Origin of the sequence: Rhodoferax sp. U11-2br (assembly GCF_018619435.1) — a bacterium.
Lineage (GTDB): Bacteria > Pseudomonadota > Gammaproteobacteria > Burkholderiales > Burkholderiaceae_C > Rhodoferax.
Window position 1 is genome coordinate 1 of the sequence record NZ_JAHFZF010000011.1, and the last position, 57,031, is coordinate 57,031.

51 protein-coding genes and 2 pseudogenes (1 of these 53 cut by a window edge) are annotated in these 57,031 nt (G+C 62.0%); 29 read left to right on the forward strand and 24 right to left on the reverse strand.

Translation table 11 applies throughout. From position 1 onward, the window contains the following. Positions 1-77 (forward strand): annotated as a pseudogene (locus tag KKO72_RS09000) (protease); the annotation flags it as partial. Positions 78-213: 136 nt separating this feature from the next. Beyond that, positions 214-609, forward strand: a complete 396-nt coding sequence (locus KKO72_RS09005; protein WP_214937498.1) for a ribbon-helix-helix domain-containing protein — start codon at positions 214-216, stop codon at positions 607-609. Positions 610-633: 24 nt separating this feature from the next. Here KKO72_RS09005 and KKO72_RS09010 read toward each other — a convergent pair whose 3' ends face one another. Together KKO72_RS09010 and trxA are read right to left on the reverse strand one after the other, a co-directional pair. Then, the gene (locus KKO72_RS09010) at positions 634-1,089 is read right to left on the reverse strand and encodes a PAS domain-containing protein (RefSeq protein WP_214937500.1); all 456 of its coding nucleotides are present in this window, start codon (positions 1,087-1,089) and stop codon (positions 634-636) included. 131 nt (positions 1,090-1,220) lie between these two features. Then, a complete protein-coding gene (gene trxA / locus KKO72_RS09015; protein WP_214937502.1) occupies positions 1,221-2,177 on the reverse strand; it encodes a thioredoxin in 957 nt (318 codons plus the stop codon). Positions 2,178-2,226: 49 nt separating this feature from the next. Between trxA and purE the strand changes: the two genes are divergently transcribed. Genes purE through KKO72_RS09030 form a run of 3 tightly spaced genes read left to right on the forward strand, consistent with a single transcriptional unit; the run spans position 2,227 to position 4,962 of the window. After that, positions 2,227-2,721: a 5-(carboxyamino)imidazole ribonucleotide mutase gene (gene purE, locus KKO72_RS09020; protein WP_214937504.1), complete on the forward strand. Its 495-nt coding sequence runs from the start codon at positions 2,227-2,229 to the stop codon at positions 2,719-2,721. Further along, positions 2,718-3,923, forward strand: a complete 1,206-nt coding sequence (locus KKO72_RS09025) for a 5-(carboxyamino)imidazole ribonucleotide synthase (RefSeq protein ID WP_214937506.1) — start codon at positions 2,718-2,720, stop codon at positions 3,921-3,923. The genes purE and KKO72_RS09025 overlap by 4 nt, the downstream gene beginning before the upstream one ends. A gap of 28 nt (positions 3,924-3,951) precedes the next feature. Beyond that, the gene (locus KKO72_RS09030) at positions 3,952-4,962 is read left to right on the forward strand and encodes an L-threonylcarbamoyladenylate synthase (protein WP_371736861.1); all 1,011 of its coding nucleotides are present in this window, start codon (positions 3,952-3,954) and stop codon (positions 4,960-4,962) included. A gap of 13 nt (positions 4,963-4,975) precedes the next feature. On the opposite strand, the gene KKO72_RS09035 is transcribed toward KKO72_RS09030, so the two are convergent. Together KKO72_RS09035 and dacB are read right to left on the reverse strand one after the other, a co-directional pair. Beyond that, positions 4,976-5,230, reverse strand: a complete 255-nt coding sequence (locus KKO72_RS09035) for a SemiSWEET transporter (protein ID WP_214937510.1) — start codon at positions 5,228-5,230, stop codon at positions 4,976-4,978. A gap of 65 nt (positions 5,231-5,295) precedes the next feature. After that, positions 5,296-6,789, reverse strand: a complete 1,494-nt coding sequence (gene dacB / locus KKO72_RS09040) for a D-alanyl-D-alanine carboxypeptidase/D-alanyl-D-alanine-endopeptidase (RefSeq protein ID WP_214937511.1) — start codon at positions 6,787-6,789, stop codon at positions 5,296-5,298. Between the two features lie 34 nt (positions 6,790-6,823). Here dacB and KKO72_RS09045 point away from each other — a divergent pair, with 34 nt between their 5' ends. Further along, the gene (locus KKO72_RS09045; RefSeq protein ID WP_214937513.1) at positions 6,824-7,855 is read left to right on the forward strand and encodes a DMT family transporter; all 1,032 of its coding nucleotides are present in this window, start codon (positions 6,824-6,826) and stop codon (positions 7,853-7,855) included. Between the two features lie 4 nt (positions 7,856-7,859). Here KKO72_RS09045 and KKO72_RS09050 read toward each other — a convergent pair whose 3' ends face one another. After that, a complete protein-coding gene (locus KKO72_RS09050) occupies positions 7,860-11,492 on the reverse strand; it encodes a hypothetical protein (RefSeq protein WP_214937515.1) in 3,633 nt (1,210 codons plus the stop codon). A 467-nt stretch (positions 11,493-11,959) separates the two neighbouring features. Next, on the reverse strand, positions 11,960-13,222 hold the full coding sequence (locus KKO72_RS09055; protein WP_214937517.1) for an ATP-binding protein: 1,263 nt from the start codon (positions 13,220-13,222) through the stop codon (positions 11,960-11,962). 124 nt (positions 13,223-13,346) lie between these two features. Between KKO72_RS09055 and tsaB the strand changes: the two genes are divergently transcribed. From tsaB to KKO72_RS09070, 3 genes are read left to right on the forward strand one after another with little or no spacing between them, the layout of a single operon-like run. Further along, the gene (gene tsaB / locus KKO72_RS09060; RefSeq protein ID WP_214937518.1) at positions 13,347-14,045 is read left to right on the forward strand and encodes a tRNA (adenosine(37)-N6)-threonylcarbamoyltransferase complex dimerization subunit type 1 TsaB; all 699 of its coding nucleotides are present in this window, start codon (positions 13,347-13,349) and stop codon (positions 14,043-14,045) included. Between the two features lie 8 nt (positions 14,046-14,053). Then, positions 14,054-14,533 (forward strand): ribosomal protein S18-alanine N-acetyltransferase, encoded by a 480-nt coding sequence (rimI, locus tag KKO72_RS09065; RefSeq protein WP_214937520.1) that lies wholly within the window; start codon positions 14,054-14,056, stop codon positions 14,531-14,533. A 45-nt stretch (positions 14,534-14,578) separates the two neighbouring features. After that, the gene (locus KKO72_RS09070) at positions 14,579-15,574 is read left to right on the forward strand and encodes a uracil-DNA glycosylase (RefSeq protein ID WP_214937522.1); all 996 of its coding nucleotides are present in this window, start codon (positions 14,579-14,581) and stop codon (positions 15,572-15,574) included. A gap of 10 nt (positions 15,575-15,584) precedes the next feature. Here KKO72_RS09070 and KKO72_RS09075 read toward each other — a convergent pair whose 3' ends face one another. Then, complete coding sequence (locus KKO72_RS09075; RefSeq protein WP_214937524.1) at positions 15,585-16,535, reverse strand: cation diffusion facilitator family transporter; 951 nt, start codon at positions 16,533-16,535, stop codon at positions 15,585-15,587. Positions 16,536-16,605: 70 nt separating this feature from the next. Here KKO72_RS09075 and pyrF point away from each other — a divergent pair, with 70 nt between their 5' ends. Next, on the forward strand, positions 16,606-17,466 hold the full coding sequence (pyrF, locus tag KKO72_RS09080) for an orotidine-5'-phosphate decarboxylase (RefSeq protein ID WP_214937536.1): 861 nt from the start codon (positions 16,606-16,608) through the stop codon (positions 17,464-17,466). Between the two features lie 57 nt (positions 17,467-17,523). Here the strand turns inward: pyrF and KKO72_RS21260 are convergent, their stop codons facing one another. Then, a complete protein-coding gene (locus KKO72_RS21260; RefSeq protein WP_214937537.1) occupies positions 17,524-19,446 on the reverse strand; it encodes a methyl-accepting chemotaxis protein in 1,923 nt (640 codons plus the stop codon). 348 nt (positions 19,447-19,794) lie between these two features. Between KKO72_RS21260 and KKO72_RS09090 the strand changes: the two genes are divergently transcribed. Continuing rightward, the gene (locus tag KKO72_RS09090) at positions 19,795-20,547 is read left to right on the forward strand and encodes a substrate-binding domain-containing protein (protein ID WP_214937539.1); all 753 of its coding nucleotides are present in this window, start codon (positions 19,795-19,797) and stop codon (positions 20,545-20,547) included. Positions 20,548-20,554: 7 nt separating this feature from the next. Beyond that, positions 20,555-22,747: a GGDEF and EAL domain-containing protein gene (locus KKO72_RS09095; RefSeq protein WP_214937541.1), complete on the forward strand. Its 2,193-nt coding sequence runs from the start codon at positions 20,555-20,557 to the stop codon at positions 22,745-22,747. A gap of 13 nt (positions 22,748-22,760) precedes the next feature. On the opposite strand, the gene KKO72_RS09100 is transcribed toward KKO72_RS09095, so the two are convergent. Then, a complete protein-coding gene (locus KKO72_RS09100) occupies positions 22,761-23,834 on the reverse strand; it encodes a serine/threonine protein kinase (RefSeq protein ID WP_371736856.1) in 1,074 nt (357 codons plus the stop codon). 166 nt (positions 23,835-24,000) lie between these two features. Between KKO72_RS09100 and KKO72_RS09105 the strand changes: the two genes are divergently transcribed. From KKO72_RS09105 to KKO72_RS09125, 5 genes are all read left to right on the forward strand, one after another. Next, positions 24,001-25,596 carry a GMC family oxidoreductase gene (locus tag KKO72_RS09105; RefSeq protein WP_214937542.1) on the forward strand — a complete coding sequence of 532 codons (1,596 nt, stop codon included), beginning with the start codon at positions 24,001-24,003 and terminating at the stop codon, positions 25,594-25,596. A gap of 8 nt (positions 25,597-25,604) precedes the next feature. Continuing rightward, positions 25,605-26,867: a RimK family alpha-L-glutamate ligase gene (locus KKO72_RS09110; protein WP_214937544.1), complete on the forward strand. Its 1,263-nt coding sequence runs from the start codon at positions 25,605-25,607 to the stop codon at positions 26,865-26,867. After that, a complete protein-coding gene (locus KKO72_RS09115) occupies positions 26,864-27,964 on the forward strand; it encodes a phosphoserine transaminase (protein WP_214937546.1) in 1,101 nt (366 codons plus the stop codon). Before KKO72_RS09110 ends, KKO72_RS09115 begins: the two co-directional genes overlap by 4 nt. A 200-nt stretch (positions 27,965-28,164) precedes the next feature. Further along, the gene (locus KKO72_RS09120) at positions 28,165-28,575 is read left to right on the forward strand and encodes a flagellar protein FlaG (RefSeq protein WP_214937548.1); all 411 of its coding nucleotides are present in this window, start codon (positions 28,165-28,167) and stop codon (positions 28,573-28,575) included. Positions 28,576-28,679: 104 nt separating this feature from the next. After that, on the forward strand, positions 28,680-29,657 hold the full coding sequence (locus KKO72_RS09125) for a dipeptidase (protein WP_214937550.1): 978 nt from the start codon (positions 28,680-28,682) through the stop codon (positions 29,655-29,657). 81 nt (positions 29,658-29,738) lie between these two features. Here KKO72_RS09125 and KKO72_RS09130 read toward each other — a convergent pair whose 3' ends face one another. From KKO72_RS09130 to KKO72_RS09165, 8 genes are all read right to left on the reverse strand, one after another. After that, on the reverse strand, positions 29,739-30,560 hold the full coding sequence (locus KKO72_RS09130; protein WP_371736857.1) for an ABC transporter permease: 822 nt from the start codon (positions 30,558-30,560) through the stop codon (positions 29,739-29,741). Positions 30,561-30,589: 29 nt separating this feature from the next. Beyond that, on the reverse strand, positions 30,590-31,513 hold the full coding sequence (locus KKO72_RS09135; RefSeq protein ID WP_214937554.1) for an ATP-binding cassette domain-containing protein: 924 nt from the start codon (positions 31,511-31,513) through the stop codon (positions 30,590-30,592). 143 nt (positions 31,514-31,656) lie between these two features. Next, positions 31,657-33,789 (reverse strand): heavy metal translocating P-type ATPase, encoded by a 2,133-nt coding sequence (locus KKO72_RS09140; RefSeq protein ID WP_214937555.1) that lies wholly within the window; start codon positions 33,787-33,789, stop codon positions 31,657-31,659. After that, positions 33,786-34,193, reverse strand: coding sequence for a hypothetical protein (locus KKO72_RS09145; RefSeq protein WP_214937557.1), 408 nt, complete (start codon positions 34,191-34,193; stop codon positions 33,786-33,788). Before KKO72_RS09145 ends, KKO72_RS09140 begins: the two co-directional genes overlap by 4 nt. Further along, positions 34,174-34,485, reverse strand: coding sequence for a hypothetical protein (locus KKO72_RS09150; RefSeq protein WP_214937559.1), 312 nt, complete (start codon positions 34,483-34,485; stop codon positions 34,174-34,176). Before KKO72_RS09150 ends, KKO72_RS09145 begins: the two co-directional genes overlap by 20 nt. Further along, positions 34,482-34,730 (reverse strand): hypothetical protein, encoded by a 249-nt coding sequence (locus KKO72_RS09155; RefSeq protein ID WP_214937562.1) that lies wholly within the window; start codon positions 34,728-34,730, stop codon positions 34,482-34,484. The genes KKO72_RS09150 and KKO72_RS09155 overlap by 4 nt, the downstream gene beginning before the upstream one ends. 1 nt (position 34,731) lies before the next feature. Continuing rightward, positions 34,732-35,448, reverse strand: coding sequence for a ferritin (locus tag KKO72_RS09160; RefSeq protein ID WP_214937564.1), 717 nt, complete (start codon positions 35,446-35,448; stop codon positions 34,732-34,734). After that, a complete protein-coding gene (locus tag KKO72_RS09165; RefSeq protein ID WP_214937566.1) occupies positions 35,435-35,758 on the reverse strand; it encodes a hypothetical protein in 324 nt (107 codons plus the stop codon). The genes KKO72_RS09160 and KKO72_RS09165 overlap by 14 nt, the downstream gene beginning before the upstream one ends. Before the next feature lie 332 nt (positions 35,759-36,090). On the opposite strand from KKO72_RS09165, the gene purT reads away from it, so the two are divergent. After that, complete coding sequence (purT, locus tag KKO72_RS09170; protein WP_214937568.1) at positions 36,091-37,317, forward strand: formate-dependent phosphoribosylglycinamide formyltransferase; 1,227 nt, start codon at positions 36,091-36,093, stop codon at positions 37,315-37,317. Positions 37,318-37,405: 88 nt separating this feature from the next. Here the strand turns inward: purT and KKO72_RS09175 are convergent, their stop codons facing one another. The 4 genes from KKO72_RS09175 to KKO72_RS09190 form a co-directional block, all read right to left on the reverse strand. Then, complete coding sequence (locus KKO72_RS09175; RefSeq protein WP_371736858.1) at positions 37,406-38,071, reverse strand: DUF799 domain-containing protein; 666 nt, start codon at positions 38,069-38,071, stop codon at positions 37,406-37,408. 9 nt (positions 38,072-38,080) lie between these two features. After that, positions 38,081-38,437: a DUF4810 domain-containing protein gene (locus tag KKO72_RS09180; RefSeq protein WP_214937570.1), complete on the reverse strand. Its 357-nt coding sequence runs from the start codon at positions 38,435-38,437 to the stop codon at positions 38,081-38,083. A gap of 28 nt (positions 38,438-38,465) precedes the next feature. Next, complete coding sequence (locus KKO72_RS09185) at positions 38,466-39,110, reverse strand: CsgG/HfaB family protein (RefSeq protein ID WP_371736859.1); 645 nt, start codon at positions 39,108-39,110, stop codon at positions 38,466-38,468. A 390-nt stretch (positions 39,111-39,500) separates the two neighbouring features. Then, complete coding sequence (locus tag KKO72_RS09190) at positions 39,501-40,994, reverse strand: AMP nucleosidase (RefSeq protein WP_214937574.1); 1,494 nt, start codon at positions 40,992-40,994, stop codon at positions 39,501-39,503. Between the two features lie 162 nt (positions 40,995-41,156). Here KKO72_RS09190 and KKO72_RS09195 point away from each other — a divergent pair, with 162 nt between their 5' ends. The 7 genes and pseudogenes from KKO72_RS09195 to oppF all read left to right on the forward strand — a co-directional run bounded on the left by KKO72_RS09195 (position 41,157) and on the right by oppF (position 49,180). Next, positions 41,157-41,753 (forward strand): acetate uptake transporter, encoded by a 597-nt coding sequence (locus KKO72_RS09195; protein ID WP_214937576.1) that lies wholly within the window; start codon positions 41,157-41,159, stop codon positions 41,751-41,753. Positions 41,754-42,008: 255 nt separating this feature from the next. Beyond that, positions 42,009-43,583, forward strand: a complete 1,575-nt coding sequence (gene gshA, locus KKO72_RS09200) for a glutamate--cysteine ligase (protein WP_214937578.1) — start codon at positions 42,009-42,011, stop codon at positions 43,581-43,583. A 38-nt stretch (positions 43,584-43,621) separates the two neighbouring features. Continuing rightward, positions 43,622-45,235: a peptide ABC transporter substrate-binding protein gene (locus KKO72_RS09205; RefSeq protein ID WP_251140555.1), complete on the forward strand. Its 1,614-nt coding sequence runs from the start codon at positions 43,622-43,624 to the stop codon at positions 45,233-45,235. 111 nt (positions 45,236-45,346) lie between these two features. Beyond that, on the forward strand, positions 45,347-46,267 hold the full coding sequence (gene oppB / locus KKO72_RS09210) for an oligopeptide ABC transporter permease OppB (protein ID WP_214937580.1): 921 nt from the start codon (positions 45,347-45,349) through the stop codon (positions 46,265-46,267). 22 nt (positions 46,268-46,289) lie between these two features. Further along, positions 46,290-47,194: pseudogene (locus KKO72_RS09215) on the forward strand (ABC transporter permease subunit); the annotation flags it as partial. An 11-nt stretch (positions 47,195-47,205) separates the two neighbouring features. Then, on the forward strand, positions 47,206-48,198 hold the full coding sequence (locus KKO72_RS09220; RefSeq protein WP_078365165.1) for an oligopeptide/dipeptide ABC transporter ATP-binding protein: 993 nt from the start codon (positions 47,206-47,208) through the stop codon (positions 48,196-48,198). Next, the gene (gene oppF, locus KKO72_RS09225) at positions 48,191-49,180 is read left to right on the forward strand and encodes a murein tripeptide/oligopeptide ABC transporter ATP binding protein OppF (RefSeq protein ID WP_214937584.1); all 990 of its coding nucleotides are present in this window, start codon (positions 48,191-48,193) and stop codon (positions 49,178-49,180) included. Before KKO72_RS09220 ends, oppF begins: the two co-directional genes overlap by 8 nt. Before the next feature lie 78 nt (positions 49,181-49,258). Here the strand turns inward: oppF and KKO72_RS09230 are convergent, their stop codons facing one another. After that, positions 49,259-50,413: a M14-type cytosolic carboxypeptidase gene (locus KKO72_RS09230; RefSeq protein WP_214937586.1), complete on the reverse strand. Its 1,155-nt coding sequence runs from the start codon at positions 50,411-50,413 to the stop codon at positions 49,259-49,261. Between the two features lie 127 nt (positions 50,414-50,540). Between KKO72_RS09230 and KKO72_RS09235 the strand changes: the two genes are divergently transcribed. Next, entirely contained in the window at positions 50,541-50,747 is a 207-nt protein-coding gene (locus KKO72_RS09235; RefSeq protein ID WP_214937588.1) for a hypothetical protein, read from the forward strand. Between the two features lie 71 nt (positions 50,748-50,818). On the opposite strand, the gene KKO72_RS09240 is transcribed toward KKO72_RS09235, so the two are convergent. Next, entirely contained in the window at positions 50,819-52,300 is a 1,482-nt protein-coding gene (locus KKO72_RS09240) for a M48 family metalloprotease (protein WP_214937590.1), read from the reverse strand. A gap of 120 nt (positions 52,301-52,420) precedes the next feature. Between KKO72_RS09240 and dbpA the strand changes: the two genes are divergently transcribed. The 3 genes from dbpA to mgrA all read left to right on the forward strand — a co-directional run bounded on the left by dbpA (position 52,421) and on the right by mgrA (position 55,808). After that, on the forward strand, positions 52,421-53,812 hold the full coding sequence (dbpA, locus tag KKO72_RS09245; protein ID WP_214937592.1) for an ATP-dependent RNA helicase DbpA: 1,392 nt from the start codon (positions 52,421-52,423) through the stop codon (positions 53,810-53,812). Between the two features lie 540 nt (positions 53,813-54,352). After that, on the forward strand, positions 54,353-54,589 hold the full coding sequence (locus tag KKO72_RS09250; protein ID WP_078366914.1) for a hypothetical protein: 237 nt from the start codon (positions 54,353-54,355) through the stop codon (positions 54,587-54,589). Positions 54,590-54,773: 184 nt separating this feature from the next. Continuing rightward, the gene (mgrA, locus tag KKO72_RS09255) at positions 54,774-55,808 is read left to right on the forward strand and encodes an L-glyceraldehyde 3-phosphate reductase (protein ID WP_214937594.1); all 1,035 of its coding nucleotides are present in this window, start codon (positions 54,774-54,776) and stop codon (positions 55,806-55,808) included. Between the two features lie 117 nt (positions 55,809-55,925). Here the strand turns inward: mgrA and KKO72_RS09260 are convergent, their stop codons facing one another. Beyond that, a protein-coding gene (locus tag KKO72_RS09260; protein WP_214937596.1) for a PAS domain S-box protein crosses the window boundary here: on the reverse strand, positions 55,926-57,031 show its 3' portion. Its footprint extends 1,120 nt past the window's final position; the window shows 1,106 of its 2,226 coding nt (coding positions 1,121-2,226); its start codon lies beyond the right edge, outside the window — the gene reads right to left on this strand; it ends in the stop codon at positions 55,926-55,928.

The following is a 57,031-nucleotide window of genomic DNA, read 5'->3' on the forward strand; positions in this document are numbered from 1 at the left end:
GCGCCCCGGCCTGGCCCGCCCACCCGGCCTGGATGGCGCAGTTCCTGGCCCTGCTGGGCACCCGGATCACGCCCTAAAACACACCCAGGGGTTGCCGTCTGCCAGTGGCTGAAAACAGGCACCACCTGCCTGGGCTGCCCCTGGTTTGCCCGGATTGACGCCCACCCACACGGTCGGCATGCTGGCCCGTGCCACCACCTCTCGGAGTCGCCCATGTGCCAGGTCTTTGTCAGCGCTGATCCGCATCTGTACCAAAGTCGCGCACGCTCGGTGCGCCTGCACGGCGTGGCCACCAGCATCCGCCTCGAAAACCTGTTCTGGAATGTGCTTGAGACCATCGCCCGGCGTGATGGTTTGGGTGTGCCGCAGCTGTGTACCAAACTCTACGACGAGCTGATCGAGGCGCGCGGTGAGGTGGACAACTTTGCGTCGTTTCTGCGGGTGTGTTGCGGGCGCTACCTGGCGCTGCAACTCTCGGGCGGCATCCCGAGCGACGTGTCGATCCCGATTGCCTGCCTGAACCCGCAGCGGGTGTTGGCCACAGAACACTGGCCGATGGCCATGCTGGCCGCCGTGCCTGCCAGCGCTGCCCAGGTGCGGGCCGCCTAGACCCAACACGAGACCTACGCGCGCTCAGCGCGGCGCGAGCCGGTGGCGCGGCGTGGTGTCGGTGTGGGTGATCAGCACGCCGGTATCCCCCTCCCACAACACGGGTGTCACCGTCATGGTGAACCAGACTTGGGCGTCGGGAGTGTGGCAGGGGTAGGTCAGGCTAAAGGCCTCGATGTCGCCGGACAACACATCGCGAATGCCCTGCACCGCCCGGCTGGTGTGTTTGTGCGGGCTGTGGCCGCGTGAGGCCAGCTCCAGGTCACTGAAGGCCTGCGTCGGCGTTCCTGGGTCGGGCTGCGGGCCAAAAGTCAGGCTGTATTGCTGCCAGGCCAGGTTGGTCATCACGATCTTGCCTTGTGCATCCAGCACCACCGCTTCGTCGGACAAGCCGTCCAGCATGGCGCGCAAGATTGCCTTGGGGTCTTGGTGCTTGTCCGCAGCAGGCGGAACGTTGACGTCAGAAACCGGTATTTTCACGACAGATGCCCTTTACGGGTGACTCAACCCGAGTTCATTCTATCGACCGAATATGTACGCCAGCTGACGTGCGGGCGCGGCCTGCTTGAGCACACGGGGTGGCCCGGCAAGCCCCCCCTCCCCGCAGCGTATCAGTTGAGCATCATGCTCAGGCGTCGGCGGTAGGTCGAGACCAGGGCGGCCTGCGGGTCTTCGGGGGCGGCCACCTTGCCCAGCACCTCGATGCTGGGGGCGGTTTTCCCCGGCGCCGGTGCGGCGGTTTTGGGTTTGGGCGGGGTGAGCAATTCCAGGATCGCCACCATGGCCTTGCGCGGGGCCTCGTCAGCCCACTTCTTGTCACGCATGATGATTTCCAGCAGCTCATCCATGGCGGCGGTCCATTCACCCACCGCCATCAACAACCTGGCTTTGGCAAAACGGATGTCAAAGTCACGCTTGTTGGCAGCAATCCGTTCGTCAAACTGCGCCTCATCCCACATCGCATAAGGGCTGGTAGCTATGAATTTGATGGCATTGAGCCACTGAGACAGGGCTTCAAAACGCAGCTTGCGCGGGATCTCGGCCAGCTTGGGCGCCAGCGCGGCCTCGGCCTCCTCGTGGCCACCGAGCTGGATCAGCAAACGCACATAGTCGTAGCGGGTGTCGTCGTTGCCGGGGTCAGCGGCCAGTGCATCACCCAGTTTTTCGAGCGCGGCCTGGGCGTCGCCCGACTCCAGCAGCGCCATGGCTTCGTCGGCCTCGGCCTCGCCAATTTCTTCTGCTTCGCTGGGCAGGTGTTTGTCCAGAAAGGCCTTGATCTGGGCCGGCGTTTGTGCGCCGGTGAAACCGTCGACCGGTTTGCCTCCCGACATCAGGATGCAGGTCGGGATGCTGCGGATGCCAAAAGCCCCGGCCAGCTGCTGCTCGTCGTCGGCGTTGATCTTGGCCAGCGTGAAGCGGCCCTGGTAGTCCTCTTCAAGCTGCTCCAGCGCCGGCCCCATGGTCTTGCACGGGCCGCACCAGGGTGCCCAGAAGTCGATCAGGATCGGCTGGGTCATGGAGGCGGCAATCACCTCGGTTTCGAAGTTTTGCAGGGTAATTTCAATCATGGCGGTGGGGGGCTTGGGGGTTGAACGGGGTCAAACGTAAAATTCGGGGATGAAAAACATCCAAATCGGTGTGCTCATGGGTTCCAGCTCGGATTGGGACACCATGCAACACGCAGTCCATATTCTCCAACAGTTCGGCATCCCGCACGAGTATCAAGTGGTGTCAGCCCACAGGATGCCTGATGACATGTTTGCCTACGCGCAAAACGCTGTGGGCCGCGGTTTGAAAGCCATCATCGCCGGTGCCGGCGGTGCGGCGCACCTGCCGGGCATGCTGGCGGCAAAAACCACGGTGCCGGTGCTCGGTGTGCCGGTGGCCTCCAAACACCTCAGTGGGGTGGACTCCTTGCACAGCATCGTGCAGATGCCCAAGGGCATTCCGGTGGCCACCTTTGCCATCGGCGCTGCGGGGGCGGCCAACGCCGCGCTGTTTGCGGTGGCCATGCTGGCCAACAACGACATCGTGCTGCGCGCCCGGCTGGAGGATTTCCGCGCCGAACAAACCCAGACGGCGCGCGACATGACGCTGCCGCCCACACCATGAGCCAGCCCCATTGTTTGCCGGGCAGCACCGGCTGGAGTGACAGCGGACAACCCGCCACCCTGGGGGTAATGGGTGGCGGCCAGCTCGGGCGCATGTTTGTGCACGCGGCCCAGAGCATGGGGTATTTCACTGTGGTGCTCGACCCCGACACCAGCAGCCCGGCCGGGCTGGTGAGCCACCAGCACATCCAGCGGGATTACTTGGACACGCAGGGCCTGGCACAGCTGGTGCAACACTGTGCGGCCGTCACCACCGAGTTCGAGAACGTGCCCGCCGCCGCCCTGGCCACCCTGGCCGCGACCCGGCCCACCGCGCCAAACGCCGAGGCAGTGGCGATTGCGCAGGACCGCATCCAGGAAAAAACCCACTTGGCACGCAGCGGGGTGCCGGTGGCGCCTTATGCGGTGATCGAGAACGCGGCCGACCTGGCGACGGTGGCTGACACCCTGCTGCCCGGTATTTTGAAAACCGCACGCCTGGGTTACGACGGCAAGGGCCAGCTGCGTGTGAGCAGCCGGGCCGAGTTGGCCAGCGCCTGGGACGCCCTCAAACAAGTGCCCTGTGTGCTGGAGCAGATGCTGCCGCTGGCCGACGAGTGTTCGGTGATCGTGGCGCGTGGCTGGGATGGCACTTGTGTCCACTTTGCACCGCAGCGCAACCTGCACCGCCAGGGCATTCTGGCGGTGACCCAGGCTTATGAAGGCAATCTGCCTTCAACCCTTGTTGACAAAGCGGTAGAAGCTACCAAAAAAATAGCTGATGAGCTGAACTATGTGGGTGTGTTGTGTGTCGAGTTTTTTGTGCTGGCCGAGGGTTCGCCCGAATCTGCCGCGCTCGGTGGCCTGGTGGTCAACGAGATGGCACCGCGGCCGCACAACAGTGGCCACTACACGCTCGACGCTTGTGACCAGTCGCAGTTTGACCTGCAGGTGCGCACCCTGGCCGGTTTGCCGCTGGTGCAGCCACGCCACCACAGCGCTGCTGTGATGCTCAACCTCCTCGGGGACCTGTGGGTCAACGGAACCATCCCGCCCTGGGATGCGGTGCTGGCCTTGCCCGGGGTGCATTTGCACCTGTACGGCAAGCTGCAGGCCAAACCGGGCCGCAAGATGGGCCACCTGACAGTGACCGCTGCAACGGCGGCTGAGGCCAATGCGGTGGCCTTGGAGGCGGCCCGCCTGCTGGGGATCGATGCATTTTGAAGCGACTCCAGAGGACAAGGGGGCGCCTGTGATCCTGCCCGGCAACAACGCACCATCTATAGCAGAAGCAGCAGACAGCATCAGGTCTGGCAGGCTGTTGGGCTTGCCTACCGAGACGGTCTATGGGCTGGCGGCCGACGCCGACAGCGACGACGCCGTGGCGCAGATTTTTGTCGCCAAAGGCCGCCCGGCCGACCACCCGCTGATCGTGCATGTGGCCGATGCGCACGCCGTGGCCCATTACGCGTCGGACATCCCAGAGTTTGCTCACAAACTCATGGCGGCCTTCTGGCCCGGCCCGTTGACCCTGATCCTGCCGCGCCAACCCGGTGTGGCCCAGGCCGCCGCCGGTGGCAACCCCACGGTGGGCCTGCGTTGTCCGTCGCACCCGGTGGCGGTGGCGCTGTTGCAAGCCTGCGCGGCACAAGGGGTGTGGGGTGTGGCTGCACCCAGTGCCAACAAGTTTGGCCGCGTCAGCCCCACCACCGCAGCCCATGTGGCGGGTGAGTTTGGGGAGGATCTGCTGATTCTGGACGGTGGCGCCTGCAGCGTGGGCATCGAGTCCACCATCATTGACTGCAGCCGGGGCCAGCCGGTGCTGCTGCGCCCGGGCGCCATCACGCCGGAACAGGTACAAGCGGTTTGCGGCCTCAAAGTGCTCCAAAAAGAAGAGCTATCAACCCTTGATAAACAAGCGCCCAAGGCCTCTGGCACCTTGGAATCACACTATGCACCCCGCGCCCGTGTGCGCCTGATGGACGCGGCGGCGATGGACCAAGGCGCCCCCTTGATGCTGGCTGAGGCGAGTTCTGCGACTGGCCCGGTGCTGGGCATCTGGTCCCACAAACCGCTGGCCTTGTCTCATACCCGCTGCCTGTGGCAGGCTATGCCGACTGATGCGGCGCAGGCGGCCCAGCAGCTGTTTGCCACGCTGCGTGCGCTGGATGCCCAGGGGGTGTCTCAGATCTGGGTGCAGACCCCACCGGCCACGCCCGAGTGGGACGGTGTGCGCGACCGGCTGCAGCGCGCCGCGTATTGAGCGCCAGCGGCGCTCAGCGGTAGCGCAGCTTCATCCCCAGAATCGCCGCTGCCAGCGACACCGTGATGGCGTTGGAGATCACGATCGGCCAGGCGTCCATCAGCAGGCCATACACCAGCCAACACGCCACACCGGTGGTGAACACGGTGTACATGCCCAGCGAAATGCCGCTGACATCTTTGGTGCGGAAGGTGTGCCAGGCCTGGGGTAAAAAACTGATGGTGGTCAGCGTGGCGGCGACCGAGCCAATGATGTCAATCAAAGTCATGGGAATGGGGCTGAGGGGAAAACCCGATTGTCGGTCAAGCCAGCGCTCATTTGGGGCCGCTCCGGTCAGCGGCCCAGGGCATTTGTGCCCGAGGTATTGGCCTCAGCAGCCGCCCAGTCCACCACCGCCTCCAGCACCGACCGTGCGGCGGCCGCATTGGGGTGGTTGACGATGGCCACCAGCGTCAGGTGGCGGCCTTGGCTGCCATGCACATACCCGGCCACGGCCTGCACATCACGCAGGCTACCGGTTTTGAGGTGGGCACTGGCCAGGGCCGCACGGCTGCGTTTGAGGGTGCCATCCAAGCCCACCAGCGGCAACGAGGCCATCAGCTCAGGCATGTAGGGCGACAGGTACGCCACCTGCAGCATCCGGCCCAGAGCGGCGGCGCTGATGCGTGCCTGGCGCGACAGCCCGGCGCCGTTCTCGATTTGCGGCACCGGCAGCGCCTGGGTGGCCGTGCCAGCCAGCGCAATGCGGCGTTGCCACCAGCCCCGCAGCACCTCACGCGCGCTCTCAAAGCTGGCCGGGCTGCTTGCGTCGGTATTGCGCGCCAGTGTCAAAAACAGCTGCTGCGCCATCACGTTGTTGCTGAACTTGTTGATGTCGCGGATCACCTCGGCCAGGGTGGGTGAACTCACCCAAAAACTCGGGCTGGTGGCCGGGACGCGGCCATCCAACACACGGCCATCGAGCTTGCCACCCTGGTTGCGCCACAGGCCTTCGATCGCGCGGGCGGCGTAGCTGGGTGGGTCGATGTAGGCCACCGGCCAAAGTTTCTCACCACAGCCCATCGGGTAACCGCCCGCCAAACGGATGCGGGCCGGGTCAGAAAAATCCGCTAACAGACCACCACGGTAGTCCCCGCAGCCGTCTGCGCTGGCACTGCTGAGCAGCGGCACGCTGCTGGGCATCTGTACCCCGGCCAGCGGCGGGTCGATCTGCACCCGTGCCACCCGGTTGGCCGGGTCGGGGGTGAAGGTCATCAGGATCGACTTGAAGTTGACCAGCAGCGCCTCGGGGCTGGCGTTGTAGGGGCGCAGCGGCTCACCGTCAAAGTCGCCCGGCTGGCTGGTGGGTGGTGCAAAAGCGCTGCGGTCGAGCACGATGTCACCCGCAATCCGCTGCACCCCCAGGCCCTGCACCCGGCGCAGCAGCAGCCAGAGTTTTTCGAGCGTCAGCGCCGGGTCACCCTGGCCCGCGATCACCAGATTGCCCTTGAGCACACCGTTGACCACCGGGCCATCCAGCCAGACCGGGGTGCGCCAGGTGTAGGCCGGGCCGAGCAGGTCCAGCGCGGCCGTGGTGGTCACCAGTTTCATGACCGAGGCCGGGTTGACCAGCACCTCGGCCCGGTAACTCAGGCGCGGTGCGGAGAGGCCATTGGCGTCCACCACCAGCAAGCTGATGGCGTCCAACGGCAGCTGCGCACGTGCCAGGGCGCTGCTGATCGACTCGGGCAGCGCCTGGGCGCTGGCGGCCAGAGCGCTGAGGCAAAACCAGAGTGGCAACAGGCAGCGGGCCAGGTGGTGACGGTGGGGAAAGGGTGGTCGGGTCATGGCCAGATTATCCGAGCCACGGATAATGCCGCTCATGACCGATGCCCCCCACCCTCTTCTCGCCCGTTTTGCCCCCCGCACGGTGGGCATCGCTGCGGCCGTGATCACGGTGCTGATCTGGACCTCGTTCATTGTGATTGCACGGGCCTCCAACGACCCGGCGCGGGGTGGCCTGCTGACCCCGTTTGACATCGCCTACTGCCGCATTGTGGGCGCCAGCCTGATCCTGCTGCCCCTGGGGGCTTGGCTGGTGCACCAGGACCGCGCCCGTGGCATCCGGGGGGCGTCCTGGCTGCGGATCTCACCTTTGCCGGGTCACATCACCATCAAGACCGGTTTTTTTGGCGGCCTGCTCTACGCCTTGCTGGCCTACAGCGCCTTTGTGTATGCACCGGCGGTACATGCCTCTGTGCTGATGCCGGGCAGCCTGCCGCTGTGGACTGCCTTGCTGGCGATGTGGCTTCTGTCTGACCGGATCACGCCAGCGCGCGCTGCCGGTCTGGCGCTGATTGTGCTCGGCGACCTGCTGGTGGGTGGCCTGAGCCTGTTGCAGGTGTTTGAAGGCGGCTCGGTCTGGATCGGTGACCTGCTGTTCATGACAGCGGCCATGTGCTGGGCCTGTTACAGCGTGCTGGCGCGGCACTACCGACTGGACGCGGTGCGCGCCACCATCGCCATCACCACCTTTGCCTGTGTGGCCTATTTGCCGATGTACACCGCGATGGCCTTGACCGGTGTGGTCAAGTCGCAGCTGTTCCATGCACCCTGGCGCGACCTGCTGTTTCAGGCGGCGTTTCAGGGCTGGGGCTCGGTGGTGATCTCGGGCGTGACCTTCACCCAGATGATCCGCCACTTTGGCCCGGTGCGCTCCACCATGATCACCGCCCTGGTGCCGGGGCTGTCGGCCCTGAGCGCAGTGCTGCTGCTCGGTGAACCACTGCACTGGAACCTGGCGGCAGGCCTGCTGCTGGTGACCGGCGGCATTTTGTTCGGGGTGCGTGCGGCTGCGCCGAACCTTTCTAAAAACATAGCTATGAAGCCAGTATACAAAAGGGCTGGAGGCTGATTTCTTATATGGACTTGGTGGAGGACGGGTTGGAGCAGTCCACCACCAAAACAGCGATTTTGCGTTTCAGTGCCTCGGGCAGGGTGGCTATCAGGCGTTGCTGCAACTCCTGCGGTGTTTTGGGTTTGTTGCCACCGTCACCTGCCGCGGGCATCAGCTTTCCAGAGAACCAGAAAACCAGGTAGATGCCGTAGCCGTCGCTGGCGGATTCGCGGGCATACTTGGCAATCAGCTGGCTGCCAATCGCTTTCCACAAGTCAGGGTGTGTTTCCCGCTTGACTTCGATCGGGACGTGGTGGGGTGACGCAATCACCTTGATGTCGGCCCGTTTGTCGTCGGCGTAATTGCCTTCCCGTTCAGCCGCCACGCCCACGGTGGCAAGCCGCTGCTTCAGATCGGACAACAGCGCATCGCGGCAGTCGTTTTCAAGTTTGGGTTCGTCGTTGGCCCAATATTGCCGGTAGTCATTGGTGCTGCCGTTGCGGATTTCGCTGGCCAGCTGTGTCAGATGGTCCAGCGTCAGCGCCCACAGATCGGCCGCACTGGCGGGTTGCAAATTCGCCAGCGTGTTGCAGACCTGTTTCACCGTGGCAGGCTGGAACAGCGCCTTGCGCCGTGAAATGCGCTGGTCATAGAGGGCGCGCTTGAAGGTGTCGTGCCACTGCTTCAATTCTGGGCGTCGCTGAAAATCGATCAGCGCTTGCGTAGCGGCATCCTCTGGCGTGTTCGCTAGAGATTGAATGAGATGGCCAACGTAACTGCCGATTTCCGTCTCGGCTGTAAATTCGTATATGCCAGATCGGGGGACTTCAGGACTGCATTTTGGTCCTAGCAAACCAACCAAGAAAATTTGGGCAGAAGGGGGCAAATTAACGCCGAGGCTCCTCTCGCCACGCCGTTGATAGAAGAAGTTGAACACATGGTGGATACGTGTCTGGTTGTTACCGACATACCTGCGCATAGGTTCTAGGTAAGTGTCTGAATCCAATTGCAGACCTGTCGCCAACCAATAAACATGTTGCCCGACATCCAGCGTTTTGTTGGCCAGTTTGGTGGCAGTCAGAAGTCGCATGACGTCCTGTGTGAGATCACGCATGGCAGCCAGAATCAACGTCTGCAATGTCGGCAGCAGCGCCTTGTAGGCTTTTGTAGGAAAGTCCATCAACAGTGGCAAGGTGATTTGTTGTGCCACTGCGGCATAGTCTGCGCTGTGAGCCAAGGCGCTGGGACCGTTGACATGTTCGTTCTTGGCTGCAATTTGAGCCTGGATGTACTTCAACATCACCTTGGCCACCACACTGACCTGCTCGGTCAATAAACGCTTGAACCAACTTGGTGTTTCACCAGACAGGTTTGTCAACTGAAAAGCCACCACGGTTTCGAGAGTCTTGGCAGACAAGTCCAAGGTGGTTGCCGGGTCTTCTGCCTCACGCAAGACCATGGCCGCCACACAAGGGGTGGCGAGGTGGTAGCGCCGACTCTCACCTGCAAGAGCAATGATGTCATCGGCTGAAGGCAGGTCTTCTCTGAAAAGGCATTGGCGCAAACCATGCAGAGCCAGTCGCACCCATTCGGGGTCTTGGTTGAGCAGCTTCAGCAGACGATCTTCTGGCGTAGCTTGGTTGTTTGATCGGAAGTTGTTGAGATAGGCATTTGCCACCTCTACCAACGCGCCAAGATGTGCCGGGCCAGTTTCAAACTCAGGCAGGTGTTTTTGGAAAAAAGTTGTTTTTTCGCGTTGTCTCTGTGCCAGCTTTTCTTTGACTTCATTTTGCTGAGTCTGATAACCGGGGTAAGGTTCTGGCGGCGCACGGCGGTGTTCCAAAACAACTTCCACCCATTGGGCATCAGCAGGATACAAAGTTTTCCAGTTGCGGAGCAACGCAGTTCCCGCGTCTTTGTCGCCAGCCTGTTCTACCAAACGAATGGCGTTAAAAATCAGCTGATGACGCCAATCATCATTTGTGGTTTTTTCAGCCAACGATAGATACCAGTTCTGGCCATCTGCAGATGTGGCAGCACCATGAAACATCGCGTTGATGCGCCACCAGCCGAGTCCTGTGTCCAGGTTCTCTTGGGTCTGTCTGCCCAAGCCATACTCGAAAAGAGCTTTGTAAACGGCTGGACGTGCCTCCAGCCACTGTTTAACAAAGGCTGCGTGTTCGGGTTGTAAACGGTTATCGAAGTGCTCACCCAAACTCAGTCCGAGCCAGCGATACAGGCGTGCTACATCAATGTTCTCTCCGTGCTGGGAAATCCCCTGAACCAGCAGATCACCTATTAGTTCGGTGACATCGAATGGGTCATATTCATCTTTAAGCTGGTAGTTGGTTAACACTAGGGCATCTAATGATGTTGCTACTTCACTTTTTGCAGTCAGTCGTTTTGGCAGATCATGCCAAAACATCCGATAGACCCCTAAAAAATTCTCGGTTTTGGGATGCTGGAAATAGCGCCAAATCTCTGAGGGTGAAATATGGCTTGGATAGAGGGCATCCAGCAGTGTGCCCAGAAGTTCATCCTGCAGGTCTTCAACCTCATTGTTGTGAATGTCTGCCAAAAGCAGAGCTAGCTTGGAATAGTTTTTGTCGTGACGTGTACCAGCCACAAGAGCGTCAAGGGCGGTTGTCCGCAAGCCGGATTGGTAGCTCTTGTCACGGACCACCTGTTCCAACAGGGGGGCCAATGCTGGTATGGGCTGACCATGCTTTATGGCATCCAAAACACAATCCAGCAAAGCCTGATGTGCCTGACTGCGCTCCGGGGATTGCAGCAGCGCCCTGAAGTCGCCCTCCATGTCCGGCGTGGCCAAGGCGCCAAAAGGGTGGCTGGCCCAGTTCTGGCGGCGAAAGGATGAATCCTGCGTGGCTTCGTGTTGCAGGGCCGCCAGCACGGCCAGTTTCTCGATGTGGCTGAAGGCACGAACATCGCCATTGAGCACCACACCCAGCGGGTCGTGGCTGATCAGCACGCGGCGCAGGCTGGGTGGTGCCACAGCCGCCAGCCAGGCATGCAGGCCACGCAGTTCCGGCACCAGACCACCATCTTGGCCCAACATCAGCGCCAGCACGCGGTTGACAGGCAAGCCAGCTTGGATGCGGGAGGCCAGGTAGTGCGCCCCCAGGTACTCGGCCACAGTGCGGTGAACGGGCCGGAAGTCGCCAGTCCCGTCACCCCGAAACAATCGCGTATGCAAGACAAAGCGGCATGTGGGCAGATCGGGGGCAGAGTCAGTGTTTTTCAGATCGGGCAAGGCCACCACGCCTGAACGTGGTTCACTTTGCCGCTGCAAGGCGATGCTGCCACTGGCCGACAACAACATGACCGCGCACAAATACCCTGCAGCCAACAGCGTCTGATCATCCGGCGGGGTGCTGTCGCGGCTATTGGCCAAGTGTTCTTCGTTGAATTCACGCACCAGCTGCGCGCAGGCCATTTCATAGGTGCTTGTCTTGCTGTCAGGCCACTTGTTGTTATTGGCGTTAAGGGCCTTAACCAGCAAACGCAGAGTCTGCGGGTTGTTCAGCAAGCCTTCCAGATCATGATGGGCGGCCTCTTGCATGAAAGTTTCGGCGTGGGCTTCGGTGTAGCCCTGCCAGTGTGCAACCAGTGCTACCGATTGCGCGTGAGTCAACACGGTCAGATGCAACTCTGCAAAGTTGGCGTCTCCGACCAGTCGCCCCAGGGCAGCAGCGTCCGCATTGCCGCGCCAATCGGCCTCGCGGCAGGAGATGCGAAATTTCGGTGTGCCAAGTTGCTGCAGCTGTTGACGAATACTCCCCAGTGGCGTCGCGCCGGATGCGCTGCCTGCGGTGACTTCATCCAGCCCATCAATGAACAGCGGCTCCTGCCAGCCATCGGACAAACCCATCTCCACAAAATCACGCGCACCAACATAGGTGCCGCCTTCGCTGCAGCTGAGGGAGGCAAACACGTCCGATTTCCCCGCACCCGGGTCAGCCAGCAGCACCCAGGCTCGCACATCACGGTAGCGGCTCAAAGGCTGGGGGGCGCTTAACTGCCCGTCTTTGTCACGGGCGCAGGCTTCGCGCACCAGTGGCAGACGGTCTTGGGCGGGGTAGTGACGCGTATTCACACCAAAGCTCACGGCGTATCAAGCCAATGGGCCAGCGGGTAAGACAAAAACTCCGTCAAATCCACCCCGCCCGCGCCCACCAACAAGCGTTTGCAGTGAGGGTGTTGTTTGCAGAATTCCTCCAGTCCACGGAGCTGGCCTGTAGCGGCGGCACTTTTGACCTCAATGGCGGTCATACGCACAGCGTCGGTTATGACAAAGTCCACCTCGTGGGGGCTTTCGCGCCAATAGCTGATGTCTTCATAACTTTCAGCGGTGTTCCACAGATGGGCGCCCACGGCACTCTCCACCAGCCGACCCCAGTAGCTGCGGTCAGCTTGTGCCTGAGCCAGGGTGTAGGGCGTGGCGCTGGACATCAGCGCGGTGTTGAGCACGTTGAATTTGGGCGCCGAGGCGCGTTTGCGTGCGGCACCCACATGGTATTTGTGCAGACCGGTGAGCAGGCCCGCGTTGCTCAGCAGGGTGAGGTAGCCCGCCAAGGTGGTCTCGTTGCCAGCGTCCTGCAACTGGCCTTTGACCTTGCCCAAAGCCAGCAGTTGGCCGGAATAGCTGGCGCCCAGTTCAAACAGCTGCTTGAGCAACGCCGGTTTGTCCACGCGGGTCATTTGCAGAATGTCAGTGTCTATGCTGGGCTGCACTAGGCTGGCCAGTACATAGTTGCGCCAACGAGCTTCGTCGCGAATGAGCCGGGCGGCACCGGGGTAACCACCAAAGTAGATGTATTCGTTGAGCGTGAAGTCAAAGGCCTGGTGCATTTCCAAGTACGACCAGTGCATGACCCGGATCAGTTCGTAACGTCCGGCCAGGCTTTCTGTCAGGCCCTTTTGGAGCAGCAATGGCGAGCTGCCGAGCAGAATCACATGCATGTCCAGGCCCTGGGCACGGTCAGCATCCCACAGGCCTTTGATGGTGTCTGACCAGCGCGGCACTTTCTGGATCTCGTCCAGAACAAAGGCAAAAGTCTGCTGCGGGCGGGTCTGTTGCAATGTCTTGAACTGTTGCCGGGCTTCTTGCCAGCGGCGGATCAACCAGGCGGCATCACGGGGCGCACCATCGACTTCGCTGAATGGCGAGCTGAAGTCGCTGTATGTGAAAGGTCGGGCTTCGGCGGGTTGGTCCACCGCCACAAAATAATGGGTGCAGCCCGCCAGGGCCTGACGCACCAAGGTGGTTTTGCCCACTTGCCGTGGCCCGGTCACAATCGTGATGAATTGTGGTGCTTCCTGCAGTCGACTCTGCAAGATGTAAACCTGGGAACGCTGGAACGTCATAAAAGATACTGAGTAAATTTACTCACGATTGTAAATATCACCTTGATGTTGTCAAACTCGGCAACTTGAGCGTGGTTTTACGGCCTCACCAATTTGTCAATCAGCCCTTTCTAAAATTGTCGTTATGAACCTCTTGGCCCTGGACACCAGTACCGAACAGATGTCGATCGCTGTGCAGCGCGCTGGTGTGTCCACGCCCTGGCAGCACAGTGCCGCCGGTGGCGCCCACAGCTCCACCCACCTGATTCCCGAGATTCAACAGCTGCTGGCGCAGGCGGATCTCTCGTTTGCCCAACTTGACGCCATCGTGTTTGGCGCTGGGCCGGGCTCGTTCACCGGGCTGCGCACCGCCTGTTCGGTGGCGCAGGGCCTGGCTTTTGGGGCGGATCTGCCGGTGCTGCCGGTGGACACGCTGCTGGCTGTGGCCGAAGAAGCGCGTTGGCAGCTGTCGGGTGCGAGCGGCTTGGTGGTCACCAGCCTGCTCGACGCACGCATGGACGAGCTGTACACCGCCAGCTACATCTTTGAGAGTGATGTATGGCGACAGATCAAGGGCTGCAGCCTGATCAAGCCTGAGAGCCTGGGCTGGGATGGCGTGGGTGTGCTGGCGGGTAATGGGTTTGCCGCCTATGGTGCACGCCTGCCCGACGGCCCCGGTCTGCGCCTGCTGGCCTTGCCCACCGCAACGGCCATGCTGCGGCTGGCGCCGGCCTTGCTAGCCGCTGGCGGCGCGGTGCCAGCGGCGCAGGCGCTGCCCACCTACATCCGCGACAAGGTGGCGCAGACCACGCTGGAACGCGCGGCCGCCAAGTCTGCCGCCTGACCCCCGCCATGAACGCCCAACTGCAGCCTGTGGAAGTGCGCTTTGAGCCGATGCGTGAGGCCGACCTCGACGCGGTGCTGGCAGTGGAGCAACTGGCCTACAGCCACCCCTGGCAGCGGCGCCACTTTGCCGACTGCCTGGCCGGGGGTTACCAGGCGCAGCTGCTGCTGGCGGGCGACACCCTGCTGGGCTACTTTGTCGCCATGCAAGGTTTTGAAGAGGTGCATCTGCTCAACCTGGCGGTGGCGCCCGGCCACCAGCGCCAGGGCTGGGCCAAGGTGATGCTCGACGCGCTGGTGTTGTGGGCGCGTGGCCAGGGCCTGCAATGGGTCTGGCTGGAGGCGCGCGCCAGCAACACCCGCGCGGTGCAGGTTTACAAGGCGCACGGCTTTCGTTATGTGGGCCTGCGCAAACAGTATTACCCGGCGGAACTCGGCCAGCGTGAAGACGCGCTGGTGATGAGCCTCAAGCTCGACAACACGCCATGAGGGCCGGGCCACAGCCAGGTCGGCCCAGTCGGTGAAAATCAGCCCATGAGCCTAGACCTTGATACCCGCCAACGCGCCATGCTGGCCGAAATGGGGGTGCACGTCTGGTGGCCCGACAACACGGCCCCCGATGAGGTGCTGGCCCAGGCGGCCGCAGCCGATTTACAGGCCGACAGCGACCGCCACCATGATCTGGAAAATGCAGCACCCAGCCCAGACAGTGAAAGGGCTGGAGGCCAAATTCACCCACAAGCTGCGGCACCACAGCCGAGCAGCGCCCGGTCTGCGCCGCCTGCCGCGACGGCGCCACCCGCAGCGCCCGAACACCCGGCCAATCAGCGACCAACACCCCCCGCCCGAGCGCGCCAGGCCCCGAGCGGACCCGCACCCACCGCGCTGACCCCGCTGCCGCCCGGCATCGAGACCATGGACTGGCCCACCCTGCAGGCCACGGTGGTCGCCTGCCAGGCCTGCGCCATGTGCCTGGGCCGACGTGGCCCGGTGCTGGCCGCCCCGCCAGACAGCCTGCGGGCCGACTGGCTGGTGCTCGGTGAACCACCTGATGACGCACAAGAGCGCGCTGGCGAACCCTTTGTGGACGACGCGGGCCTGTTACTCGACAACATGCTCAAGGCGGTGGGGGTGCAACGCCACCAAACAGGCCTAGCCGAAGAGAACAACCCGGCCCAGACCGCCTACCTGAGCCTGGTGCTCAAATGCCGCCCGGTGGTGCCCACCACACCCGACACGCAGGCGCTGGCCGACTGCGCGCATTACCTGCGCCGCGAAATCGCGCTGGTACAGCCCAAGGTGATTTTGGCCATGGGTCGGCTGGCGATGCAGGTGCTGCTGAGCCAGGACCACCCGCAAGGCCTCAAACTGCCACTGGGCAAGTTGCGCGGCCAGGTCTGGCATTACCAGGGCGTGCCGGTGGTGGTGACCTACCCACCCGCCTACCTGCTGCGTAACCCGCTGGACAAAGCCCGCGCCTGGGAGGATTTGTGCCTGGCGGCCGAGGTGGCACAGGCCCCAAGCCGCTGAGGCCCCAGCCTCAGTTTCCGGGTGCCTGGGTGTGGTCCAGGTCCGGGCGGTGGTAGGGGTCGACGTGGGTCAGCAGGTGCAACACGCGGTGGTGCTGCATCACGCGCTGCTGCGCGGCCACGGTGATGTCGTGCGCCTGCTCCACCGTCAGGGTGGCAAGCACCTCCAGATGCGCGTCCACCACAATCATGTCGCCCATCATGCGGGTACGGATGTCGTGCACACCACTCACACCGGGGGTTTGCTGCAGGGTCTGGCGGATGGCCTGCAGCTCGGCGTCGTCCACCGCGCGGTCCATCAGGTCGTGCAAGGCGGTCCAGCCAAAACTCCAGCCCATGCGCGTGACCATGAAACCCACCAGCGCCGCCGCAATCGGGTCAAAAATCGGGTAACCGGCCAGGTTGCCGATGATGCCCACCCCCACCACCAGGGAGGACGCCGCATCCGAGCGGGCATGCCAGGCATTGGCCACCAGCATGCTGCTTTTGACCTTTTTAGCCACCAGCAACATGTAGCGAAACAGCAGCTCCTTGGCCGTGAGTGCACCCAGCGCCACCCACAGTGCGCCGATGTGCACCGTGGCAATCAACTCTGGGTTTTGCAACTTGCTGGCCGCCGACCACAACATGCCCAGCCCCACCACCAACAGCAGCAACCCGAGCACCAGGGAGGCCGCGTTCTCAAAACGCTGGTGGCCATAAGGGTGGTCGGCATCGGCCGCTTTCTGGCTGTGGTGGTTGGCAAACAACACCACAAAGTCGGCCACCAGGTCGGACAGCGAGTGCAGGCCGTCGGCCACCAAGGCCTGCGATTTGCTCAGCACCCCGGCCACGATCTGGAGCGTGCTCAACACCAGGTTGACCACAACACTGACCCAGGTGCTGCGCGAGGCCGCACGCGCGCGCTCGGCGTTGTTGTACTGGGGCAGGTCCTGAGGGTCGGAAATCGGGTCGTGTTGCATGGGGCACCAAGGGGGCGAAACGTGGGGCAGTTTAGGCGCTTTGTGGCCAGGCATTCTTACAATGTCGGGCATGAACTTCCTTGACCAACTGGGCGCGGCAGAGCGCCAGAACCAATCTCTGCTGTGTGTCGGTCTGGACCCGGACCCGGCGCGGTTTCCGGCGCACCTCAAAGGTGATGCCAGCAAAATCTACGACTTTTGCGCCGCCATCGTCGACGCCACCGCCGATCTGGTGATTGCCTTCAAACCCCAAATTGCCTACTTTGCGGCGCACCGGGCCGAAGCCCAGCTCGAGCAGTTGATGGCCCACATGCGCCGCACCGCACCGCAGGTGCCGATCATTCTGGACGCCAAACGTGGCGACATCGGCAGCACCGCCGAGCAATACGCGATCGAGGCGTTTGAGCGTTACGGCGCCGATGCGGTCACGCTGTCGCCCTTCATGGGGTTGGATTCGGTGCAACCGTATCTGAAGTACCACGGCAAGGGTGCGTTTTTGCTGTGCCGCACCTCCAACCCCGGTGGCGACGATTTCCAGAACCAGCGCCTGGCCAGTGTGCCGGGGCAGCCGCTGCTGTATGAACACATTGCGCGGCTGGCGCAAGGCCACTGGAATATCAACGGCCAGCTCGGTCTTGTGGTGGGCGCCACCTACCCGGCCGAAATCGAGCGGGTGCGTGCCCTGGCACCGAGCCTGCCGCTGCTGATTCCGGGGGTGGGGGCACAAGGTGGGGACGCACTGGCCACGGTCAAGGCGGGCTGGCGCAACCAACGGGCCGCAGACGGCACGGCACAGACCACCGGGCCGATCATCGTCAACTCCTCACGGGCCATTTTGTATGCCAGCGCTGGCGGCGACTTTGCAGCGGCAGCACGGGCCGAGGCATTAAAAACCCGCGATGTATTGCGGGCCGCTTGCCAAGCCGCATAAGCTCTTTAATCTATAGCTATCAGCCCTTTTAGAAAAAGGGCTAGAGACCAAAATAGCTTACAACTTGAAGACCGACACGGTGTCCACCAGACCCTGAGACTGTTGGCTCAGGCTGGTGGCGGCGGCGGCAATTTCTTCCACCAATGCGGCGTTTTGCTGGGTGGTTTTGTCCATCTGGGCGACGGCTTCCACCACCTGGGCCACACCGTCGGCCTGCTCTTTGCTGGAGCTGCTGATCTCCCCCACGATCTGGCTCACCTCGCGGATGCTGGCCACCACCTCGTCCATGGTGCTGCCGGCCTGATCGACCAACTGCGTGCCGTGCTCCACACGCTGCACACTGGCACTGATCAGGCCCTTGATCTCTTTGGCGGCCTCGGCACTGCGCCCGGCCAGCGAGCGCACTTCACTGGCCACCACCGCAAAGCCCCGGCCCTGCTCACCAGCGCGCGCCGCTTCCACCGCCGCGTTGAGCGCCAGGATGTTGGTCTGAAAGGCGATGCCATCGATCACACCAATGATGTCCACAATGCGCCGCGATGAGTCGTTGATGTCTTTCATGGTGTGCACCACCTGGCCCACCACGTCGCCCCCTTTGAGCGCCACCACACTGGCGGCCTGCGCCAGCTGGTTGGCGCGTTGTGCGCTGACGGCGTTTTGCTGCACGGCGGCACCCAGCTCTTCCATGCTGGCCGAGGTTTGCTCCAGCGCGCTGGCCTGTGACTCGGTGCGGCTGGAGAGGTCGTTGTCGCCCTGGGCAATCTCGACACTGGCGGTGGCCACCGCCTCGGAGCCTTGGCGCACCTGCTGCACCACATGGGCCAGCTTGTCGCGCATGCTGGCCAGTGCCTGCATCAGCTGACCGAGTTCGTTGTCGCCATACGCCTGCACCTTGACCCGCAGATCCCCCTGGGACACCGCGTGGGCCAGTTGCAATGCATCGTTCACCGGTTCGGTGATGCTGCGGATGAAGGCCCAGGACAACCACACAGCCGCCAGCAAACCGCCAAGCAGCAGCAGCGCCACAACGCCCAGGATGCGGGATTCGGTCTGCAGGCGCGCCTGGAGCTCGCCCACCATGGTCTGCATGGCCAGGCTGTTGAAGGCAAACAGGCCGTCGATGGTCTGGGTGAAGGCATCAAAATAGGCCACGGCTGGCATGTTCAGCTCTGTCGCATTGATGACACCATCATTGGCCAGCGCCAGGGTTTTGTCCACGGCGGCGCGGTTGGCCTCGGAAGGGGCTTGCAAGGCCACCTGCATGCGCGGGTTGGTCTGGGTGGCAATAGCCACCTGGCGGAACATGCTGGCCTGCAGCTCCAGGGCGCGTTTGCTCAGCGCACGCAGGGTGGCTTTGCCCTCGGGTGGTGCAGTCGCCTTGGTCAGGAAACCGCTGCCCATGGCGCGCATCAGCCCCAAGTTCTCTGCCAGCCAGGGCATGTCGACCATGGTGGCGCGTACCAGCGCGTAGGTGTCGGCATGGGGTTCCAGGCTCAGGCCAAACTCGTCGAGCAGTTCCTCACCAAGTTGCAGCTGGGCGGTGATGATCTGGGTGTGGCGCTGGGTGCTCTCGGCGACGTTGATGCTGCGGCCCGCCACACTTTGTTCCAGTGTGACCCAGCTTTGCTTGAGATCGGACCAGCGCTTTTGCAAAGCGGGCGAAACGCCAGCGGTGGTGAATTCGCCCTCCATGGCACTGATGGCGGCGTTGAGTTTGTCGCGCAGGGCCGGGCGGCGGGCCGCCAGTTCCTCGTTGCCATTGAGCATGCTGGCCGACATGCCGCGGTGGGTCTGGCTGAGCTGGATCACCTTGTTGAGCGCCACCAGCGGACCCGTGCCCAGCAGCTCACGCTGCGCCACCTGGATGTCGGAGAAGGACCGCTTGAAGTACAAACCCGTCGGTATGGCCACCATCACCAGGGCCACCAGCCCGAGGATCAGGAACTTGTGGGCGAGCTTCATGTGTTGCAGCAGCGGCATGGGCGTCTCCTGAAAAGCTATTGAGTGACAGCGTTTCTGGCACATCATAGGGAGAAGCCATCCAGCCCGCCACTTCCCGTCCTGTTTTGTTGGATTTTTGAGAGTATTCTTTTCCCAAAAGGGTTGTTTGCTACACATAAGATAGCGCTCATCTATCCAACATCCGTAGACAAAAGATACTTCGGGTGGGTATTCACAAATCAGGCAAATGGTTACCATCAGCGAGCTGTTCAAGCAGCCACTTCACTTCTTGCAGGACAAGGTGCCATGACATCATCACCGCTCCCAGCTTCCCGTTGTGTGCTCGTCTGTCTTGCTACGGCTTGGGCCCTGGCCAGTACACCCGCGATGGCTGACAAGCTCACCATCGGTGGCACCGGCAATGCACTGGGCACCGCCCGCTTGCTGGCCGAGGCCTACACCCGGCGCAACCCTGCCGACCAGATCACCGTGCTGCCCAGCCTGGGCAGCTCTGGTGCCATCAAGGCCTCGGCAGCAGGCAAACTCGACCTGGGCCTGAGCTCACGCCCTCTCAAGGACGACGAACTGGCCGCTGGCCTGCTGGCCACGGAATATGCACGCAGCCCCACCGTGTTTGCTGTGGCCGCCCACACCCGGATCGGCGGTGTCAGCGTGACACAGATGGCGCAGCTATATGCGGGACAGCTCAGCACCTGGCCCGATGGCACACCAGCGCGCCCCATCATCCGCCAGGCCGGTGATGACAACACGCTGCAGATCAAGAAACTCTCACCCGCCATGGACAGTGCGCTGACCCTGGCGGAACAACGCCCGGGTTTGCCCACAGCCTTCACCGACCAGGAAACCGTCGACAAGATCGAGAGCATTCCTGGCGCAGTGGGGGTAACCACCGTCGCCCTGATCCAGTCCGAGGGGCGCCGTCTGCGTGCGCTGCAGCTTGACGGCGTGGAGCCCACCGAGGCTAATTGCAAATCCGGCGCCTACCCGACGGCCTTGGTGAAACGTTTTTACCTGGTGACTTCCACCACACCGGGCGCCGGTGTACAACGCTTCATCCAGTTCATCGGCTCAGCCGAGGGGACCACCATCCTGAAGCAAACCGGCCACTGGACACCTTGAGTACACCGTGCGTAACGCCCACCCCTCGGCCGATGATGAAGCCAGCCGGGTCATCACCCGGGTGGCCTTATTGCTGGCATTGGTGGTTGGCCTGGGCATCCCGCTGGGTTACTGGCTGACGGCGCACACCAGTCTGAGTGAAGCGCTGACCTTCAAGGCGCGGGTCAAGGCTTCGGCCCTGAACCGGCTGATTGCCGATGCACCCGAACTGTGGGTGTATGCCGAGAACCGCATGCTGGGGCTGCTCGCCCACGAGCCGGTACCACTCACCGGGGAGCTGATCGAGGTGTTGGACGCGCAAGGACAACTTCTGGTGCGCAGCGGTGCCGTGCCCGCCAACCCGGTCATGCACCGCAGTTACCAGCTCTATGACTCCGGACGGGCTGTGGGTAGCATCGCGGTCAGCACCTCGCTGCAGCCGCTGCTGCGCCATACCGGGTTAGCCACCCTGCTCGGGCTGGCGCTGGGCAATCTGGTGTATTGGGTGATGCGTGTGGTTCCCTTGCGCCGCCTGCGCCGGGCCACCCAGGCACTGACGGAGGAAACCGAACGGGCTGAAGCCACCTTGCGCTCGATCAGTGATGCGGTCATCACCCTGACGGCAGACGGCAAGCTGCAAGACCTGAACCCGGCAGGGGTGGCCATCTTTGAGGCCGACCGGGCCCAGCACATGCTTGGGCGCCGATTCACCGACTTTGTCACCCCGGCCTACCATGAGACCTTCGCGCTGATGCACCAGCAGGTGACACAAGGGCAAACGGCCCAGTGCCAGCTTCTGACACAGGGTCTGCGCGGCGCACTGCGCTGGCTGGACATCCAGGCCGTGCCGCTGACGCTGCACAACGAACAGGTCACGCTGGCGGTGGCGCGTGATGTGACCCAGCGCAAAGCTGCCGAGGACGAAATCCGCTCGCTGGCCTTTCACGACCAGCTCACCGGCCTGCCCAACCGCCACCACCTGATGCACCGGCTGGCACGGCTGGCCAACGCCGACGACCACAGCCACACCGCCTTGATGATGCTGGACCTGGACAACTTCAAAACCCTCAACGACACGCTGGGTCACGATGTGGGTGACCAGCTGCTGCAGGCGGTGGCACAGCGCCTGACCGCTTGTGTGCGCCATGGCGACAACGTGGTGCGCCTGGGGGGTGACGAATTTGTGCTGCTGCTCGAAAACCTGGATCCCGATCTGCAGCAGGCCACCCACCAGGCCGAGGTCATTGGCCAGAAGGTGCTGGCCGAGCTCAACCACCTCTACCTGCTCGATGGCCACCCGTGCCGCAGCACACCCAGCATCGGCATCACCGTGTTTGCCAACACCCAGGCCATCAGCAAGGATGTCCTCAAACGCGCCGATCTGGCCATGTACCAAGCCAAAGCCGGCGGGCGCAATGCGCTGCGCCTGTTTGAAACCCCCATGATGGACGAGGTCAACACCCGCGCGGAGCTGGAAGCCGACCTGATCGAGGCGTTCGAACAGAAACAGTTTGTTCTGCACTACCAGGCGCAGGTGCAGAACGATGGCCGCATCAGCGGTGCCGAAGTGCTGCTGCGCTGGCAACACCCGCGGCGGGGTCTGGTGCTGCCGGGCGAGTTCATCGAGGCCTTGGAGGACAGTGGCCTGATCATCCCGATCGGTCAATGGGTGCTGGAAAGCGCTTGTCGCCAACTGGCGCAGTGGGCGCAGCAAACGCACATGGCGCACCTGAGTCTGGCGGTGAATGTGAGCGCGCGCCAGTTCGAGTTGCTGGGTTTTGTCGACCAGGTGTCCGCCCTGCTGCAGCACACCGGTGCCAAGCCGGCCTTGCTCAAACTGGAGCTGACCGAGTCCTTGCTGGTCAAAGATGTGGAGAGCACCATCACCAAAATGACCCGGCTGCGGGCCCTGGGTGTGCGTTTTTCGCTGGACGACTTCGGGACCGGCTACTCGTCACTGACCTACTTAAAACGCCTGCCGCTGGACCAGCTCAAGATCGACCAGGGTTTTGTGCGGGACATTCTGGACGACGCCAACGACGCCGCCATCGCCAAGATGATTGTGGCGCTGGCCGACAGCATCGGCCTGATCGTGATTGCCGAGGGTGTCGAAACCCAGGCGCAACGCGACATGCTGGCCAGCCTGGGCTGCCATGCCTACCAGGGCTACCTGTTTGGCCCGCCGGTGCCGCTGCCGGCGTTCGAGGCTCAGCTGCGCTGAGTCCCTTCTGGGGTCACACCACCAGCGGCTCTTCCTGCATCGCCTCGATCTGCTCCTGCAGCATCAGCACCTGACCCTGCCAGTAGTCGCTGGAGCCAAACCAGGGGAAGTTGATGGCAAAGATCGGGTCGTCCCAGCGCCGCGCCAGCCAGGCGCTGTAGTGGATCAGGCGCAAGGTGCGCAGCGGTTCGATCAGCGCCAGCTCACGCCGGTCAAAACTGCGAAATTGCTCGTAACCATCCACCAGTGCGCCGAGTTGGCGGGTGCGCTGCTGGCGGTCACCACTGAGCAACATCCACAGGTCTTGCACCGCCATCCCCATGCGGGCGTCGTCCAGATCGACAAAATGTGGCCCAGGCAGGCTGGCCGCCGGGGCGTCCAGCGGTGTCCAGAGGATGTTGCCGGGGTGGCAGTCACCATGCAGGCGCAGGCTGCGCAGGGCGTGGAAAGGCTGCGCGTCCTCTGCCGCATCTTCCAGATCATTTTGGACTGTAGTCCTTATATACAAAGGAAAAGTAGCTATCAAATTGAGTGCATCCGAGGACGCCTTCTCCCAGGCTGACTGCACATCCAGCGGCACTTTGTCGTGGCTGAGCAGCCACTCGCGGGGCTCAACGCCAAAACTCTGCAGGTCGAGCGCCGGGCGCACGGCAAAAGGCCTGGCCGCACCTACGGTGTGGATACGCGCCAGAAAGCGCCCCACCCATTCCAGCACATCGGGATCGTCAAGCTCGGGGCTGCGCCCACCCCGGCTTGGGCTCACACTGAAGGCAAAACCACCAAAGTGATGCAAGGTACGCCCCTGAATCCGCAGCGGCCCAACCACCGGAATTTCTGCGTCCATCAACTCGGCAGAGAACGCATGTTCTTCCAGAATCTGCGCTTCGCTCCAGCGTCCGGGGCGGTAAAACTTGGCCACCACGGTGCTGCCATCGTCCAGATGCAGCTGGTAGACCCGGTTTTCGTAGGAGCTCAGGGCCATCTGTCGGCCGTCCCCATACAGGCCAATGCTGACCAGTGCGTCCTGCACCAGGTCGGGTGTCAAAGCGTGATAGGGGTGTCCCTCAGACGGTGATTGTTCCTGCACGATGCCCGCTCCCTTATTATTCAGCCCACTATCATGCCCGAAAGAATCGGCCCTGCGCGCGCTTTGGCAGACACCTCTAAACCCCCCGTTGCTTTTGCGCTAACCTGCGACCACGGCCAGCCCATCAGAATAGCTAAGAGACTCTGGTTGCGCCGGGAGACCTCATATGTTTGACTACCTCATCATCGGCGGCGGCTCGGCAGGGTGCGTGCTGGCCGCACGTCTGTCAGAAAACCCCAACATCACCGTAGCCCTGCTGGAGGCGGGTCCACCCGACAGCAGCGTGCTGATCCATTGCCCGGCTGGCCTGGGGGTGCTGGCCAAGTTCAGCCTGGCGGGCTGGGGGCTGAACACCACACCGCAACCCGGGCTGAACGGGCGCCGTGGCTACCAGCCGCGCGGCAAGGTGCTGGGCGGGTCGAGTTCGATCAACGCCATGTGTTACATCCGCGGCCAGCGCGAGGACTATGACCGCTGGGCAGCGCTTGGCAACCCGGGCTGGGCCTGGCAGGATGTGTTGCCCTACTTCAAGAAGTCTGAGGGCAACGAACGTGGGGCTGACGCGCTGCATGGCGGGGACGGCCCGCTCCATGTGACGGACCTGCACAGCCCCAACCCGTTTGGCCTGCGTTTTGTGCAGGCCGCCGCCCAGGCGGGGCACCCCATCAACCCCGACTTCAATGGCGCCAGCCAGGAAGGTGTGGGTTTGTACCAAGTCACGCACCAACGCGGCGAGCGTTGCAGTGCCGCCAAGGCCTATCTGACACCGGCCCTGGCGCGCCCCAATGTGCAGGTGTTCACCGGCGCCCAGGTCACCCGCATCCTGCTGGAAAAAAAACGCGCCGTGGGTGTGCAGTTCATGCAGGACGGCCAGCTCAAACAGCTCAACTGCCAGCGCGAGGTGCTGCTCTGCGCCGGGGCCATCCAGTCACCACAGATCCTGATGCTCTCGGGCATCGGGCCGCACCAACACCTGATTGACACCGGCATCGCGCCCTTGCACGAGTTGCCCGGTGTGGGCCAGCACCTGCACGACCACCCGGACATCGTGCAAGTGGTGCATGTACACAACAACACCGAGCTGTTTGGCCTGTCGCTGGGGGGAGGTATCAAGATAGGACAAGGCATGCTGCAATGGCGCCAGCACCGCACTGGCCTATTGACCACCAACTTTGCCGAGGCCGGGGGGTTCATCAAGAGCCAAGCCAGCGAGACCACACCCGACCTGCAACTGCATTTTGTCGTAGGCAAACTCATCAACCACGGCCGCACGCTGAGCTGGGGGCATGGTTTCTCCTGCCATGTGTGCCTGCTGCGCCCCAAGAGCGCGGGCAGCATCCGGCTCGCCAGCAAAGACCCGCTGGCCCTGCCGCTGGTGGACCCCGACTTTCTGAGCCACCGCGACGACATGGATCGCCTGGTGCGCGGTTTCAAGCTGATGCGCGAGATCCTGCAACAACCTGCACTGGCCCGCTTTGAGGGGCGCGAGCTGCCAGCCACCGCCAGCGCGCAGACCGACGAACAGATCGAGCAGGTGATCCGCGACTACGCCGACACCATCTACCACCCGGTCGGCAGCTGCCGCATGGGCAACACCGACATGGACGTGGTGGACGCGCAGTTGCGTGTGCACGGGCTGCAGGGACTGCGTGTGGTGGACGCCTCCATCATGCCGAGCATTGTCAGCGGCAACACCAACGCGCCAGTGATGATGATTGCCGAGAAGGCGGCCGATATGATCAGGGCTGACCATCTGCCCTGATTTGCCTCATGCCCGTTTTTTCGCCACCCCCTTCTGACCCAGCAGACTCCCCCTTCTTCGGACTCGCCCCCTACCTGCGCATGAGCATTGCGGGCATGGACCTCCAAGCCGTGGGAGCGCGTGCCCTGGCGCAAGCGCAGGCGCAGCCCGACTCCGCCACCCGATGGATGACCCTGTCCCTCGTGTTGCAATCCCTGGGACAGCGCGAACTGGGCTTGACGGCCCAGGCACAGGCCCTGTCCCTACAACGGGTTTACCACCTGGCGGCGCGCCAGCAACCCACACGCTGCCGCCTGCTGATGCTGATGGAACCCGGTGACCTGGCTGCCAACACGCCCCTGGAATGCCTGCTCGAAGACAGCGACATCGAATTGATTTTTTACTACCTGAGCCACAACGAGCCACTGTTGACCCCGCTGCCCGAACACGACGCCGTGCTGGTAGCCATGAGCGACAGTGACGAGAACCGGGCGCATCTGCGTTTTCTGGAGCAAGCGTTGGCCAACTGGCCCCAGCCGGTGATCAACCTGCCGCGCTACATACCGTATGTGGACCGCGCCACCGCGAGCAGCCTGCTGCAACACCAGCCGGGCGTGTTGATGCCGCCCACCTTGCGCGCATCCCGTGCCCAAATGCAAGCGATTGCCAGTGGCGCCAGCCAACTCAACGCGGTGTTCGCGGACTGCGACTTCCCCGTCATCCTGCGGCCACTGGGCTCGCAAGGTGGCCATGGCCTGGCCAAGATCGAAACGCCGGATGACATCGACCACTACCTGACGGGGCAGCCTGATGCCGAGTTTTTTATCTCGCGCTTCATCAACTACAGCCATGCGGACGGTTATTTCCGCAAGATCCGGGTGGCGCTGATCGACGGCCAGCCCTACGCCTGCCACATGGCGGTCTCTAAAAACTGGATGATCCATTACGTCAATGCAGGCATGTACGAAGAAGCCTGGAAACGCGCCGAGGAACTGGCGTTCATGGAGGGTTTTGAGGCCTTCAAGCAGCGTCACAATTCAGCGCTGCAAGCCATCAGCGGCGCCATCCCGCTCGATTACCTGTGTATCGACTGCGCCGAAACCGTGGACGGGCAACTGCTGATTTTTGAAGTGGACCACGCCATGGTGATCCATGCGATGGACACCGAGGCCCAGTTCCCGTACAAACAAATCCATATGCACAAAGTCAAAAGCGCTTTCCGCGACCTGCTGTTGCGGCGCATGGCTGATCAAACCGCCACCAACGCACCAACACCTGTCGAACAAGCATGAAACCTTTGAACAGCCTGAATTTTTCTGGCGGCCCCGGCGCCTTGCCCGAGTCGGTGTTGCTGCAGGTGCAGCAAGCGATCCTGGAGGTGCCCGAGGTCGGCCTGTCGGTGTTGGGCATCAGCCACCGCTCGGACTGGTTTGCCGCAGTCGTCCAGGAAACTGAGGACAACATCCGCGCCCTGCTGGGCCTGGACGCCAGCTACCACGTGCTGCTGCTGCAAGGCGGAGCCACCCAGCAGTTCTCGATGGTGCCGATGACCCTGCTGCGGGGCCAGCAAGCACCTGCGCAGTATTTGCAAACTGGCTACTGGAGCGGCAAGGTGCTGCCCGAGGCACGTTTGCACGGCGACATCGAGGTGCTGTGGTCGGGCCAGAGCTGCGGTTTCTCGCGTCTGCCCGCTGACGACGAGCTGGCCTACTCGGCAGACGCGCCCTACCTGCACTACGTCTCCAACGAGACCGTCGAGGGCCTGCAGTTCAACCGGGTGCTGGGCCGCGAAGATGTACCGCGCGTCTGCGACATGTCCTCCGACTTTTTGTCCCGGCCCTGCGAAGCCGAGCGTTTTGCCCTGATTTACGCCCACGCTCAAAAGAACATCGGCCCGGCCGGGGTCACCGTGGTGCTGGTGAAGGATGCCCTGCTGCAGGATGCGCCAACCGACCTGCCCGCGTTTCTGGACTACCAACAACAGATCAAGGCCCATTCCAATCTGAACACGCCGCCGGTTTTCTCGATTTATGTCACCCTGCTGGTGACCCGCTGGCTGCGCCACGACATCGGCGGGCTGGCCAAGATGGACCAGATCAACCAGCAAAAAGCGGCGCTGCTGTACCAGGCTCTGGACGGCAGCGACGGTTTTTACCGGGGCCGCGCGGCTCTGCCAGACCGCTCGCTGATGAACGTGGCGATGACCTTGCCCAGTGTGGCACTGGAGCAGGCCTTCCTGGCCGAGTCTGCACTGGCCGGTTTTTCCGGGCTGGCCGGGCACCGCGCGGTGGGCGGCATTCGCGCATCGATCTACAACGCGCTGAGCCTGACGGCGGTGCAGCGCTTGACCGAGTTTATGCAGGACTTCAGGCGCCAGCATCTACCTTGACCCAAATTTGATAGCTGCTAGCCCTTTTAATAATTGGTCTGGTGGCACTTTCTGACGTACACCACCGGTCGCTCAAGTTTCAGGCGCAACAGCCGTTATACATATACAGCCTACTGCCTCCGGGTCACCGATGGCATGTCAAGCGCCCATCCTCGTCTGGCCCACGCCCAGGCGGTTGCGACTGAGAACAGGAGTGCAGCATGAACCCGATTGCATCAACCCCCAGCAGCCCATCCTCAGTTGCAAGCGCAGCGGTGACACGTGCCCCCGTCAGCCCGGTGCCCGAAGTGCGCCCGGTCCAGGCTGTCACAGACAACCTGCGTACCAGCAACTCAGGCAACAACCGGGCCAAAACCGAGGCATCTGCCAGCAAACTCAAAGCGTCGGAAGAAGACATCCAACGGGCCACCGAGGATTTGAAACAACGCGTGCAAACGCTGGCGCCGGAGTTGCAGTTTTCCGTGGACCAGACCAGCGGGCGTTCCATCATCAAGTTCACCGACCGCGCCACCAAGGAGGTGATCCGCCAGTTCCCCAGCGAGGAAGCCTTGGCACTGACACGTGCCATGGACCAGTTCCAACGCGGCCTGATCTTCAACCGCCAGGCCTGAGCACGCCCACCTGAGGACGCGCTCTGCCGTACCATCGCCACAGACGCCTGCTTGTGCCGTTCTTGGCACCAGCACAAAACCAACACACATTTCGCTGGAACACCATGACCCGTTGGGACGCCCACATGTGCCTGCCTTTGCATCCGCAGGCCAGTTTTGCACCGATCAACCAATTACGCAGCTACGGGCTGAACTATGTGTCGATCAACGTCGGCATGGACATGAACCCGGTGAGCCAGATCCTGCAAGTGATCGCAGGTTACCGCGCCACCATCGCAGGCCACCCGGACAAGTATGTACAAGTCAACAACCTGGCCGACATCGCCCGCGCACAGGCTGGTGGCCAGATCGCCATCGGTTTTGACCTGGAGGGCGCCATGCCGCTGCTGGAGCAGCCCGAAATGGTGGCGCTGTACGCCCGGCTCGGGGTGCGTCAGATCCACTTTGCCTACAACCGCAACAACAGCGTGGCCGATGGCTGCCACGACGAGAAACGCGGCCTCACCGCCCTAGGGCGCAAGATGGTCGAGGCCGTGAATGCCGCCGGACTGCTGATGGACTGCTCCCACACCGGGCGCAGCGGCAGCCTGGAGATCATGGCGGCCTCCAGCCAGCCGGTGGTCTTCAGCCACGCCAACCCGCTGGCCCTGGTGGACCATGGCCGCAACATCACCGACGAACAAATCCGCGCCTGCGCGGCCACCGGTGGGGTGGTGTGTGTGTCGGGTGTGTCACGCTTTCTGGGGGTTGAGCAACCCAGCGTCGTGGATGTGGCACGGCATGCGGCCTATGTGGCCAACCTGGTGGGCATCGACCACGTGGGCATTGGGCTGGACAACGGTTTTTCTCAGCCAGAACTCAATGACAGACCACCAGGCGACTTTGACCCCAGCTACTGGTGGCCCCAAAGCGCCGGTTATGGCCAGGCCATCAGCGGCATGCACTACGCGCCGATCACCACCTGGCAGCAGCTCCCCGAAGCCCTGCGCGCGGCGGGCATGAGCGAGGCTGAGTCCAAGCAGGTGTTGGGCGGCAATATGCTGCGGGTGGCGGGCCAGGTCTGGGCGTCGTCGCCGCTCTGAGCATCAGCATCCAATTGGCCTCTAGCCCTTTTTAATCAAGGGCCAGCAGCTACATCAACCAGAGCAAGTGACAGCAGGCGCTTAACCCTGGAACCGCTTGCGTGTGAGCGCCAGCGCAATCCAGAAGCCGCCCACGGTGAACCCCACCAACACCAGCAGCGGGCGCAGCCAGTCGGTGGGCCACTGGTCCATGAACAGCGGGCGCACCAGCGCCACCGCGTTGGTCAGCGGCAACCAGTGCGACACCGCGCGCACCAGCGGCGGCAACTGGTCCAGCGGGAAGAAGATGCCGCTCAGGAACATCATCGGCGTCAAAAACAGCGTGAAGTAGTAGGTGAAAAAGTCATACCCCTTGGCCAGCGCATTGAAGATCAGCGCCACACAGCTGAAGGTGATGCCTACCCCCGCCAACACCAGCCAAGCCACAGCCAGCTTGGGGCTGTAGCTGATGCCCAAGGCCAGCATCACCCCCAGAATCGCGGTCACGGTGAACAGCGATTTAAAGGCGGCCCACAACATCTCGGCCAGCACAATGTTGTCCAGGTTGACCGGCGCGTTCATGATGCCGTCCCAGGTTTTTTGCACGTGCATCCTTGAAAACGCGGAGTAGAGCGCTTCAAAACTGGCAGCATTCATGGCGCTCATGCAGATCGAGCCACTGGCCAGAAACAGGATGTAAGGCACCTGCACCCCGTCGACCGTGACCTGGCCAATCAAGGCGCCCATGCCGTACCCAAAGGCCAGCAGCCACATCAGCGGCTCAGCGATGTTGCCGACCAGGCTCGGAATCGCCAGCTTGCGCCAGACCAGCAGGTTGCGCAAAAACACCGGCCACCAGCGCATGGAGAGCTCCGGCGCGCGCCAGATAGATGGCGCTTTTTGGCCCTCAGCCCTGATAGCCATTGGGGTTGTAGCTCTTGTTGTCATAGTATTTATGCGTCCTCGCGGATTTGGCGGCCGGTCAGCTTGAGGAACAAATCCTCCAGATTGGCCGGACGGTGCAGGGTGCGCAACTGCGGGTGGGCTGCCAGCGCGGCCAGCAAAGGTTTGGCATCGGCGGTGTAGAAAAACACGGTTTCGCCACTGACCTCAACCCGCGCCGCAAAGGCCTTGAGCGGCGCATCCACCAGCGCCAGCGCACCGTTGCCAAACACCTCGACCACATCGGGCTCCAGATGCTGGCGGATCAGGTCGCGCGGTGCGCCTTCGGCAATCTTTTTGCCGTGGTCCACCACCAGCAGGCGGTTGCACAGGCGCTCGGCCTCGTCCATGAAATGGGTGGTCAGCAAAATCGACTTGCCCTGCTGCAACAGCAGTTGCAGGCGCTCCCACATCAGGTGACGCGCTTGCGGGTCCAGACCGGTGGTGGGTTCGTCCAGCAGCAGCAGGCGCGGGTTGTTGACCAGCGCGCGCGCCAGGCTCAGGCGGCGCTTCATGCCGCCCGACAGCTCACCGGGTTTGGCGTTGGCCTTGGCCGTCAGGCTGGCAAATTCGAGCAGACTGGGGATGCGTTCGCGGATCTGTTTGTCTTTGAGCCCAAAGTAGCGGCCATAGACCAGCAGGTTCTCGGCACAGCTGAAATCAGGATCCAACGTGTCCATCTGGCTGACCACACCGAGCTGTGCCTTGATCGCCAGTGCATCGCGCGGCATCTGCAGGTCAAACGCGGTGACGCTGCCAGCGTCGGGCACGGTCAGGCCCAGGCACATACGAATGGTGGTGGTTTTGCCGGCGCCATTGGGGCCGATCACGCCCAGGCATTCGCCGGGCGCTATGTCAAAAGACATGTCGTTCACCACGGTGGCCTCGCCGTAGCGTTTGACCAAGCCGTGTACTGAAAAGATGGGTTCACTCATGGCCAAATTGTGACCGAGCTGGAGACCGTTTCGGCAGTGTCGGCAGATCAACCCTGCCCGGCCGGGCTGTCCAAGACAAAAAACCGGCACAACGGCCGTTGTTGGCAGCCCAATGCTCCGGTCAGAACGTGACGGCTTGAGCCTCAGCGTGGTGACAACTGTGCCCGCCGTCTGGGCAGCGCAGCCTGTCCCCCACGCAGGGCGTTGAGCAGAATGCCAATGGTGCTGCCGTTGTGCGCCACCGATGCCGCCACCGGCGTGAGCTTGCCCGCTGCTGCTGCGGCCAGGATGGCGGAATTGAGACCCACGGTCAGTTTGAAGTTGCGCCCGATCAGGCGCAGGGTGCGGTTGGCCAGTTGTTTTGCGTCTGCCACCCGCGCGATGTCATCCTCCAGCAAGGCGATGTCCGAGGTCAGGCGGGCGATGTCAGCGCCTTGCGCCATGGCAAAACCCACATGCGCGCCCGCCAACGCCGGGGCGTCGTTGATGCCGTCACCGACAAACGCCAGCTTGGCACCCTCGGCCTTCATCTGCGCCACCAGCGCCGCCTTGTCCTCGGGCAACAACTGGGCATGAAACTCATCCAGGCCGATCTGTGCCGCAATCTCGGCGGCGCGATCGGGGTGGTCGCCTGTGAGCATGACCATACGTTTGACACCCAGGCTGCGCAAGCGCGCCACAGTGGCGGCGCTGGCCTCACGCAACTGGTCCTTGAGCGCAATCACACCGAGCAAGCGGCCACCAAAACCAATGTAGAGCAGGGTCTTACCCTGTGCAAACAAGCGCTCAATGCGTTGGCGCTGGCGGGCGTTGATGCGCACACCCTCATCGTCCTCAACAAAATGGCGTGAGCCCACCACCACCCGTTTGCCCTCAATGACACTGGCCACGCCGTGGGCCGCGATAAATTCCACTTCTTTGTGGTCAAAGTGGCGTCCCTGGTTCTGGCGTGCCGCCTGAACCACCGCCAGCGCCAGCGGGTGGAAGTAATGCTCCTCCACCGAGGCGGCCAGGTCAATCAGGTCCTTGGCGCTGTACTGCGGGTCAAAAGCGATCGAATCGGTCACCGCCAGCTGCCCGGTGGTGAGGGTGCCGGTCTTGTCAAACACAAAGGTGTCTACCTCGGCCAGCCGCTCCAGCACGTCAGCACCCTTGATCAAAATGCCGCTTTGGCCTGCACGGAACATCGCCGACTTGAAGGCCACCGGGGTCGCCAGCTTGAGGGCACAGGAATAGTCAGCCTGCAGCACGGCGGCGGCGCGGCGCCAGTCACCGGTCAGCAACCAGGCCACACCGGCCAGGCCCAGCACACCGGGCACCAGCTTGTCGGCCAGCCGGGCCGCACCGAGTTGTGTCTGGCTCTTGGCTTGCAAGGACTGCTCCACATAGTCGGCAATGCGTGCGGCCGCCGTCTTGCGCCCGACATGTTCGGCATAAATGCGCAACCGCCCTTCCTCAACCACGGTGCCTGACAGCACCACATCACCCCGGCGGCGTGACACAGGTACCGCCTCACCGGTCATCGAGGCTTCGTTGACCATGGCCTCACCCCCCAGCACGGTACCGTCCACGGGGATGGCCGCACCGGCACCCACGATCACGGTGGCACCCACCGCCACCGCAGTCGCCTCAATCTGACGCTCCACCCCGTCCTGCTCGACCCAGACCCAGCCGGTGTCCGGGTGCAGCAGGTTCTTGAGCAGGTCGTTGGAGCGCCGGGCAATCGAGTTCTCCAGGTACTCGCCCAGGGCCAGCATGAACACCGTGGTGTTGGCCGCCACGTAGTCCTGGCTGGCAGTGGAGATCGCCACCGCCAAGGCCTCCAGCACATGCGAGTTGATGCCCTCCTTGAACACATCACCCAGCGCCTCGCCATACAGCGGCAAGGCGGCGGCGAGTGTGGTCGCACGTTGCAACGGTGGTGACAGCTGCTTGGTGCTCAGCAACAAGGCGGCACTGACGGCCACCGGCATCCACGCTTTGCCATGCACCGGGTGCGCCAGGGCCTGTGGCAGATGGGGCAGCAGGTGCAGGTCGCGCAAGGCGGCTGTGAGCCGGTCCACATCGGTCTCGTTGGGGACAAACGCGATCGTCAAAGAACGTGCTCGCCAAGCCAGCCGCACCGTGCGCACGCCTGGCAGGTTTTCCACAGCACGTGTGATGCCCGGCTGGTCCAACAAGCTTCCCTGCGCCGGGTCAAAGCGAAAACGCACCCGATCCGCCAGCCGATGGACCGGCCTCAGTGCCACAAAGGGGGAGGCGGCTGACGGGTTCATCCCTTGCTGCGCTGCTCCGCGGCCACCTCGGCCTTGATGTCCGCCATTTGTTCCTTGACTTCCTCGAAACCACCCGCCACACCGGTATAGAGTTTCATGGCGGTTTTCATCAGTTTGGCGCGCATGGCCTCGTCACCGAGCACATACACCGCCGCCGCACCGAGCAGCGCCCCGATCAAGAACTGCTCGGTTTGCCGGTTGCCGACCAGCCCCTGCAAGTTGTGCAACAAGCCGTTACCCACACCAGGCCCGGCGCCCCCGGCTTGCGCAGAGCCATAGGCACCGCCCGCGTTGGTCCCCATCGCACCGCCGCCCATGCCCATACCGGCCGGGTCCATGCCTTGCATGGCCCCATACCCGGGCTCGCCCCAGCCAGCCTGCTGTTTACGCTTTTTCTTGCCCATCTTGCTTCTCCTTGGTTTCTTTCATCAACTGTTCCAACACCATCACGCTGGCGGTACCCAAGGCGATGGCTGTCAACGCCCGGCCAAGGTCCTGGCGCTGCCAGGCCTGTGCGGCAACGGTGCCCGCCGCCAAGGCAGCACCACCTTGCAATGCGCGGCGCACGACCAGTTTGTCCAGCACCGGTCGACCTGGCCGGTTCTGAATGCTCGCCAGCACGCCGGTGGTCACCAGACCTTTCACAAACGCCTCGGCGGTCGGCTGGGCGGCACGGGGCAAGGACAGCGCCCTCATTCACGCACCTCGCCTGTGGTTTTGGGTGTACGGCGTTTTCTGGGCACAGCGGTGCGCGCGGGTTGGCGCTCAACCTGGGACACTGGCGCCAAAGAGGACGCGAGATCTGGCTGGCTAGGCAGCGTGGGCTGGTGCAAGCTGTCCTGCGCCTGGTCCGGCGTGCGCTTGGCGGTTTTGCTGCGCCAGAGTTTGGTCGCAGCAGCGCCGGTCACAATGCCGGCAACAAAGGGAAGCAAGGGCAACATATCAGTCCTCCTGAGTCGGTGAATGGGATGGGGCGGCCGGGACGGCTTGGCTCTGGCGCAGCAGATGCACCGCCGCGCCACCCGCCACCAAACCTGCCAGCATGGCCGGGTGCGTGGTACGTACCAGGGTGCCGATCAGGCCAAAAGCGCCGTGCTGGCTGGCCAACAAAGCCAGACCACGCTCCAGCGCGTCGGACAGTGGGCCATGGCGCACATAGGCCTGGCTCGGGGCCACGCCTTGTTGGGCATGCCAGTTCTCGAGCGCCACGGCTTTTTCAAGTGCCCGCTGAAAAGCAGGCAGGTGTTTGTCGCGCGAAGCGGCCTGCACCCGAAGCAACACCTGGCGCACATCTGGCTCGGTCACCCAGGTCAACAGGTAGTCATACAAACGGATATTGGCCAGTTCACCGCTGACACCACGCTCCAAATTGACGCGCCAGGACGCAGAGATGGTGGTTTCTGCCGGAAAAGGGTCCAGCGGGCGGGGCACACCGTAACGCTGGCACAGACGCGCCAGCGTCGCAATGTGCTGCGCCTCAGACTTCAGAATGCTGGCAAACGGGGCTTGTTGGCCAAAGGCCTGAACCACACCCGCGTAATACGCACGTGCGGCGTACTCGTCATACAGCGCCATGCGCAAGGCCTGGTGCAGCAGCGGCCAGGGTGCTGCTGGCTGGAGTCGCTGGCTGCGCAGAATGCTTTCGTCAGTGTTGGCCAAAACGCAACTCCTCATAACTTTCTTGCAGGATCGCCAACAGGGTCTGGGCTGAGACCGATGACCGTTGCGCCAGCAAGTCGGGCCAGGCCGCATCAGGAATGGTGGCGTTGTCATAGGTGATGACACAGGAACGTGCCAGCAGGTTGAACGAAAAATCCTGCACCCCGCGCACCGACGCCAGCGCCTGTTGCAAAGCCTGGGCACCCAGGCCGCGCAGCAACGGTACGTCCAGCGCCGCCGCATCCAGCTTGAGGCGCACCCGCCCGGGGATCTGGTGCGCCAGGCGCAGGTAAGGCGCAAACAGAGACACGACCGACCAGGGATCAGTTCCGGGTGTTGCGCTGCGAAGAGAAGTGGGTTGTTGGGCCGTCATGGATCATCGAAATCATCCTTGGCTGGCTTGCCGCAAAGAAGCTGCGGCTGGCTGGCTGGTGGCTTGAATGTGTCATTCAAGGGTCTGGCAGCAACTCTAGCAGCCGCCAGCAGGGAGCCTTTGATCCACGTCAACCGACCGGCACACCAGTCTGCCAATGCACAAAGTTAAACTCAGACCTCCCTTGTTGTGAGCCTGAGCCGGTGCAGCACCCGCTCGGCAACACACGCCCATTTCAACTTTTTCAGGACGCCTGTCGGCGCAGCACCATGACCACCCTCGGCACCCCTCTGACCCCCCACGCCACCAAAGTCATGCTGCTGGGCAGTGGTGAACTGGGCAAGGAGGTGCTGATTGCGCTGCAGCGCCTGGGGGTGGAGACCATCGCGGTGGACCGCTACGACAACGCACCTGGCCAGCAGGTGGCACACCATAGCCGCACCATCACCATGAGTGACCCGGCCATGCTGCGCGCGCTGATCGAAGAAGAGCAACCCGACCTGGTGGTGCCCGAGATCGAGGCCATTGCCACACCGATGCTCGAAGTGCTGGAAGCCACCGGCAGCGTGCGCGTCATCCCCACGGCCCGTGCCACGCGCCTGACGATGGACCGCGAAGGCATCCGACGCCTGGCTGCCGAGACCCTGGGCCTGCCGACCAGCCCTTACAAATTCTGCGACTCGCTGGCCGAACTACAAGCCGCCATTGACGCGGGCATTGGTTACCCCTGCATTGTCAAGCCGGTGATGAGCAGCTCCGGCAAGGGCCAGAGCAAGATCAGCGGCCCGGCCGATGTGTCCAAAGCCTGGGACCACGCCATGGCCGGTGGCCGCGTCAGCCATGGCCGCGTGATTGTGGAAGGTTTCATCGACTTTGACTACGAAATCACCCTGCTCACCGTGCGCGCCAAAGGTGCCGACGGCCAGATCGGCACCCATTTTTGCGAACCGGTGGGCCACATCCAGGTCAACGGCGACTATGTGGAGAGCTGGCAGCCGCACCCGATGAGCCCGCTGGCACTGGCAAAAGCGCAGCAGATCGCCAAAGCCGTCACCGACGATCTGGGCGTGGGGTTGGACGGCCAATCCTCCGGCCTGGGCCTGTTCGGGGTGGAGCTGTTTGTCAAGGGTGACCAAGTCTGGTTCAGCGAGGTGAGCCCGCGCCCCCACGACACCGGCCTGGTGACCCTGACCACCCAGGTGCAAAGCGAATTTGAGTTACACGCCCGCGCCATTCTGGGCCTGCCGGTGAACACGGCCCTGCGTTGCCCGGGTGCCAGCGCGGTGATCTACGGCGGCGTCGACGCCCAGGGCGTGGTGTTTGACGGTGTGGACGAAGCCCTGCGGGTGCCCAACACCGACCTGCGCCTGTTTGGCAAACCCGAGAGCTTCACCAAACGCCGCATGGGTGTGGCGCTGGCTTTTGATGCCGATGTCGAAGTGGCGCGCACCCACGCCAAGCTGGCGGCGTCCAAGGTCAAGCCGCGCGTGGCGTAACAACGCCACCAAATTTATAGCATCCAGCCCTTTATATCAAAGGGCTGGATGCTATTTTTGCTTTGACACTCAAGACAATACCAAGCGCTCAGTCCTTGCCGTAGTTGGGAGAACGTGGGCCGTACAACAGCCCGTTGCCCATACCCGCAGACATCAAGCGCGTGGTCGCCACACCCGCAATTTGATGGCTTTGATCAAACGCTGACGCCATCACTTGTTTGACAACCGCCGTGATCAACAACCCGACCAACCCACCTTGTTGCTGATTCTGTCCTTCTTCGCTGGAGGCAGAAGCGGAGCCCGACCATAACAATTTGCCGGTTTTCAAGTCGACCAACTTGGCTTGCGCCGTAACGACCGTGGCACTGTTGACCACCTGATACACCGTGCCGTACTTGTTGATAGTGACATACAGGGCGGCATCCGCACCAAAGATCTGGCGCAGTTTGTCAACCGATGTGGCGTGCATGTCCGTCGGTTGTGTCATGCCGTTTTCCTTGAAGGCTTCGGCCACCAAGGTCACCGGCATCACGTAGTAACCAGCCTCGGCCAGCGGACGGGTGGCATGGGACAACACGCTGTACGACGCCTGCACTTCTGGCGTGTTGTTCACCGGGGGCAAAACCAGAATGGAGCGTGGTCGGCTTTCCTTGTAGGCGGTGTAATCAAACTTCGGGGCTTGGGTTGCGCATCCCGTCATCACCACAATACCAGTGACAGCGGCCAGCACTTTGAGATATTTCATCCAGTTCATGAGGCTTCCTTATTTCTTGAAATTGCGCAACAGGAAGTCCATGAATGTTTCAGATTCAGGAAACTGTTTTTTCTCAGCTTGGACTTGCGTGGCGAATTGGTCCAACTTGCCCTGCTGCCCATACAACAAACCCAGGTGGGCGTAGTAGCCCGGTGGCACCGCGCCCCCGCTGGCCTTGATTTTCTGCAAGTCCTCTTCCATGCGCTGCGTTTGCGCATCGGCACTCAGTTTGTCGGTGCGAAAGTACGCATCCACATTGCCCTGGTAACCCTGCCATTGGTAAAGCGGTTGCTGTTGGGTGGCACAGCCGCCCAGAAACGCGCAAGCCAGCAGCGCCGCTGTGGCGCCTGATCGAATAGTCAACATATTTTTCCTTGATGTCAGTGCCAAACGATCACAGCGCAGGGCGCCAGGCACCGCTGTCGATGCCAGACACCAGGTTGTTCACCGCATCGCGAATCGCCAGATCAAGCACCTTGCCATTGAGTGTGGAGTCGTAACCGGCAGTGCCTCCAAAACCAATCACTTCGCGCTCGGACAAGCTGAACTCACCCGCGCCCTGCGACGAGAACACCACTTCTGACGTCAGCGTATTCACAATGTTGAGGTTGACCTTGGCATAGGCAATTTGTGTTTTGCCGCGTCCCAAAATACCAAACAACTGCCTGTCACCCACGTCCTTGCGCCCAAACTCCGTCACATCACCGGTGACAACAAACTCGGCACCCTTGAGGGTCTGCGATTTTTTCTGGAGTTCGGCTTCTTGTTTGATTTCAGCCATGTTGGTGCGATCCAGCACGTTGAAACGACGACTTTGCTGCAAATGTGTGACCAAAATGGTCTGGGCCTGACCACCCAAACGGTCCACATTGTCAGAAAAAACACCGCGCATGAAGGACGAACGGTTGTCAAACTTCCCGACAGAAATGGGCGTGCGCGCGCCGTTGTAAACTTGACCAGCAGACTCCACTTTGGGAACTGCGATCGTCCTGGATTCTTCTTGATGTGCACAGCCGGCGAGTGACAAAACTGCAGCCATGCACCATGGCAAATAAATCGACCTCTTCATATCAAACCAACCCCTTGTTACTTCGCCCAGCGGACATTGAGCGGTTGCTCAATGCGTCCACACAGGCGCAAAATAATGTAACAAGGTATTTACAGCAGTCAGTTGACGGGTGACAGATTGATCACACTTTGGCCCAAAAGTTGTCATGGATCATGTGCTGGGTAGCCTACGGTGCAACACCCGTCGAAATTCAGACGCGGCCTGTCTGGCAAACCCAAAATCTCACAAAACGCCGCATGGATGTGGCGCGTTATTCCGCCTAATTGGCGGCGATCAAAGGGAAATCACGCGTAGCCTGAGTACGACTGCTCTATTTTTAATAACATTCAGTCCACTATTAACAAGGGCTGAGAACACTTTTTACTGAAAAGCCACCTCGGCAAAGCTGCGCAGCTTGCGGCTGTGGAGCTGGTCCACACCCTGTTCGCGCAACAACTCCAGCGCGCGCATGCCAATGCGCAAATGCTGATCCACCCGTTCGCGGTAAAAGTGATTCGCCATGCCGGGCAGCTTGATTTCGCCATGCAGCGGTTTGTCGCTCACACACAGCAGCGTGCCGTAGGGCACCCGGAAGCGAAAGCCGTTGGCGGCGATGGTGGCGCTCTCCATGTCCAGGGCGACGGCGCGGCTCTGGCTGAAGCGGCGTTGCGGGCCGTTGTCGGGCAGCAGTTCCCAGTTGCGGTTGTCGGTAGAGGCCACGGTGCCGGTGCGCATGATGCTTTTGAGTGCCGCACCTTTGAGGCGGGTCACTTCGGACACCGCAGACTCCAGCGCCACCTGAATTTCCGCCAGCGCCGGAATCGGCACCCACAGCGGCAGCTCTTCGTCAAGCACATGGTCCTCACGCACATAACCGTGCGCCAGCACGTAGTCGCCCAATTGCTGAGTGGTCCGCAGGCCAGCGCAGTGGCCGAGCATGATCCAGGCATGTGGGCGCAACACCGCGATGTGGTCGGTGATGGTTTTGGCATTGGCCGGGCCAACCCCGATGTTGACCATGCTGATGCCACTGCCATCAGCGCGCACCAGGTGGTAAGCGGGCATCTGCGGCAGGCGCGGCGGTGGTGTGCCGGTGCTGTGCGGTGTTGTGCCTTCGGCAGAAATTCGGGTAGTCACCACATTGCCGGGCTCGACAAACGCTATGTATTCACTAGCTTCATCCCCCATAGCAGCGTGGCCCAGGGCAATAAACTCATCAATATAGAACTGGTAGTTGGTGAATAACACAAAGTTCTGGAAATGCTCGGGCGCGGTACCGGTGTAGTGGCGCAGGCGCTGCAGCGAATAGTCGACTCGCGGCGCGGTGAACAGACTCAGCGGTTGTGGCTCACCACGGCGGGGCTCAAAGGTGCCGTTGGCAATGCCGTCGTCCATGGCGGCCAGGTCGGGCAGGTCAAACACATCACGCATGCGGGCACGGCGCTCAGCAGTCAACGTGCCTTCCACATGTTCGTTGTCAGCAAATGAGAAGTGCACCGGAATTGGCTGAGTACTGGTGCCCACCTCGATTTCCACCTGGTGGTTGTCGAGCAACAGGGTGAATTGCTCCAGGTAGTACTTGGCATACAAGTCGGGGCGGCTCAGGGTGGTCTCAAAACGACCGGCACCGGACACAAAACCGTAACTCAGCCGCTTAGCAGCACCCGAGCCCTGGCGCGCCATGGTCTCGGTCTGCACCCGCACAAAGGGGTAGCAAGCTCGTACATGGCCGGGCATCTCCTCACCCGCCACATAACGCTGCATGGCCTGGCGCAAATGTCCGATGCTGTTGTCGTAAATCAGCTGCGCCTGGGCCAGCGCGGCGGCTGGGTCGGTAAATCGCAAAGGGGCAATAAATTCTGGCAGGTAAGACATAAGGACAAGGGCTGCTGTGTCGTCGAACTTTTGCACAAATCCATCAATGCTGCGATAGATCATGCTGGACGACGATCTGGGTCAATAGAATCCGCCTCCCATTTCGCGGGCCATCGGCTCCTGGGGTGGTCAACTATCTTATCAATGTACAGAAACAAGAGCATGTCAGAGCAAAATTTGGTCAACAACAGCGTCACAAAACAAAAAATAGGTAATCCAGCCGTCGCTGGCCTGGGGGGGTTTGGTCTGGCCACCCTGGTGCTCCAGTTCCACAACCTGGGTTGGATGGGGCTGGGACCGGTCATCTGGATCGGGCTGATCTTTGGCGGTCTGGCGCAAATGGTGGCTGGCCTGCAAGAGATGAAAACCGGCAACAATTTTGGTTACTGCGCCTTCACCGGTTACGGCGCCTTCTGGATCTCGCTGGTGCTGATGCTGTTGGGTAATCAGTTCGATATCTACCCGGCCAGCACCACCGACATCGGCTGGTTCATGGTCGGCTGGACGCTATTCACCGCCATCCTGTGGGTTGGCGCCATGCGCATCAGCAGCGCCCTGGCCATCGTTTTCACGCTGTTGCTGATCGGCTTTGTGCTACTCGATCTGGCGCACTTTGGTTACCCCGAAATCACCGTGGTGGCCGCTTATGAACTCATGCTGACCGCACTGAGCGCCTGGTACGTCATGGCGCACATTGTGTTTGCCGACGTGTTTGGTCGCGACGTGCTGCCCGTTGGCAAACCCTGGTTGCGCGCATAAGCGCAGACCTTGTCAAAACCTGCGGGGCCAGCAACGGGTCAAGGGTTCGGGTCAGCGCGCTGACCTGTCTGCCCCGCTCTGCCCCCGCCACTGACGAGTTCAGAGCGGGTTGCAAGGTCGGCATCTGGCCCCATGTCTGTCACACAGAGTCACCATGACAGACAGTGCACCCCATGCCCGCACGTTGCTGCAGGCTCCGAACCGGTGCAAAAACTGCCATACTGCCTGCCGTTTTGCCGATCACACAAGAATCCCATGCTGAAATTCACCTGTTGCAACCAAGTCCGCCAGTTTTCCGAACCCGCCCAAGCCCAGCTGTTGCGAGGCATCCAACGTGGTTACGAGCGTGAGTGCTTGCGGGTGGACCGCGTCGGGCAACTGGCGCGCACACCCCACCCGGCGGCGCTGGGTGCCAAGCTGACACACCCCTGGATCACCACCGACTACGCCGAAGCGCTGCTCGAATTCATCACCCCACCGTCCACCGACCCGGCCTACCCGCTGGCTTTTCTCAAGGACATCCACCGCTTCAGCGCCCAGCAGCTCGGTGGTGAGTTTTTGTGGGCCGGCTCCATGCCCTGCAAGATCGGCGAGGATGCCGACATCGCGATTGCCAACTACGGCCACTCCAATGCAGCACGCTTCAAAGAGGTGTACCGCGAAGGCCTGGGCCTTCGGTATGGCCGCGCCATGCAGACCATTGCCGGCGCCCACTACAACTGGTCATTGCCCGACGCCTTCTGGCCGGTGCTACAGGACTGCTGCCAGTCCAAGGAGCCGCTGCAGGACTTCATCAGCCGCCGTTACTTCGGCCTGATCCGCAACTTTTTGCGCTTTGGCTGGCTGATTCCCTACCTGTTTGGCGCCTCACCGGCACTGTGCAAGTCGTTTTTACAAGGCCACCCCAGTGACCTGACCGAGCTAAGCCTGGGCACCCTGTACGGGCCTTACGCCACCAGCCTGCGCATGAGTGACCTGGGTTACCAGAACCACGCCCAGGACAAACTCGCGATCGGCTTCAACTCCTTGAGTGAGTACACCCAGGGGCTGGAAGCAGCCATCCGCACCCATGATCCCTATTACGCCGAGATGGGTGTGCGTGACGGGGAGCGCTGGAAACAGCTCAGCGACTGCGTGTTGCAGCTCGAAGCCGAGTTTTACGCACCGATGCGCCCCAAACGCATCGGCCTCCATGGGGAACGCCCGGCGCTGGCGCTGCAAACCTACGGTGTGCAGTATGTGGAGATGCGGCTGTTCGACCTGAACCCTTTTGTCGACATCGGCATCACGCCCGAGCAAAGCCTGTTTGCCGATGCGCTGCTGCTGATGTGCCTGTTTCGCGACAGCCCACCGATCACCAGTCGCGAACAAGGTGAAAACGACGAGAACAAACACCGTGTGGTCACCCGTGGCCGCCAGCCGGGTCTGCACCTGCTGGTGCACAACCGCGAGCAGCCCTTGCAAACGCTGGCCCACGAGTTGTTTGACGAGATGTTGCCATTTGCGGCGATGCTGGACACGACTTACGGTGGCCAGCAGTACGCCGTGGCCCTGCAGCGCCTGCGCCAGCGTATTGACCAGCCGGAACTCACCCCCTCAGCCCAGGTGGTCGAGGCCATCCGGCAACACGGCAGTTATTTCAACTTTGCGGTCGAAATGTCCCGCACCCACACCCAAAACCTGCAGTCCACCCCCCTGCCCAAGGAGGTCGAGGCGCGTTTTCGGGCCAGCGTCCAGACCTCGCTGGCAGAGCAGGCCCAGATCGATGCCCGCAACGAAACACCTTTTGAGGCGTTTGTGGCCGCGTATTTCGCCCAAACAGGCTCCTAAAATCACCCTCTTTACCTTCAAGGTTAAGGAGCTGTTTCATGATGACTTCCCGTTTTGCCAAAACCAGCCTGGCGGCCGCCCTGCTGATCACTTGGGGTGCCTCTTTTGCCGCCACGGTCCCGGCTGGTGTCCAGCTTGCTGCCAAGCAGGAAATGGTGCGCAACAACGGGGCCGAGCCTGACACCCTGGACCCGGCACGTGCCGAGGGTGTGCCGGCCAACAACGTCATCCGTGAACTGTTCGAAGGTCTCACCGCTGCTGATGGCGCGGGCAAAGTTGTGCCGGGCGTGGCCGAGAGCTGGAAACAGACCGACGCCACCACCTGGGTCTTCAAACTGCGCCAGAACGCCAAATGGTCCAACGGTGACCCGATCACCAGCGACGACTTTGTCTACGCCCTGCGCCGTTTTGTGGACCCCAAAACCGCCTCGGAATATGCATCTTCTTTTGGCATCTTCTTTCTCCATGGCAAGGACATCGTGGCTGGCAAGTTATCCCCCAGCGAACTGGGCGTAAAGGCACTGGACAAACACACACTGGAAATCAAGACCCCGTACCCGGTGGCTTTTATGCCAGACCTGCTGACCAACACCCAGCTCGGCCCAGTCCACAAAGCCACCGTTGAAAAGTTTGGCAAGGACTGGACCAAGCCCGCCAACATCGTGAGCAACGGCGCCTACACCCTGGCAAACTGGGAAGTCAACAGCAAGATTGTGCTGACCAAGAGCCCCACCTACTGGGACGCCAAAAATGTGCAGTTGACCAAGTACACCTACCTGGCAGTGGAAGATTACGCCGCCGACGTCAAGCTGTTTGAGTCCGGCGAAAACGACATGGTCTTCCAGTTGCCCCCTGGCACCTACGAAAAATACAAGACGCAGTACCCCAAGGAAATCCGCAACACACCGCAGCTGGGCTTGCGTTACTACTCGTTCCTGAACACCGACCCGCTGCTCAAAGACATCCGTGTGCGCAAGGCGCTCTCGATGGCGCTTGACCGCGACATCCTGGCCCAACGTGTCACCGCCGACGGCCAGGCTCCGGCCTACGGCGTGATGGTCAAAGGCATCAACGGCGCCGATGTCACCAGCTACGACTGGGCCAGTTGGCCGGTGGACAAACGGGTGGCTGAGGCCAAGAAGCTGCTGGCTGAAGCCGGTGTGGCACCAGGCACCAAGCTCAAGTTCTCCTACAACACCAACGACTACCACAAGAAAATGGCGATTTTTGCGGCTTCCGAGTGGAAGTCCAAGTTGGGACTGGATGTGGAGCTCGAAGCCATGGAGTTCAAGGTGCTGATCAAAAAGCGCAACGATGGTGAATACCAGATCGCGCGCAACGGCTGGGTGGCCGACTACAACGACGCCACCACCTTCCTGACCCTGGTGCAATGCGACTCTGACCAGAACGCCCAAAAGAACTGCAACCGCAAGGCCGAAGCCCTGATTGACCAAGGCAACCAAAGCACCGACCCGGCCAAACGCAAGGCCCTGCTGACCGAAGCCGCCAAAATGATCATGGATGACTACCCGATGCTGCCGCTGCTGCAGTACACGGTGCCACGCCTGGTCAAGTCCTATGTGGGTGGCTACACCGCCACCAACAGCCTGGACCGTTACCGCGCCAAGGACTTCTACATCATCAAACACTAAACGCCTGCTTCCCCCCTGCCGCCGCCAGCTTGACATCTCAACTGGCGGCGATTTTCTGGCCGGTGTGTGCCACAAGCACCAACCCGGCCCCCTGTTACTGGAGATTGGCTGATGTGGACCTATGCCCTGCGACGCCTGCTCGCGGCGATTCCGACGCTGCTGGCGGTCATTACCCTGTGTTATTTGCTGCTGCACCTGACCCCGGGTGGACCGTTTGACTCGGAGCACAAACTGTCCGAGGCGGTGTTGGCCAACTTGCAGGCTAAATACCATTTGAACGAACCCTTGTGGAAGCAGTACCTGCTCTACCTCAACAGCCTCTTGCACGGTGACCTGGGTGCCTCGTTCCGGTATGAGGACTGGAGCGTCAACGACCTCGTGGCCAAAGCCTTTCCGATCTCGGCCGCCATTGGCGGTGGCTCCTTGCTGATCGCCTTGTTTGTGGGTGTGGCGCTGGGCACCCTGGCCGCTTTGAGGCAAAACAGCGCACTCGACTACTTCACCATGCTGCTCAGCAGCATCGGCAGTGTGTTCCCCTCCTTTGTCATCGGGCCGATGCTGATCCTGGTGTTTGCGATCTGGCTCAAGTTGGCCCCCTCGGGTGGCTGGGACGCCTTTTCACCGCGCTACATGGTGCTGCCGATGGCCCTGCTGGTGTTCATCAATGTGGCAACCATCGCCCGCGTGATGCGCGGCAGCATGATCGAGGTGCTCAGCAGCAATTTCATCCGCACCGCACGCGCCAAGGGCCTGCCATTGCGTACCCTGGTGCTGCGCCATGCGATGAAACCGGCGCTGCTGCCGGTGGTGTCCCTGATCGGGCCACTGGCCATATCCAGCATCACCGCCGCGGTGGTGACCGAGTCGGTGTTTTCACTGCCCGGTCTGGGCAAACTCATTGTCAATGGCGCCAGCAACCGCGATTACACCCTGGTGCTGGGCCTGGTGGTCCTGATCACCGTGGTCACCGTGGTGTTCAACCTGCTGGTGGACCTGGCCTATGCGCTGCTCGACCCCAAGATTCGCTACTGAGCCACCCACACCATGATGTTCAAAAACAAAAACGACGCCCTGGTGGCAACGCTGAGCCAGGCGCTGGAAGCCGACATCCAGGGCCACAGCCTCTGGTACGCCGCCCGTGTGCGCTTCATGCGCAACCGCGCTGCCGTCTTCAGTGTCGTGCTGCTGACGCTGATCACCTTGGCCTGCATCTTTGGCCCGATGGTGCTGCCCAATGCGTTCGATTCCACCGATTGGGACGCCATGAGCCAGGGCCCGATGCTCAAAAACATGCATTGGTTCGGCACCGATGAATCCGGCCGAGACCTGCTTGTGCGCTGTCTGATTGGTGGACGCATCTCGCTGATGGTCGGCTTGATGGCGACACTGACCTCGGTCAGCCTGGGCATTGCCTGGGGTGCCACAGCGGGTTTTCTGGGTGGCAAGGTCGATTCGGTGATGATGCGTATTGTCGACATGATGTACGCCGTGCCTTACCTGCTGATCGCCATCCTGATGGTGACCCTGCTCGGGCGGGCCTTCTACCTGGTGGTGATCACCATCACGGTGTTTTCCTGGATGGACATGGCGCGGGTGGTGCGCGGCCAGACGCTCTCCTTGCGTTCCAAGGAGTTTGTTGAAGCGGCACGCGCCATTGGCGTGCCGACACGGCGCATCATCTTCCAGCACATCGTGCCCAATTTGCTCGGCATTGTGGTGATCTACACCACGGTGACAGTGCCCTCGGTCATCCTGACCGAGTCGGTGCTGTCCTTCCTGGGTCTGGGTATCCAGGAACCGATGACCAGCTGGGGCGTGCTGATCCACGACGGCACCCAGGTCATGGAAATCTCGCCATGGATTCTGATTTTCCCGTCGCTGATGTTGTCGGCCGCGCTGTACTGTTTCAACTACATCGGGGACGGCCTGCGTGACGCACTCGACCCCAAAGACCGATAGAAGGCCACTGCATGAAACTCCTTGAAGTGACCGATCTGGCGGTCCAGTTTGCCACCCAGGACGGCACCGTCTACGCCGTCAATGGCCTCAACTTTGCACTCGACAAGGGCCAGACCCTCGGCATTGTGGGCGAAAGCGGCTCGGGCAAAAGCCAGACCGTGCTGGCCCTGATGGGCCTGCTAGCACGCAATGGCCAGGCCAGCGGCCAGGCGTTGTACCAGGGCAAAAACCTGCTGACCCTGCCCGCGTCTGAGTTGAACCAGATCCGCGGCAACCGCATGGCGATGATTTTTCAGGACCCGATGACCTCGCTTAACCCCTACCTGACGGTGGAGAGGCAGATGACCGAGGTGCTGCAGTTCCACAAGGGGCAGGACCGCGCCACGGCCAAGGCGGCTTCGGTGCGTATGCTCGACGCAGTGCGTATCCCCGAAGCAGCCAAGCGCATCAACATGTACCCGCACGAGTTCTCGGGCGGCATGCGCCAGCGCGTGATGATTGCCATGGCCTTGTTGTGTGAACCCGAGGTGCTGATTGCGGATGAGCCCACCACCGCGCTGGACGTGACGGTGCAGGCCCAGATGCTGACCCTGCTGCGCGACTTGCAGCGCGACTTTGGCACCGCCATTGTGCTGATCACCCACGACCTCGGTGTAGTGGCCGGCCTGTGTGACCAGGTGGTGGTGATGTATGGCGGGCGTGTCATGGAACAAGGCAGCGCCCAGCAGCTGTTCAAGACCGCCAGCCACCCCTACACCCTGGGCCTGCTCAAAGCGGTGCCGCGTATGGACCGTGACGACGAATCCTTGCTGGCCATTCCCGGCGCGCCGCCCAACATGGCGCATATGCCCAAGGGTTGCCCGTTCAGCCCGCGCTGCAGCTTGGCAGACACCCAGTGCCAGACCCAGCTGGCTACTCTGCAGCCCATGTCAGGGGCCACACACCACTTGCGCGCCTGCCACCGCGATAGCGCCATCGTCAGCCGGGAGCTCGCCCATGGATAAGCAACAAACCCCGATCCTGTCGGTACGCGACGTCAAGGTGGCGTTCCACTTCAAGGATAAGAAAGACTGGCCGTGGTCAGCGCCCCGTAGCCTCAAGGCCGTCAACGGCATCTCGTTTGACTTACACGCCGGGGAAACCCTGGGCGTGGTGGGTGAGTCCGGCTGTGGCAAATCCACGCTGGCGCGTGCTCTCTTGAACCTCAACCCCGCCAACGCGGGCAGCATCCGCTGGATGGGCCAGGAGATGCAAGGTGCCTCACCAAGTGCCTGGATGGCGGTGCGCAAAGACATCCAGATGATTTTCCAGGACCCGCTGGCCAGCCTGGACCCACGTATGACGGTGGCGCAGACCATTGCCGAACCCTTACGCACCCATTACCCGCAGATGAGCAAGGACGAGGTGATGGAGAAAGTGCGCGCCATGATGGGCCGGGTCGGTCTGACGCCGCAGCAGATCAACCGCTACCCGCACGAATTCTCGGGCGGCCAGTGCCAGCGCATCGGCATTGCGCGGGCGCTGATTTTGTCGCCCAAGCTGATTGTCTGTGACGAACCGGTATCGGCGCTGGATGTGTCGATCCAGGCGCAGATCATCAACCTGCTCAAGGAGTTGCAAAAAGAGCTGGGTCTGGCGCTGATCTTCATCGCCCACGACCTGGCGGTGGTGCGCCACATCAGCCACCGCATCATGGTGATGTACCTGGGCCGGGCGATGGAGTTTGCCGAGAAAAACGCGCTCTACAACGACCCGCGCCACCCCTACACCCAGGCGCTGCTCTCGGCCATCCCGATCCCCGACCCGGAGCTCGAGCGCGGCAAGGTGATTCAGCTGTTGCAAGGTGATTTGCCCTCACCGATGAACCCGCCCTCTGGCTGTGTGTTTCGCACCCGCTGCCCCAAGGCGCAGGCCCAATGTGCCGAGACCGTGCCCGAGTTGCACACCAGCGGCGCGGGCACGCAGGTGGCCTGCCTGCTGGCCTGACTTATGAACCAAATCTGGCGTTGGCCCTTATTTGATAAGGGCTAACAGCTATAAATTTGGTATTGATGTCAGGCTGACTCAGGCCCGCAATTGGTTCAACACCGCCAACACCGGCTGCAACACACTGGCGCCCAGGCGTTTGGAGCGTTCACCGTTCCAGCCGACCTGCGGGTCGGGCAGGTTGGCGTTGTCCTTGAACGGCATCTCGATGGTGAAGGCCAGGCAGCCAAACTGCTGGCCGATCCAGTTGGTGGCCAACGTCATGTTGGCCTCGCCATGTTTGCCGCGCGGGTAGCCGTGTTCAGTCTGGAAGTCCGGGCTGACCGCTAACCAACTGGCCTTGAAAGCCTCTTCAAGCGCAGCGATGCGTGGGCTGTAGCCCGGCGTGTCGTCGGTGCCGACCACAAAGTTGTAGGGCAGGCCCTCGTCACCATGGGCGTCCAGGTTCAAATCGACACCGACTTCCAGCATCTTCTGACGCACCCAATAGACCTCGGGGGAGGAGTCCAGGCTCGGCGTCGCCCACTCGCGGTTGAGGTTGGCACCGGCGGCGTTGGTGCGCAGGTTGCCACGCACCGCGCCGTCCGGGTTCATGTTGGGCACCACGTAAAACACACACTGGTCCAACAACACGCGTGAGACCGGGTCGGCCTCGTCGAGCAAGCGCTCCAAAAAACCCTCGACAAACCACTCGGCCATGCTCTCGCCGGGGTGCTGGCGGGCGATCAGCCAGATCTTTTTGCGTTGGGCCAGCGGCACCGGGCTCTGGGCGTTGGTCACTTGCAGCAGGGTCATGTCGCGGCCGTCGAGTGAGCTGCCCAGGCGCTCCAGCGCGACGTGTTCAGAGTTGGCCGCCGAGCCGATCAGGTCCAGATGCCGCTCATACGAATACGGCTCGAAGTAAGCCAGGTACACGCTGTTGCCCGCCGGGGTGAAGCTGGTGCTGAGCACCTGGTCGTCAAAGTCAGTGTCGAGCCGGAACCAGTTCTGGTGGTCGTAACTGGCGACCACGCGGTAGTTGATCCAGCCCTTGGGGTAGGCGCTCTGGCCTGCGTTGACAAAGTTCAGCCGCACCGGCACACCGGCGGCGCCCTGCAGGCAGAAATAGAACCACTGGGCAAAATCGCTGGCGTTGTCGGCGCGGATCTTAAGCTGGATGTCTTGCGGGTCAACCAGGCTGACAACCTCGATGGCACCGGCGTCAAAACTGGTGGAAATGTGGAGCGGATGCATACAAACCTTCAAATCGCTTGATTTTAGAAGTCGACACATTCCACACGAGACAGAAACACTCAAGTGACGCAGTTTTGCGCCGATAAGTCGTTAAGGCACCTGCCTTGTCCTTGTGGGAGACACATTCATGAACATCACCAGCTCATCCGTGGTGCAAGCCGCCAGCCAGGCGGTCCAAAATGTCGGTACCGGTGTTGCGGCAGCCCTGGTGCTCAAAAAAGCACTGGCCGCCGACAGCTCGGTCGCCCAAACCCTGTTGCAGTCTGTGCCCGCTGCGGCACCGGTGCTGGCCGTCACGGGTGCCATTGGCACGCTGGTCAACGCGTTTGCCTGATTAATCAGACAAATTGGCTTCTAGCCCTTATAGATAAAGGGCTGATAGCTATTTCTGCGATAGCCACCTGCTTACTCCACCACCTTGACCCACTGACCCGGCTTGGGCTCACCACCGGTATAGAAGCCGTTGATCAGGCGCAGCTGCTGCTGCGCACTGGGCAGCGGTGACAAACACGCCAGTTCGGCAAAACCACCACGAGGGTAGGCCACGGTCTTGATCGTCCAGGCCTTCGCTGCAACACGCTCGGCCCCGGCCAGGAGTCGGAAACTGCCTTGGGCCTGGGCCAATGCGACCTGGGCCGCTCGCAAGGCAGCACTTTTACCCACCGGGCGCAACAGATACATCCGGTCTTGCGGGCCACTGACCAGCGTGACATCCAGCGGCTGGCTCTGGCCCTGGGTCGTGGTACGGCTGCCGACAAAGTGGGTGGCAGGCAGGCCGTTGAGGGTCAAATGTTCCACCTTGCCCTGGCTGGGCTGGAGCAGCTTGCGAATCACCTCCTCATGGGTGTTGCCGGCCTTGGGCGGCGCCACCTGCACCAGCAACGCAGCGTCACCCGTGGCGTTGACCACCGCCAGTTGCTCAGCCTCGTTCTGGATCTGCCAACCCGCCGGGGCGGTCAGCGCAAACCCCAGCACCGGGTGGTAAAAATTGGAGCCGCGCGTCAGCCCTTGCTCGGCACTCTCGCCAAAGGGCAGGCCACGCAGCACTTGTAAATAGCGGTCACGCCCTTCGTCGCTGTAACTGCCCTGGTATTGCGTCGCCAACTGGGTGATCTGCTGCAGTCGCGCGTCGTTGCTCGGGTGCGAAGCCAGCCAGCTGTTGCCTGTTGGTGCCGGCCGACCGGCGGCACGGGCCTGATCGGCGGCAAAACGCTCCTGGTCTTTGAGCACACCAATCACCCGGACCATGTTGCGCGGGTCGTAGGCGCTGCGCGCCAGGTATTCGGCGCCCAGGCCGTCGGCTTGTAATTCCTGCTCGCGCCCATACGAGGCCACATACCCAGCCGCAGCGGTTTGCGACACCTGGCTGGCCAGCCGCCCGGCACCACTGACACCCTGACTCTCCAGCACCGCGCCCAAGACCGTGGCAGCCAGCACACCCAGGCCCGCATCTTGTTGGCGCGTGGCGCGCTGGGCACCGTGGCGTGCGGTGACGTGGCCAATCTCATGGCCCATCACCCCGGCCAGCTCGGCCTCGGTCTGCAAATAGACCATGATGCCGCGTGTGACATAGACATAACCGCCGGGCAGGGCAAAGGCGTTGATCTCGGGGCTGTCGAGCACGGTGAAGTGCCACTGCAATTGGTCACGGTGCGATAACTTGGCCAGCCGCTGGCCGAGGTTATCGACATAGGCCTGCACCTTGGCGTCTTTCACGACACCGTATTCCTGCAACACCTGCTGGTGCGCCTTGGCACCCTCGGCCACCTCGTCCTGTTCATTCATCACCGAGCGCTCGGTTTGTCCTGTGACCGGGTTCAACACCGCACTGCCGCAGCCGGTGAGCAGGGCACTGGCCAGGATCAGGGGAAACAGGTTTTTGCGCATGGAGGCCTCTTGATACAAAGGCTTGACATTGTGCCGAAACTGGTTTGGCACCCTGCGCAGCAGCACCGGTTTGCCCACGACAAACATGACGCACACCCCCAGAACCGATAATCCCCCCCCATGACCGCATCCGACAACACCCTGTTCAATTCCCTGCCCCTGAACCCGGCCACCCTGGATAACCTGGCGCAGCTGGGTTACCTGAGCATGACCCCGATCCAGGCGGCCAGCCTGCCCGCCGCCCTGGCTGGCAAAGACCTGATTGCCCAGGCGCAAACCGGCAGCGGCAAAACTGCCGCTTTTGGCCTGGCCCTGCTGGAGCGGCTGAACCCGCGCCGGTTTGCGGTGCAATCGCTGGTGTTGTGCCCCACGCGTGAGCTGGCCGACCAAGTCACCGTGGAAATCCGCCGCTTGGCGCGCGCCATGGACAACATCAAGGTGGTGACGCTGTGTGGTGGCGTGGCGCTACGCGGCCAGCGCGCGTCTCTTGAAAACGGCGCCCACATCATTGTGGGCACGCCTGGACGTGTGATGGACCACCTGGCGCGTGGTTACCTGAGCTTGGAAGCCCTGAACACCCTGGTGCTCGACGAAGCCGACCGCATGCTCGACATGGGCTTTTTCGAGGACATCGCCACCGTCACCAAACAGTGCCCGCCAGAGCGCCAGACGCTGCTGTTCTCGGCCACCTACCCGGAAGGCATCGACAAGCTGGCCAAACAGTTCATGCGCTCGCCCGAACGCATCACCGTGGCGCCGCCCACCACCTCAGAGAGCCTGATCGAACAACGCTTTTACGAGGTGACCCGCCCGACCCGTTTCGAGGTGGTGACCAAGCTGCTCAACCACTTCCGCCCGGTCAGCACGCTGGCGTTTTGCAACACCAAACAGCAATGCAACGAGTTGGTGGCATACCTGAAACAACAAGGGGTGAGCGCACTGGCACTGCATGGTGATCTGGAGCAGCGCGAGCGCGACCAGGTGCTGGCGCAGTTTGCCAACCGCAGCATCTCGGTGCTGGTGGCCACCGACGTGGCCTCGCGCGGCATCGACATCAAGGAGTTAGAGGCTGTGATCAATGTCGACATCACGCCCGACCCCGAGGTCCATGTGCACCGCATCGGCCGCACCGGCCGCGCCGGTGAAACCGGGCTGGCACTGAGCCTGGCCGCCATGTACGAGATGGGTGCAGTGGGCAAGATCGAGCAGTACCAGAACCAGCCGTCTGTCTGGCACAAACTCGAAGAACTTACCCCCAAAGGCTCCGGGCCCTTGCTGCCACCGATGATCACTCTACAGATTTTGGGTGGCCGCAAGGAAAAAATTCGCCCAGGCGACGTGCTCGGCGCCCTCACAGCGGATGCCGGTTACAGCCGCGAGCAGATCGGCAAGATCAATGTCACCGAGTTCACCACCTTTGTGGCGGTGCAGCGCGACATCGCGCTCGAAGCGATGCAGAAACTCAATGCGGGCAAGGTCAAGGGGAAGAGTGTGAAGGTACGGTTGCTGTAAGCGGCAGGCTGTCATCCTGAGTTCCCTCATTTGGTGGGCGGTGCCTCAGGACCCACCTGCGAGGCATGACCTCTGGGCGGGCTCCTCATACTGGGGTACCAGAAATCGTCACCCGCCCAGAGGCCATACCTAGCTGGCGCTTCGGCCAATCTGAAGGTGGTGGTCTGCCGGAATCATTGGCTCAAACCGGATTCGGGTTCCCTTCAATACCGTTCGCCTGTCAACGGTGTCGGCGCAGCAGCCGCTTGGGGTGACCGCAGATTTCTGGTACCCCAGTATGGGGCGGGCGCCCCAAGCGGCTGATGCGCAGCGCACACCGCTATCGTTTGTGACTCATCAAGCTGGCTCGCTGCAATCCACCCCGTCAAAAGCCCTTGCTTCGGTGCCCACACAGTCCCTCACATCACTGACACCTTGTCAGGCAACTTCTGACACTCGGCAGCGCCATATACCGACTTTAGGTTTTGAAGCGGCACGGATACATTCCATTTCAACGGATCACATCTCGTGATTCGTGATTGGCAGAAGCAGGAGCACCCCATGACCACCACCACCACCGAAGCACTGAACCCGTTCAGCCTGATGATGGAGCCCGAGCGCGTGCTGCAGACCATCGCGCAATCGCCCCAGTTGCGCGCCCTGCGTCGCCACAAGCTGCGCCCGCTGGACAAACCGCTGATCCCGCTGACATCCGCCGCACTGGCCAGCCGCGCTGCCTATGACGCGATGATCGACGCACAAGCCCTGGACGACCAGGACGACTACCTGCTCAACTGAGCACACACCCTCTCTCGGCGTGCCGCAACGGTGCGCTTTGTGGCCCTTCAAGCGCCACCTTCGGCACAGTTGGCGCGCCAGCAGATCACCACCGGCCTGACTCAAATACTATTTAATTAATAGCTTCTAGCCCTTATTGAACAAGGGCTAGAATCATTTTTTATTCATCAATTTGAGGCATTCCATGAGCTACCTTGCCGCGTCCACCCGTTATGACAGCATGGCTTATCACCGCTGCGGTCACAGTGGTCTCAAACTCCCCGCCATCACCTTAGGGCTATGGCACAACTTTGGTGACGCCACACCGCTGCAGACCCAGCGCGACATGTTGCACACCGCGTTTGACGCGGGCATCACCCACTTTGACCTGGCCAATAACTATGGCCCGCCCTACGGCAGCGCCGAAACCAACTTTGGCGCCCACCTACTCCGCGATTTCAAACCGTATCGCGACGAACTGATCATCTCCAGCAAGGCCGGTTACGACATGTGGCCCGGCCCTTACGGCATTGGCGGCTCGCGCAAGTACCTGCTGGCCAGCCTGGACCAGAGCCTGCAGCGCATGGGGCTGGACTATGTCGACATTTTCTACAGCCACCGCTTTGACCCCAACACCCCGCTCGAAGAAACCATGGGCGCACTGGCCACGGCCGTGCAGCAGGGCAAGGCCTTGTACGTGGGCGTCAGCAGTTATTCAGCGGCCAAAACGCGTGAGGCCCACGCCATCCTCAAAAGCATGGGCGTGTCTGCATTGATCCACCAGCCCTCCTACAGCCTGCTCAACCGCTGGGTCGAGGAAGACCTGCTCGACACCCTGGGTGAACTGGGCATGGGCTGTATCGCCTTCAGTGCGCTGGCGCAGGGGCTGTTGACCGACAAGTACCTCAATGGTGTGCCCGCGGACGCCCGTATCAACCGGCCCGGTGGTGGCTCATTCAAGCCCGATTTCCTGAGTGAAAAAAACCTCAAACACGTGCGCGCCCTCAACGAGATGGCGCAGGCCCGCGGCCAGAGTCTGGCGCAGATGGCCACCGCCTGGGTGCTGCGGGATGGCAAGGTCACCTCGGCGCTGATCGGCGCCAGCAAACCGGCGCAAATCACCGAGCTGGTGGGGGCCTTGAAGAACCTGTCGTTCTCGGCAGAAGAGCTGGCCGCCATTGACAAGCAGGCGGTCGAAGGGGGCATCAACCTGTGGCAGCGCTCCTCAACACCGGCCTGATGCGGCAACCCGGCATGCCTGACCAGCTGGAGTGTGGGCCTGACCACCCGGTTGATGGTGATGGCCGCCTTTAGCGGGACCCGGGCCCGCTAAAGGCCCGGGTCAACGCACCAGCTTTCAAAACAGGGAATCCACAAACCCAGATGTCTGAAACTGGTTTTTGCCCGACTGTTTGGCGCGGTACATCGCCATGTCGGCTTGGCGCAGCAACTGCTCCGGACTCACTTCCTTGGCCTGCGGGTAGAAGGCCACCCCGACACTGGCCGAGACCTGCAGCACCGCTGTGCCATACAGCACTGGCTGGTTGGCCGCCTGCAGCAGGCGCTGCAACAGCGGGTCGCAGTCGCTCTCTTGTGCCAGGTCCACAATCACGGCGGCGAACTCGTCACCGCCAAGGCGCGACAAGGTGTCGACCTCACGCAGCGCCAGCCGCATGCGCCGCGCCAGCGTCATCAGCAGGTGGTCACCTGCGTCATGGCCGTGGCTGTCGTTGACCGCCTTGAAACCGTCCAGATCAATGAACGCCACACCCAGTTTTTGTTGGCGGCGTTGTGCCTGGGCCATCGCGTGTTGCAAACGGTCGGCATGCAAGGCACGGTTGGGCAGACCTGTCAGCGCATCAAAATGGGCCAGCTGATCGAGGCGGCGTTCATGGGCCTTGCGTTCGGTGATGTCCGAGAACAGCGCCACATACTGGATCACCTGGCCACGCTGGTCGTGCACCGCGCTGATGTGCAGCATCTGGGCGTAGATGTCACCGTCCTTGCGGCGGTTCCACAACTCACCCGACCAGCTGCCGTGCTGCACCAGGTCTTGCCACAGCTGTTGGTAAAACAGCGGTGTGTTGCGACCTGAGTTGAGCATGCTGGGGGTCTGACCGCGCACCTCGTCACGGCTGTAGCCGGTGATGCGGGTGAACGCCGCATTGACATCGATGATGCGGCCATCGGGCGCGGTGATCATGATGCCCTCGATGGCATGGCTGAACACACTGGCCGCCACCCGCAATTGCGCCTCGGCCAGTTTGCGCTCGGAGATGTCGCGGATCGAGACATGGATGGCAGGGGCGCCTCCATAAACCATGGCGGTGCCCTGCACCTCCACATCAAATTCACTGCCATCAAGCCGGACAAAGCGCGACTCCACCATGGGTTCGATCGGCTGGGCCGACTCGATCGCCTGCATGCGTGCGAGTTGCTGCGCCAGAAAGGCTGGCGCAATGC

What these genes read in the sequence shown, in the direction of transcription:
- KKO72_RS09005 (WP_214937498.1), top strand. Translation starts at nt 214, where the DNA reads ATGTGCCAGGTCTTTGTCAGCGCTGATCCGCATCTGTACCAAAGTCGC.
- trxA (WP_214937502.1), bottom strand. Translation starts at nt 2,177, where the DNA reads ATGATTGAAATTACCCTGCAAAACTTCGAAACCGAGGTGATTGCCGCC.
- purE (WP_214937504.1), top strand. Translation starts at nt 2,227, where the DNA reads ATGAAAAACATCCAAATCGGTGTGCTCATGGGTTCCAGCTCGGATTGG.
- KKO72_RS09025 (WP_214937506.1), top strand. Translation starts at nt 2,718, where the DNA reads ATGAGCCAGCCCCATTGTTTGCCGGGCAGCACCGGCTGGAGTGACAGC.
- KKO72_RS09035 (WP_214937510.1), bottom strand. Translation starts at nt 5,230, where the DNA reads ATGACTTTGATTGACATCATTGGCTCGGTCGCCGCCACGCTGACCACC.
- dacB (WP_214937511.1), bottom strand. Translation starts at nt 6,789, where the DNA reads ATGACCCGACCACCCTTTCCCCACCGTCACCACCTGGCCCGCTGCCTG.
- KKO72_RS09045 (WP_214937513.1), top strand. Translation starts at nt 6,824, where the DNA reads ATGACCGATGCCCCCCACCCTCTTCTCGCCCGTTTTGCCCCCCGCACG.
- KKO72_RS09055 (WP_214937517.1), bottom strand. Translation starts at nt 13,222, where the DNA reads ATGACGTTCCAGCGTTCCCAGGTTTACATCTTGCAGAGTCGACTGCAG.
- tsaB (WP_214937518.1), top strand. Translation starts at nt 13,347, where the DNA reads ATGAACCTCTTGGCCCTGGACACCAGTACCGAACAGATGTCGATCGCT.
- rimI (WP_214937520.1), top strand. Translation starts at nt 14,054, where the DNA reads ATGAACGCCCAACTGCAGCCTGTGGAAGTGCGCTTTGAGCCGATGCGT.
- KKO72_RS09070 (WP_214937522.1), top strand. Translation starts at nt 14,579, where the DNA reads ATGAGCCTAGACCTTGATACCCGCCAACGCGCCATGCTGGCCGAAATG.
- KKO72_RS09075 (WP_214937524.1), bottom strand. Translation starts at nt 16,535, where the DNA reads ATGCAACACGACCCGATTTCCGACCCTCAGGACCTGCCCCAGTACAAC.
- pyrF (WP_214937536.1), top strand. Translation starts at nt 16,606, where the DNA reads ATGAACTTCCTTGACCAACTGGGCGCGGCAGAGCGCCAGAACCAATCT.
- KKO72_RS21260 (WP_214937537.1), bottom strand. Translation starts at nt 19,446, where the DNA reads ATGCCGCTGCTGCAACACATGAAGCTCGCCCACAAGTTCCTGATCCTC.
- KKO72_RS09090 (WP_214937539.1), top strand. Translation starts at nt 19,795, where the DNA reads ATGGCTGACAAGCTCACCATCGGTGGCACCGGCAATGCACTGGGCACC.
- KKO72_RS09105 (WP_214937542.1), top strand. Translation starts at nt 24,001, where the DNA reads ATGTTTGACTACCTCATCATCGGCGGCGGCTCGGCAGGGTGCGTGCTG.
- KKO72_RS09110 (WP_214937544.1), top strand. Translation starts at nt 25,605, where the DNA reads ATGCCCGTTTTTTCGCCACCCCCTTCTGACCCAGCAGACTCCCCCTTC.
- KKO72_RS09115 (WP_214937546.1), top strand. Translation starts at nt 26,864, where the DNA reads ATGAAACCTTTGAACAGCCTGAATTTTTCTGGCGGCCCCGGCGCCTTG.
- KKO72_RS09120 (WP_214937548.1), top strand. Translation starts at nt 28,165, where the DNA reads ATGAACCCGATTGCATCAACCCCCAGCAGCCCATCCTCAGTTGCAAGC.
- KKO72_RS09125 (WP_214937550.1), top strand. Translation starts at nt 28,680, where the DNA reads ATGACCCGTTGGGACGCCCACATGTGCCTGCCTTTGCATCCGCAGGCC.
- KKO72_RS09130 (WP_371736857.1), bottom strand. Translation starts at nt 30,560, where the DNA reads ATGGCTATCAGGGCTGAGGGCCAAAAAGCGCCATCTATCTGGCGCGCG.
- KKO72_RS09135 (WP_214937554.1), bottom strand. Translation starts at nt 31,513, where the DNA reads ATGAGTGAACCCATCTTTTCAGTACACGGCTTGGTCAAACGCTACGGC.
- KKO72_RS09140 (WP_214937555.1), bottom strand. Translation starts at nt 33,789, where the DNA reads ATGAACCCGTCAGCCGCCTCCCCCTTTGTGGCACTGAGGCCGGTCCAT.
- KKO72_RS09145 (WP_214937557.1), bottom strand. Translation starts at nt 34,193, where the DNA reads ATGGGCAAGAAAAAGCGTAAACAGCAGGCTGGCTGGGGCGAGCCCGGG.
- KKO72_RS09150 (WP_214937559.1), bottom strand. Translation starts at nt 34,485, where the DNA reads ATGAGGGCGCTGTCCTTGCCCCGTGCCGCCCAGCCGACCGCCGAGGCG.
- KKO72_RS09155 (WP_214937562.1), bottom strand. Translation starts at nt 34,730, where the DNA reads ATGTTGCCCTTGCTTCCCTTTGTTGCCGGCATTGTGACCGGCGCTGCT.
- purT (WP_214937568.1), top strand. Translation starts at nt 36,091, where the DNA reads ATGACCACCCTCGGCACCCCTCTGACCCCCCACGCCACCAAAGTCATG.
- KKO72_RS09175 (WP_371736858.1), bottom strand. Translation starts at nt 38,071, where the DNA reads ATGAACTGGATGAAATATCTCAAAGTGCTGGCCGCTGTCACTGGTATT.
- KKO72_RS09180 (WP_214937570.1), bottom strand. Translation starts at nt 38,437, where the DNA reads ATGTTGACTATTCGATCAGGCGCCACAGCGGCGCTGCTGGCTTGCGCG.
- KKO72_RS09185 (WP_371736859.1), bottom strand. Translation starts at nt 39,110, where the DNA reads ATGGCTGCAGTTTTGTCACTCGCCGGCTGTGCACATCAAGAAGAATCC.
- KKO72_RS09190 (WP_214937574.1), bottom strand. Translation starts at nt 40,994, where the DNA reads ATGTCTTACCTGCCAGAATTTATTGCCCCTTTGCGATTTACCGACCCA.
- KKO72_RS09195 (WP_214937576.1), top strand. Translation starts at nt 41,157, where the DNA reads ATGTCAGAGCAAAATTTGGTCAACAACAGCGTCACAAAACAAAAAATA.
- gshA (WP_214937578.1), top strand. Translation starts at nt 42,009, where the DNA reads ATGCTGAAATTCACCTGTTGCAACCAAGTCCGCCAGTTTTCCGAACCC.
- KKO72_RS09205 (WP_251140555.1), top strand. Translation starts at nt 43,622, where the DNA reads ATGATGACTTCCCGTTTTGCCAAAACCAGCCTGGCGGCCGCCCTGCTG.
- oppB (WP_214937580.1), top strand. Translation starts at nt 45,347, where the DNA reads ATGTGGACCTATGCCCTGCGACGCCTGCTCGCGGCGATTCCGACGCTG.
- KKO72_RS09220 (WP_078365165.1), top strand. Translation starts at nt 47,206, where the DNA reads ATGAAACTCCTTGAAGTGACCGATCTGGCGGTCCAGTTTGCCACCCAG.
- oppF (WP_214937584.1), top strand. Translation starts at nt 48,191, where the DNA reads ATGGATAAGCAACAAACCCCGATCCTGTCGGTACGCGACGTCAAGGTG.
- KKO72_RS09230 (WP_214937586.1), bottom strand. Translation starts at nt 50,413, where the DNA reads ATGCATCCGCTCCACATTTCCACCAGTTTTGACGCCGGTGCCATCGAG.
- KKO72_RS09235 (WP_214937588.1), top strand. Translation starts at nt 50,541, where the DNA reads ATGAACATCACCAGCTCATCCGTGGTGCAAGCCGCCAGCCAGGCGGTC.
- KKO72_RS09240 (WP_214937590.1), bottom strand. Translation starts at nt 52,300, where the DNA reads ATGCGCAAAAACCTGTTTCCCCTGATCCTGGCCAGTGCCCTGCTCACC.
- dbpA (WP_214937592.1), top strand. Translation starts at nt 52,421, where the DNA reads ATGACCGCATCCGACAACACCCTGTTCAATTCCCTGCCCCTGAACCCG.
- KKO72_RS09250 (WP_078366914.1), top strand. Translation starts at nt 54,353, where the DNA reads ATGACCACCACCACCACCGAAGCACTGAACCCGTTCAGCCTGATGATG.
- mgrA (WP_214937594.1), top strand. Translation starts at nt 54,774, where the DNA reads ATGAGCTACCTTGCCGCGTCCACCCGTTATGACAGCATGGCTTATCAC.